The organism is Acidobacteriota bacterium (genome assembly GCA_038040445.1).
GTDB classification, from domain to species: Bacteria; Acidobacteriota; Blastocatellia; order UBA7656; family UBA7656; genus Onstottus_A; species Onstottus_A frigus.
Map to the genome: position 1 here is coordinate 1 of JBBPIG010000024.1, position 46,799 is coordinate 46,799.

The 46,799-nt window shown below is 56.3% G+C and carries 39 protein-coding genes; 33 read left to right on the forward strand and 6 right to left on the reverse strand.

Going from position 1 to position 46,799, the window contains the following annotated elements; genetic code table 11:
* Positions 1-210 precede the first annotated feature (210 nt).
* On the forward strand, positions 211-771 hold the full coding sequence (locus AABO57_22080; GenBank protein ID MEK6288415.1) for a cytochrome c: 561 nt from the start codon (positions 211-213) through the stop codon (positions 769-771).
* Between the two features lie 89 nt (positions 772-860).
* Entirely contained in the window at positions 861-3,227 is a 2,367-nt protein-coding gene (locus AABO57_22085) for an MFS transporter (protein MEK6288416.1), read from the forward strand.
* A 178-nt stretch (positions 3,228-3,405) separates the two neighbouring features.
* Here AABO57_22085 and AABO57_22090 read toward each other — a convergent pair whose 3' ends face one another.
* Both AABO57_22090 and AABO57_22095 read right to left on the reverse strand, forming a co-directional pair.
* Positions 3,406-3,747, reverse strand: a complete 342-nt coding sequence (locus AABO57_22090; protein MEK6288417.1) for an XRE family transcriptional regulator — start codon at positions 3,745-3,747, stop codon at positions 3,406-3,408.
* Entirely contained in the window at positions 3,740-4,105 is a 366-nt protein-coding gene (locus tag AABO57_22095) for a type II toxin-antitoxin system RelE/ParE family toxin (protein MEK6288418.1), read from the reverse strand. Before AABO57_22095 ends, AABO57_22090 begins: the two co-directional genes overlap by 8 nt.
* A gap of 213 nt (positions 4,106-4,318) precedes the next feature.
* On the opposite strand from AABO57_22095, the gene AABO57_22100 reads away from it, so the two are divergent.
* From AABO57_22100 to AABO57_22180, 17 genes are all read left to right on the forward strand, one after another.
* On the forward strand, positions 4,319-5,170 hold the full coding sequence (locus AABO57_22100) for an amidohydrolase family protein (GenBank protein ID MEK6288419.1): 852 nt from the start codon (positions 4,319-4,321) through the stop codon (positions 5,168-5,170).
* 75 nt (positions 5,171-5,245) lie between these two features.
* A complete protein-coding gene (locus tag AABO57_22105; GenBank protein ID MEK6288420.1) occupies positions 5,246-6,019 on the forward strand; it encodes an SDR family NAD(P)-dependent oxidoreductase in 774 nt (257 codons plus the stop codon).
* Between the two features lie 112 nt (positions 6,020-6,131).
* Positions 6,132-7,370 carry a 2-hydroxyacyl-CoA dehydratase gene (locus AABO57_22110; protein ID MEK6288421.1) on the forward strand — a complete coding sequence of 413 codons (1,239 nt, stop codon included), beginning with the start codon at positions 6,132-6,134 and terminating at the stop codon, positions 7,368-7,370.
* Between the two features lie 122 nt (positions 7,371-7,492).
* Positions 7,493-8,785 carry a 2-hydroxyacyl-CoA dehydratase family protein gene (locus AABO57_22115; GenBank protein ID MEK6288422.1) on the forward strand — a complete coding sequence of 431 codons (1,293 nt, stop codon included), beginning with the start codon at positions 7,493-7,495 and terminating at the stop codon, positions 8,783-8,785.
* A 121-nt stretch (positions 8,786-8,906) separates the two neighbouring features.
* Positions 8,907-9,722 (forward strand): acyl-CoA dehydratase activase, encoded by an 816-nt coding sequence (locus AABO57_22120; GenBank protein ID MEK6288423.1) that lies wholly within the window; start codon positions 8,907-8,909, stop codon positions 9,720-9,722.
* The gene (locus AABO57_22125) at positions 9,719-10,564 is read left to right on the forward strand and encodes an acyl-CoA dehydratase activase (GenBank protein MEK6288424.1); all 846 of its coding nucleotides are present in this window, start codon (positions 9,719-9,721) and stop codon (positions 10,562-10,564) included. The genes AABO57_22120 and AABO57_22125 overlap by 4 nt, the downstream gene beginning before the upstream one ends.
* A gap of 39 nt (positions 10,565-10,603) precedes the next feature.
* Complete coding sequence (locus AABO57_22130) at positions 10,604-10,894, forward strand: hypothetical protein (GenBank protein MEK6288425.1); 291 nt, start codon at positions 10,604-10,606, stop codon at positions 10,892-10,894.
* Positions 10,895-11,149: 255 nt separating this feature from the next.
* Complete coding sequence (locus tag AABO57_22135; GenBank protein ID MEK6288426.1) at positions 11,150-11,560, forward strand: hypothetical protein; 411 nt, start codon at positions 11,150-11,152, stop codon at positions 11,558-11,560.
* Positions 11,561-11,953: 393 nt separating this feature from the next.
* Positions 11,954-12,673 carry a Crp/Fnr family transcriptional regulator gene (locus tag AABO57_22140; protein MEK6288427.1) on the forward strand — a complete coding sequence of 240 codons (720 nt, stop codon included), beginning with the start codon at positions 11,954-11,956 and terminating at the stop codon, positions 12,671-12,673.
* A 221-nt stretch (positions 12,674-12,894) separates the two neighbouring features.
* Positions 12,895-13,326: an ankyrin repeat domain-containing protein gene (locus AABO57_22145; protein ID MEK6288428.1), complete on the forward strand. Its 432-nt coding sequence runs from the start codon at positions 12,895-12,897 to the stop codon at positions 13,324-13,326.
* Between the two features lie 283 nt (positions 13,327-13,609).
* On the forward strand, positions 13,610-17,179 hold the full coding sequence (nifJ, locus tag AABO57_22150) for a pyruvate:ferredoxin (flavodoxin) oxidoreductase (protein ID MEK6288429.1): 3,570 nt from the start codon (positions 13,610-13,612) through the stop codon (positions 17,177-17,179).
* 192 nt (positions 17,180-17,371) lie between these two features.
* Positions 17,372-18,370 (forward strand): dihydroorotate dehydrogenase-like protein, encoded by a 999-nt coding sequence (locus tag AABO57_22155; GenBank protein ID MEK6288430.1) that lies wholly within the window; start codon positions 17,372-17,374, stop codon positions 18,368-18,370.
* Positions 18,371-18,419: 49 nt separating this feature from the next.
* Complete coding sequence (locus tag AABO57_22160) at positions 18,420-20,396, forward strand: glutamate-cysteine ligase family protein (GenBank protein ID MEK6288431.1); 1,977 nt, start codon at positions 18,420-18,422, stop codon at positions 20,394-20,396.
* 274 nt (positions 20,397-20,670) lie between these two features.
* Positions 20,671-21,054, forward strand: coding sequence for a hypothetical protein (locus tag AABO57_22165; GenBank protein ID MEK6288432.1), 384 nt, complete (start codon positions 20,671-20,673; stop codon positions 21,052-21,054).
* A 157-nt stretch (positions 21,055-21,211) separates the two neighbouring features.
* Positions 21,212-21,577, forward strand: coding sequence for a hypothetical protein (locus tag AABO57_22170; protein ID MEK6288433.1), 366 nt, complete (start codon positions 21,212-21,214; stop codon positions 21,575-21,577).
* Positions 21,578-21,665: 88 nt separating this feature from the next.
* Positions 21,666-22,244, forward strand: coding sequence for a hypothetical protein (locus AABO57_22175; protein MEK6288434.1), 579 nt, complete (start codon positions 21,666-21,668; stop codon positions 22,242-22,244).
* Between the two features lie 12 nt (positions 22,245-22,256).
* Positions 22,257-22,679 carry a c-type cytochrome gene (locus AABO57_22180; GenBank protein MEK6288435.1) on the forward strand — a complete coding sequence of 141 codons (423 nt, stop codon included), beginning with the start codon at positions 22,257-22,259 and terminating at the stop codon, positions 22,677-22,679.
* Between the two features lie 373 nt (positions 22,680-23,052).
* Here the strand turns inward: AABO57_22180 and AABO57_22185 are convergent, their stop codons facing one another.
* Positions 23,053-24,375, reverse strand: coding sequence for a citrate synthase (locus AABO57_22185; GenBank protein MEK6288436.1), 1,323 nt, complete (start codon positions 24,373-24,375; stop codon positions 23,053-23,055).
* 1,242 nt (positions 24,376-25,617) lie between these two features.
* On the opposite strand from AABO57_22185, the gene AABO57_22190 reads away from it, so the two are divergent.
* The 9 genes from AABO57_22190 (at position 25,618) to AABO57_22230 (ending at position 36,199) form a co-directional block, all read left to right on the forward strand.
* Entirely contained in the window at positions 25,618-26,079 is a 462-nt protein-coding gene (locus AABO57_22190; GenBank protein MEK6288437.1) for an Hsp20/alpha crystallin family protein, read from the forward strand.
* An 847-nt stretch (positions 26,080-26,926) separates the two neighbouring features.
* The gene (locus AABO57_22195; GenBank protein MEK6288438.1) at positions 26,927-27,997 is read left to right on the forward strand and encodes a DmsE family decaheme c-type cytochrome; all 1,071 of its coding nucleotides are present in this window, start codon (positions 26,927-26,929) and stop codon (positions 27,995-27,997) included.
* Between the two features lie 35 nt (positions 27,998-28,032).
* Positions 28,033-30,282 (forward strand): hypothetical protein, encoded by a 2,250-nt coding sequence (locus AABO57_22200; protein MEK6288439.1) that lies wholly within the window; start codon positions 28,033-28,035, stop codon positions 30,280-30,282.
* Between the two features lie 246 nt (positions 30,283-30,528).
* Entirely contained in the window at positions 30,529-30,891 is a 363-nt protein-coding gene (locus AABO57_22205; GenBank protein ID MEK6288440.1) for a c-type cytochrome, read from the forward strand.
* 264 nt (positions 30,892-31,155) lie between these two features.
* A complete protein-coding gene (locus tag AABO57_22210) occupies positions 31,156-31,509 on the forward strand; it encodes a cytochrome c (protein MEK6288441.1) in 354 nt (117 codons plus the stop codon).
* Positions 31,510-31,632: 123 nt separating this feature from the next.
* A complete protein-coding gene (locus AABO57_22215; protein ID MEK6288442.1) occupies positions 31,633-32,070 on the forward strand; it encodes a ubiquinol-cytochrome c reductase iron-sulfur subunit in 438 nt (145 codons plus the stop codon).
* 5 nt (positions 32,071-32,075) lie between these two features.
* Complete coding sequence (locus tag AABO57_22220) at positions 32,076-33,137, forward strand: cytochrome bc complex cytochrome b subunit (GenBank protein ID MEK6288443.1); 1,062 nt, start codon at positions 32,076-32,078, stop codon at positions 33,135-33,137.
* 14 nt (positions 33,138-33,151) lie between these two features.
* The gene (locus AABO57_22225; GenBank protein ID MEK6288444.1) at positions 33,152-34,450 is read left to right on the forward strand and encodes a cytochrome c3 family protein; all 1,299 of its coding nucleotides are present in this window, start codon (positions 33,152-33,154) and stop codon (positions 34,448-34,450) included.
* 108 nt (positions 34,451-34,558) lie between these two features.
* Positions 34,559-36,199: a hypothetical protein gene (locus tag AABO57_22230; GenBank protein ID MEK6288445.1), complete on the forward strand. Its 1,641-nt coding sequence runs from the start codon at positions 34,559-34,561 to the stop codon at positions 36,197-36,199.
* A gap of 920 nt (positions 36,200-37,119) precedes the next feature.
* On the opposite strand, the gene AABO57_22235 is transcribed toward AABO57_22230, so the two are convergent.
* Positions 37,120-38,379 carry a hypothetical protein gene (locus tag AABO57_22235; GenBank protein MEK6288446.1) on the reverse strand — a complete coding sequence of 420 codons (1,260 nt, stop codon included), beginning with the start codon at positions 38,377-38,379 and terminating at the stop codon, positions 37,120-37,122.
* 496 nt (positions 38,380-38,875) lie between these two features.
* On the opposite strand from AABO57_22235, the gene AABO57_22240 reads away from it, so the two are divergent.
* The 5 genes from AABO57_22240 (at position 38,876) to AABO57_22260 (ending at position 45,150) form a co-directional block, all read left to right on the forward strand.
* Positions 38,876-39,187, forward strand: coding sequence for a cytochrome c (locus tag AABO57_22240; GenBank protein ID MEK6288447.1), 312 nt, complete (start codon positions 38,876-38,878; stop codon positions 39,185-39,187).
* 112 nt (positions 39,188-39,299) lie between these two features.
* Positions 39,300-41,240, forward strand: coding sequence for a cytochrome b/b6 domain-containing protein (locus tag AABO57_22245; protein ID MEK6288448.1), 1,941 nt, complete (start codon positions 39,300-39,302; stop codon positions 41,238-41,240).
* Entirely contained in the window at positions 41,237-42,847 is a 1,611-nt protein-coding gene (locus tag AABO57_22250) for a NapC/NirT family cytochrome c (protein MEK6288449.1), read from the forward strand. The genes AABO57_22245 and AABO57_22250 overlap by 4 nt, the downstream gene beginning before the upstream one ends.
* Before the next feature lie 275 nt (positions 42,848-43,122).
* On the forward strand, positions 43,123-44,544 hold the full coding sequence (gene hemN, locus AABO57_22255) for an oxygen-independent coproporphyrinogen III oxidase (GenBank protein MEK6288450.1): 1,422 nt from the start codon (positions 43,123-43,125) through the stop codon (positions 44,542-44,544).
* Between the two features lie 51 nt (positions 44,545-44,595).
* Positions 44,596-45,150, forward strand: coding sequence for a hemerythrin domain-containing protein (locus AABO57_22260; protein MEK6288451.1), 555 nt, complete (start codon positions 44,596-44,598; stop codon positions 45,148-45,150).
* A gap of 160 nt (positions 45,151-45,310) precedes the next feature.
* Here the strand turns inward: AABO57_22260 and AABO57_22265 are convergent, their stop codons facing one another.
* Positions 45,311-46,216, reverse strand: a complete 906-nt coding sequence (locus AABO57_22265) for an ATP-binding cassette domain-containing protein (GenBank protein MEK6288452.1) — start codon at positions 46,214-46,216, stop codon at positions 45,311-45,313.
* 140 nt (positions 46,217-46,356) lie between these two features.
* On the reverse strand, positions 46,357-46,737 hold the full coding sequence (locus AABO57_22270) for a DUF5335 family protein (protein ID MEK6288453.1): 381 nt from the start codon (positions 46,735-46,737) through the stop codon (positions 46,357-46,359).
* Between the last annotated feature and the right edge of the window lie 62 nt (positions 46,738-46,799).

Here is a 46,799-nt window from a genome sequence, read left to right on the forward strand (position 1 = left end):
GGGGGGGGGGGGGGGGGGGCGTGGGGGGGCGGGGGGGGGGGGGGGGGGCGCGCCCGGGCGGGGGGGGGGGGGGGCGCCGCCCCGGCCCGCCCCGCGGGCAGGCCCGGCGGCCGCGCCCCCCCGGGGCCCCCCCTATTGGCCATTTTGTCCCTTTCCCCGCGTTGCGGGGCGCCCCCGGCGGGCCGTCCCTACATGCCTGTTGAGGGATCTATGAAGAACGCGCGCTCATGGTTGGGGGTGATTCTGCTGCCGGTTGTCGTGCTCGGCGGACTTTTCCTGATGAACCGCAACAATGCGGCGAGGAATCTCGAGTGGCCGACGCAAATGCAATACTCGCCGGCGTATCTCTCTCAAACCCCCAATCCTGTTTTGCCCAACGGAATGACGCAGCAGATGCCCGTAGCCGGCACGATACCCCGAGGCTATCAGCCGTTTCATTACGGGCCAGGTCCAGAGGAAGCGATTCGCGCGGGCAACGAACTGAGGAATCCGTTTCAACCGACCGAGGAGAACCTGGCGCGCGGGCAGCAGGTGTTCAACAACTACTGCGCAGTGTGTCACGGAGCGACGGGCGCTGGAGACGGGCCGCTCATTCCGAAGTACCCGAATCCGCCGGCTTACAACACCGGCAAATCGAAGGCGCTAGCGGATGGGAATATCTTTCACGTCATCACGGCGGGGCGTAAGGACATGCCGGCGCAGGCGGCGCTAGTGTCATTCGACGATCGCTGGAAGGTGATTCTGTACATCCGCAAGCTGCAAGGGAGGTAGCAGTAGCATAGGCTTCAGCCTGTGTCCGCCGGTGATGCGAAGAGCGATTTGCACAGGCTGAAGCCTATGCTACCTCGGGAGTCTGGATTATGCCCTACAGGCCGCTCATATCGGATCGAGAGAAAAAGACGCTGATCGCTCTGGTCGCGGTTGGCGTGCTGGGCTTTGGCGCTGGACTGGCATTCAACAGCGCGCGCCTGTGGCCGAGCTTTCTTCTGAACTCAGTTTTCTTTTTGACGCTCGCGTTGGGAGCGATGGTCTTCGTCTGCATCCATCACCTTTCGAATGCGGGTTGGAGCGCGGCCCTCAGGCGAATTCCCGAAGCGATGATGACCTATGTGCCGATCGGCGCGATCGCGATGCTGTTGGTCTTTTTCGGCAGGCACTCGATCTACGAATGGTCACATGGCATCGCACCGGCCACCGAAGCGATGAAGATGAAGGCGGCGTTTTTGAACACTCCCTTTTTCTTCGGGCGCATGGCGGTGGTGCTGGTGATCTGGTGCGGTTTCGCGTATCTGCTTTGGCGTGAGTCACGCCGCCAGGACGAAGACGGCCTGCTGGAACACACCGACCGCAGCAAGAAGTACTCGGCGATTTTTCTCGCGCTCTTTGCGGTCACGTTCTCGCTTGCGAGCTTCGACTGGTTGATGTCGATCGAGCCTGAGTTCTACAGCACCATTTTTGCCTTCTACTGCTTCTCGGGTCTGTTCGTGAGCGGAATCGCGGCGGTGACGTTGCTGGTGATTCTGCTCCGAAGGCGCGGATTTCTCGCCCAGATCAATGAAGATCACCTGCACAACCTCGGCAAGATGATCTTCGGCTTCTCGACGTTTTGGGCGTACATTTGGATATCGCAGTACCTGCTGATCTACTACGCGAACCTGCCCGAGGAGACGGTCTTCTACCTTCGCCAGACATCGACGCCGGGATGGAAGGCGCTGTTTCTGATCAATCTGCTTGTGAACTGGCTGATCCCGTTTGTGCTGTTGATCTCTCGCAAAGCGAAACGAAGCGAGGGGCTGCTGCTCGCCGCCTGCGTAGTCATTCTGTTCGGCCACTGGCTTGATCTGTACTTGACAATTTTTCCCGCGCTCGGCGGATCGTCGATGGTGGGTGTCGTCGATCTGGCTCTGGCAGCCGGTTTCGGGGCGCTGTTCCTTCTGACCTTCGCGACCGCGCTAAGCGGAGTTTCGCTGGTGCCGGTCCATGATCCTTACCTGGCCGAGAGCTTGACGCTTCATTCCTTCGAAGCGCCTGAAGAAGAAGGGATGCTTCGCGACAAGCACGCGAACCGCGCCCTGCTGCTGTCGACCATCGCATTCGCGATCAGCTTTTCGGTGTGGGGGCTCGTCGGTTCGCTCGCGCCGAAGTTTCGCGAAATGTACCACCTATCGGCGTTGCAGACTTCGCTGCTGATTGCAGTGCCGGTGCTGCTCGGCTCTGTGGGACGCATACCGATGGGCATTCTTGCTGACAAGTTCGGCGGGCGAATCGTCTTCGGCCTGCTGCTCTGCTTCTGCGTGATTCCTGCTGTGGGCGTCAGTTGGACGGGATCTTATAGCTCACTGATCGCCTGGGGACTCTTGATCGGATTTGCGGGCACCAGTTTCTCAGTAGGCGTGGCGTTCGTCTCGAAGTGGTTTCCGGCAAAGTACCAGGGCACCGCGCTTGGAATCTACGGCATGGGAAACATCGGGCAATCGGTCGCGGTGTTCGGCGCGCCCGCGATCGTCGCCGCAACCGGCGATTGGCGCATCCCGTTCTGGATCTACGGCGCGGTTGCTGGAGTCTTTGGGCTCGTGTTTCTCTTGTTAGCTCGCAACGCTCCGATCAAAGCGCCGCCGAAAACAGTAAGCGAGTATCTGGTCATCTTGAAGCGCGAGCCCATCGCGTGGGTGCTCTCGCTCTTTTACTTTCTAACGTTCGGCGGATTCGTTGCGTTGAGCATTTACCTGCCGACGCTTCTCAAGGACATCTTCTCACTGAGCCCCACGGATGCGGGCGCTCGAGTCGCGGGCTTCGTGATCGTAGCGACTGGGATGCGCCCGGTTGGTGGTTGGCTTGCAGATCGATTCGGCGGCCCGCAGGTGCTCGCGCTGGTTCTCGGGCTGATCGCGATGCTTGCGATTGGGCTGACGTCAACGAGCATGGTGCTCTTCACGATCGGCGCTTTAGGCACGGCCGCGCTGTTGGGACTTGGCAACGGCGCAGTCTTCAAGCTCGTGCCCGAGTATTTTCCGCGTGAGACCGGCACGGTGACCGGATTGGTAGGAGCTGCGGGCGGGCTTGGTGGTTTCTTCCCGCCGCTGGTGCTCGGTGTGATTCGAGGTCAGACAGGCTCATACACTCTCGGTTTTGTTTTTCTCTCCGGCTTTGCGCTGGTCTGCTTTGCGGTGAACTACCTCGTCTTCTTGCGACGACAAGAGGAGCGCGAAACCGCACCGGCAGACTAGCACGTAATCGTCAAATGCATTGCCTCAAGCCATATCGAACGAAAAGTGGCGGACTATCGGATAGGCCGTAGATGTTGAGTTGCGCCTTAGACGAGAGCTTCAACCTGCACATTGTCAGCGGCGTGCTGCGGCGGCTTCCAACCGCGAGCAATGTCTTTGGGTCTCAACTGGGAGATACTTACCGCGCCACCGTCTCCAGAACCTCACCTTCCTCAAGATCTTGGAACTGATTGATTCGAACGTCCCCCTCGGGGAAGTGCGCGATGATTTTCAGCTCGCCACCCATTGCTTCGATGTACTTGCGTAGAGTGCTGACGTACATGTCAGCACGCCGCTCCAGTTTGGAGATTGCCGGCTGTTCGAGATTAAGCTGTTCGGCCAGGTTGCCCTGAGTTAAATCGCGCGCGCTTCGTAGCTCGTGCAGGGCCATATCCTTCATCATAAGCGCGGTTTTATCCCGAGAGCGCGTTTGGGCGTCCGGCTTCATTTGGCCCCTAAGAGTTTTGAATGACTTAGCCATCGCTTGATCCCTCCTTCTCGACTGCTATCACGTGCTCTTCATAAAGCCTATCCGCAATCGGAACATATCGGTCGTACCACCGATCATCGCCAGTCTTATCGCCGCCGATCAGGAGTATGCCTACGCGGCGAGGATCGAACGCATAAAGAACTCGGTATGGGCGTCCCTTATGTTGAATCCGCAGCTCCCGCATAACACCGTGCTTTGACCCCTGAATCCCTGAACTATGTGGATATGGGAGCCTGGGTCCCATTTCCTCCAGCAATCCGACGGACGCGGCGACATCTTCTTGTTCTTCTACTGTGAGGCTGCTCCACCAAGATTCGAGCTCATCGGTGTATTCAACCTCCCACTTCATTTACTGAGATTACTTTGATGGAATATTCCTGTCAAGGAATATCACCAGATCCTGAACTTCTACAAGGACCGATACAAACAATAGCGTACTCGCGGCGCGATGTGACCGCCGTCACGAGCGCCCGTGACAGCGCTCACGGCAGTTCGAACCAGTGCTCTCTTATAGTCAACTCGGTACGTTCACTCGGCCCAACTCTACAACCAGGAGATTCACATGCCTGAGAAGGTCAAAGCAATAGATTTCATGTACTACGTCGCGACTCGCGAATTCATGGAGCAATGGGACCGCGCCAAGGAGGGCGAGTTGATCTGCCGAATGGAGCGCGCGATCGGCGGCCTGCCGCGATTCGAGTCTATAGAAACGATGCTCGGCAAAATGGACGAGGCCGGCGTCGAAAAAGTCTTCATCACTCAGACCAAGATGTGGTCTTACTGGCGCAAGTGGATGTACATGGACACCAAGCTCGAAGACGTTCTGCAATACACCGAAAAGTACCCCAAGCGTTTCATAGGACTCGCGGGCTACAACCCGTTTCGAATTCGCGAGAGCCTTCGCGAGATCGAGACGGCGGTGACGAAGCACAACTTCAAAGGCGTTTACGTTCACATCTACGGCTTCGACATTCCGCTCAGCGACGCGAAAATGTACCCGCTCTACGCGAAGTGCGTCGAGCTCGAGGTCCCCGTCTCGATGCAGGTTGGTCACGTGCTGGAAGCCATGCCCAGCGAGGGAGCGCGCCCGATGTTTCTCGACCGGATCGCCTGCGACTTCCCCGAGTTGAAGATGATCGGCGCGCACACCGGATGGCCGTGGGTCGATGAGCTGATCTCGGTTTGCTACAAGTGGGAGAACATCTGGTTCGGCGTGGACGCGTGGGGACCGAAGTATCTTTCACCGCAGATCATTCAATTCATCGGCAGCCGGCTTGGACGGGACCGGTGCATCTGGGGAACGAACGGCCTGCCGTGGAAAGAGAACCTGCAGCAACTCGACGAACTAGGTTTGAAGGAGGAGGTCAAGCGAAAGCTGCTCCGCGATAACGCGATCGAGTTGTTCAAGCTGTGAATTGCCGCGATGAACCTGAGTAGCGCCCAAACGCCTGCTGTTCACCGTCAACCGGTTTCGAAGGAGTAAGCAACGATGAAGACTAGGGATTTCGCGGGAAAGTCGGTGATCGTCACAGGCGGCGCGCGGGGAATTGGCCGCGCCGTCGTGAGCGCATTTGCCGAAGCCGGCGCCGATGTCGCGATCGGCGACTTTCGCTTGGATGAAGCAAAGGCGACGGCGTTCGATATCAGCGAATCGACCGGCCAGCGAGTCGTCGCGGTTCGGGCTGACGTCACCAACCTCGACGACGTTCACGCGCTTCGCGACGAGACGCTGCGCCTCTTCGGAAAGATCGACGTATTGGTCAACAGCGCCGGCTGGGATCGGCTGTTGCCGTTTGTGAAGACAACGCCCGATATGTGGGACCGCATTATCGCGATCAACTTCAAGGGCGTGGTTCACACTTGCCACGCGATACTGCCGCACATGTCGGAGCGCAAAGAGGGCGCGATTGTAAATCTCAGCTCGGACACTGCGCGAGTCGGTTCGTTCGGTGAAGCGATCTACGCTGCGTCGAAAGCGGCTGTCATAGCCTTTTCCAAGACGCTGGCCCGCGAGCACGCCCGCGACAAGATCCGAGTGAACGCCGTGTGTCCCGGTCTCGTGGACACCCCGCTTATTGAAGAGATGAAGCAAGATGAGTTCACTCACAAGATTTTGGACTCGATCGTCAACTACATTCCGTTCAAGCGGCTGGGTCGCCCCGATGAGATTGCGCCGATGATTCTGTTCCTGGCATCGGACGCGGCGAGCTACATCACGGGACAGGTGTTCAGCGTCAACGGCGGATTGAATATGGTTGGTTAGCATGTAGGGGCGTCGCTCCGCCGGCGCCCCTTGATCGCTGGCTGCGTCGCGGATGCGGAAAGAGGGGCGCCGACGGAGCGACGCCCTTACAGGTCATAACGAAGGGGCTCGCATGAACGAACGCGTATTTCACGAATGGCGAGACAAGCCTCTTGAAGAAGTGCTCTACGAGTGCCGCGAGATGTTTGAGGACACGACCTTCCCGACCGTGCGGCGATGGCGAGAAGCGGGCGGCAGAGTCATCGGCCACTTTCAAGTCTACTTTCCCGAAGAGATCGTACACGCTGCTGGGCTGCTGCCGGTCAAGATTCGCGGCGCTCAGGTCGAGGCGATGCAAGCCGACTCACGCTTCGGTTCGTACCTCTGCTCGATTCTGAAGACCTCGCTCGAGCTTGCGTTGAGTGGACGATTGCAGTTGGAGATGTTCGTGACTCATCCGATTTGCGACGCGGCGCGCAACCTCGCGGCGGTCTGGGGGAGGAACTTCAGCTACCCGTGCCAGATTCTGTACCTGCCGCAGAACGCGAACTCGTCTCATGCTGCCACCTATCTGCGCGGCGAATACGATCGGTTGAAGCGCGCGGTCGAAGCGATCAGCGGAGTTCCGGTCAGCGGTGATCCGCGGCGGCAATCTGAATTTCGGCTGCTTCTTGCCGCTGGTTTTGTCAGCGGCGCGCCGGTCACCGATGACGCGCTGCGCAAATCGATTGCGATTTACAACCAGAACCGTGCGCTGCTGCGTGAGTTGTATGCGATCAAGCAAACCACACCATGGCTGATCTCGGCTGACGAAGCATACGTGCTTGTCGCGATCGGCGGCGTGATTCCGCGCGACGAGCACAACGAGTTGCTGCGCTTTGTGCTGCCGATGATCCGTGAGCGCAATGCGCGGCCGAAGGACAAGATTCGCGTGGTTTTCGAAGGCGGTTTCTGTGAACAGCCGCCGCTCGATTTGATCCGGGCAATCGCTCGGTCGTGCTACGTGGTGGACGATGACTTGCTGATCGGCATGCGATGGATAGTGGATGACGTGCCGCTGGAGGGCGACCCGTTGATGAATCTGGCGGAGGCTTACCTGGAGAAGTCTTCATACAGCCCGGTTCAGCACGACTTGCGCAAGCCGAAGGAGAAGATGCTGCTCGAGCGCATAAGGTCTTCAAGAGCGGACGCGGCGATTATTACTGCGGCGAAGATGTGCGAGCCGGGGTTGGAAGAGCAGGTCGCGTACACGCGCGCTCTCGATGAGGCCGGCATACCATATTTCGTTGGCGAGTTCGAAGAGAACATGACCAGCTTCGATCATATGGAAATTCAGTTGGAGACGTTCGTCGAGAATATTCTGTTCAGTTGAGGGCGGGGAGAGAGGGGTGTGAAATACCACCCACGGCAGAGACTGTGCGAAAAGGTCCGGGAATACCCCAACTTCAGTTGGGGGTATTCTTCGGAACGAGGTGACTGCCAAGGACAGAGCTGATGACTGAGCTACAGGCAACATCTGAAATAGTCGGGCGCGCGAACAACGACGGCGCAACCTTGTTTCGAGCGTGGTTCGAAAGCCTCACCGCAATAGCCGAACGCGGAGAACAAGCTGCCTACGTCTTCGTTATGGGAAGCATGACCGAATTGCTTCGCGTCTTCGATCTGCCGGTCGTCTTTCCCGAGATCAACTCGCTCCAGACAGCCGTCCGCCGAGTTGCCCACGAGTACCTGAACCAGGCCGAAGACTACGGCTACTCGCCCGACATCTGCGGCTACGTGAAAGCCGACGTTGCCGTGCAGCTTCGCGGAGGCGAGCACCCGATGGGTCGCATTCCGAAGCCTGCGATTGCCGTGCTCACCAACGCCTGCAACACCTACATCAAGTGGGCCGAGATATGGGAGCGTATGTATCACGTTCCTGTTTTCACACTCGACATTCCCGGAACTCGCGCGGCCGGTACCCAGACGTGGCCAGGTGATCGTGATTTTGAAAACGACCGCGCGTACGTCGCTGCCCAGATCAAGGAACTGATCAGCCTATGCGAGCAAGTCACCGGGAAGAAGTTCGACATCGACAGGCTGCGCGAGTCGATGACTCACACAAACACGATGAGCCGCGGGTGGAAGCGCGTGCTCGAATTGAATAAGAACCGCCCATCGCTGTTCAACGCGGTCACCGACGGCACGATCTATCTGGGCGTTTCGAACGCGTTTCGCGGCGCCGAAGAAGGCGCGAGCTACTTCGATGACCTGGTCGAGGAGATGGAATACAAAGCGGCTCACGGGATCGGCACGCTGACCGATGAGAAGTACCGGCTGATCTTCGTAGGCGTGCCGTGCTATCCGATCTTCCGGCGTTTCAACGAGCTGTTCACCGAATGGGGCGGCACGTTTGTGAACTCGACTTATTTGTGGTTCGCGGCCGGAGGTGCAAACACCGGATTCGAGTACGACCTCAAGCGTCCGCTCGAGAGTCTTGCTGAAGGCGTTCTCATCACCGTGCGCGATGCGATGGACAGCATGTTTTATCAGGACCAGGCGCTTATTCAGATGATCGATCCGTTTCACATCGACGGTGTCGTGTATCACCCGATCAAAAGCTGCCGAACAGTTTCGACAGGGTTGGCAGACAATCGCCGCGCGCTGATGGCCTCGCGTGACATCGCGAGCCTGTTTATCGAGTCGGACATGATGGATCGACGCGTGGTGTCCGAAGCGCAGCTTAAGAATCGGGCTGACGCTTTCTTTGAGGGACTGGCATCACGGCGACTGGCAGCCGCAAGGTAGTGAGTCGTGCCTGTACGGGCGGTCCTCCGTGGCCGCCCCTCCTCCTGTAATAGGTCCTTCTGCTGCAAGAATTGCGGCCACGGAGGACCGCCCGTACAGGCCACTGAAACAAGGACAACGCATGTCATATGCAGCGGGCGTGGACGTAGGCTCCACGCAGACCAAGGCAGTCATCATCGACGAGTCGCGGCAGATCGTCGGCCGCGCGCTGATCGATACCGGGGCGAACGTAGTCGCCGCTGCGGAGAAAGCCTTCGCCGAAGCGCTCGAGGACGGGAGCCTTCAGGAGCCCGAAGTCGAGTACGTGATCGGCACTGGCTACGGCCGGTATCGCGTGACCTTCGGCAACGCGCAGATCACGGAGATCAGTTGCCACGGCCGAGGCGCAGTGCAGATGTTCCCCCGCACTCGAACGGTCGTCGATATGGGCGGACAAGACACCAAGGCGATCCGCGTGAATCCTGCCGGCGAGATCGTGGACTTCTGCATGAACGACAAATGCGCCGCCGGCACAGGACGCTTTTTGGGAGCCGCTTCTGCGGCGTTGGATATTCCGCTCTCTGAATTGGGCGGGGTCGCATTGAAGGCCGAGCGGCCGGTCCGCATCAGCACCACCTGCACGGTTTTCGCCGAGTCCGAAGTCCTGTCCTGGCTGGGCAAAGGCAAAAAGATCGAAGACATCCTGGCAGGCGTGCATCAGTCGATCGCCGCGCGCTCGATCGGTCTGCTGCGCCGGGTTGGCGTCGACGAGGAAGTGACTTTCACGGGGGGCGTCGCGCGGAACATCGGGATGATCGAAGCGCTCAATCGCGGTCTTGGGTTGAAGGTCAACGTGAGCGAAGACTCGCACTTCATGGGAGCGCTGGGCGCCGCGCTGTTCGCGCTAGATCGTATTATGACAAGCCGCGCCCCGGCACTGTCGGAGGCGCTTGTATGACATTCACTGCCGGCATCGATCTCGGGTCTACTTACACCAAGGCGCTGATCTTAAGCGATGAGTTGGAGATCGTAGGCAGGGCAATCAACAACACCGGTTTCAAGCTGGCGGAGATCGCCCGACGAACATTTAAGCAAGCCTTGAACGAAGCGGGCCTCGAATCGAACAAGGTGTCTTACATCATCGCCACCGGCTTCGGCCGGCACATGGTCGGGTTCAGCGATGCTGCGGTGACCGATCTAACGGCCAGCGCTCGCGGCGCCAACTTCCTGTTTCCAAACACGAGGACGATTCTCGACGTAGGGGGCCAGACAATGAAGGCCAGCCGGTTGGACTCCGTCGCCAAGGTGAAATCCTTTCGCCTGAACGACAAGTGTGCGGCGGGAACCGGAGCGTTTCTCGAGAAGACCGCGCGATATATGGGCTTCAGCACGGAAGAAATCGGCCCGCTGGTGGCGACTTCAAAAGAAGCGGTGCCGATCTCCGGTGTGTGTGCGGTGTTCGCCGAGTCGGAAGTGATCAATCAGCTTTCGCTTGGCGCGGCGCCGGCCGACATCATGCACGGCGCGTTTTCGTCGCTGGTCGATCGCTCGGTGCAGTTGATGAAGCGCGTGCAGATGGAGCCGGCGTTCACGCTGATCGGGGGCATCTTGCGATTCGAAACGATGGCTCGACTGGTCCGCGAGCACCTGAAATCTGAGGTCAATGTTCCAGGCGGTGACATGGTTCAGTTCACGACGGCGCTGGGCGCCGCGATTCTCGGACAACAGCGATTGAAAAAGCTGCGTGAGAGCGGCGCTATAGTTGAGCGGATGCCCCTTCAAGATAGAGTGAGTATTTGATTGGACGACCGCGGGCGGCAAGTATCAGGGGTAATACGAATGGCGATCGATGAGCATTGTGTTCCAAAGAGAATCCTCGAGAGGCTTCCATTCTCCGCGCTTGAGAGTGATGGATGGGAGCGACGTTTCATTACCGGGGTGGACCGTGCTGACGAAGCGGTTGCTTTGTATTCGCAGCTTGGCTTTGAAGTTCATGTAGAGCCCGTGCTTGCCAATGAACTCGGCGGCGACTGCAACGAATGCGCGCTGGTAGCGACATGTCAATTCAAAACGATCTATACTCGCAGAACTCCGGCCGGGACCGGGCCGAATCAGAACAACTCGATATGAACACGCCGATCGAAATTCTCAGGCGCGAGCATCGCGTTTTCGAAGGAGCCGGCGCTGCGAGGGAGAGACACGTGGTCGCTGCCTTACTGGGAGTGCCTGTGACACCGGTCACCGCGAACCGTGACGATGGTCATAGTTGTCATTAGGATTTGCAGCTAGACTATGCGCGGACAACGGGCTCGCAGGCGCGAGGATGCCTCTCGCGGGAGATCGCGTGAAAGGGACGGTCGGCAGCCACCGGGCGAGGAGGTGATAATGAGACGCGTTTTGCTGATAAGCTTGATCTTCGGCGCAATGACAATCATCGTCAGCGCTCTTGGTGCGCTCGCCACTGCCGGGCCGCCCGGCAAGGAAATGGCGGTCGTAGATATCCCGGATAGGACAAAACTCCTGAAGGCCACGCTTGAGGGGAAGTACATCCTCGTTCACGACGATGAGAAGATGGCGCGAGGTGAGCCCTGCTTCTACGTCTACGAGTACAGCCAGGACCCGGCGGGCCAACCCGAGCTGAAACCAGACAAACTCGTCGTGTCGTTTCACTGCGAGCCAGTTCAGCACGAAAAGGCGAGCCGTCTAGTGCTGACTTACGGGATGGCGTCCGCCACTTTGTTCGAGCTTCGCGAGATCCAATTCGCGGGCAGCTCCGAAGGGCACCGCGTGCCCTGACACGAATCAGCGCTATGAACTTTCATTGCCGTGGATCAAGCGGCGAGCGCGGTAAAAGGAGAACATAAGGCGGAGAGCAGTGCTGCCAGGCTCGGCTCTCCGCTGAACATCGCCGAAAACTCCAAGTCTAGTTGCAACCCGCCACAAGAGCCTGCCGGGCGAGTCCCACCTTCTCGCCAGGCGATTCTCCGAGTGATGCGCTGCTGAGTCGGCGCTTGGGGTCTTTCACACAGCGGCTGGGTGAGTTTTCCCAAGATTTGACCGTCACTTCTACGATCCTGCCCGGAAACCGCCTTTCCGCTTCGGCACCTCTATTGCTATGCACTCACATGTGATCCGACTGTCTGACCGTAAGTAACCTACCGGTCAAACACGTCGAACTAAGGAGCCGCTATGAATTCGCCCTACGGTTTGGAGGTTAACGACAGTTGCGTCAATTGCAAGTTACGATCAGAGGGCTACTTCTGCGACTTCGACGCGGAGCTGGTGAGATCATTTGAGACGCTCAAGTACGCGACGGTTTTTCCAAAGGGAGCGGTGCTCTTTGTAGAGGGCCAATCTCCGCGCGGCGTGTTCATGCTTTGCTCGGGCCGAGTGAAGCTAACGACGTGCTCGAGCGATGGCAAGTCTCTAATAACGAGAATTGCCGAAAGCGGCGAAGTACTTGGTCTGGGCTCCTCCGTTTCCGGGAAACCCTACATGGCAACGGCCGAGACGCTTAATCCCTGCCAGGTGAACTTCATAAAGCGCGAAGATTTTCTGCACTTCCTAAAAGAGAATGGCGCCGCCTGCCTTCGCGTGGCAGAGCACTTGAGCAACAACTACCACGACGCGTTCGAGCAGGTACGATCGCTTGGACTCTCGCATTCAGCCTCCGAGAAGCTCGCAAAGCTGATGCTCGAGTGGTGCGTCAAGAGCGGTAAAGAAATCGACAAAGGAATCAGCTTGAAGCTTACGCTCACTCACGAAGAGATTGCCCAGATCATAGGCGCGTCGCGAGAGACAGTTACTCGGCTCCTGGGCCTCTTTAAGCGAAAGCAAATGATTTACGTTAAAGGTTCTACGCTCATCATCCGCGACAAAGCGGCATTGGAGGCGATGGTCAGCTCATAAGCGTTCTCGTTTACCGCCTATCAGATCCAGCCGGGGTGTGACAGCCGTCACTTCGACCCGTGACATCGGTCATAGCTTCCCCGACCCACTTGAGAGAAAATACCTCCAGCACGGCGAAATTCCGCCGCCCGGTTCAGATATCTGGGCCGCTCCAATCGTAGAGGCGTTCTTAAGTAAAGGGTAGGTAAACCGAAGTGGCATGTGTCATAGGAACAGCGCACGTGGAGTTTGTAAGGGCATCGCTGGAACGCGCCAGCCTGGCCCAGAAACCCGATGATAGTTCCGCCGGTATGTTGAGAGCGGCGTTGGTTGGGAACACCGCCGCCGTAAGCATCTTCCTGGACCACGGTGTCGCCGTAAACGCTACGGACGCAAACGGGCGCACACCATTGATAGAGGCGGTCTTTGGGAGTCATCTCGCTACCGTCGAAGAGCTGTTGAAACGCGGTGCGGACGTAAACGCGCAAGACGCCGACGGTTGGACCGCCCTTATGGAAGCCGCCTCAAAAGGCCGCTCTGATGTCGTGAGGATCCTGCTCGCCCACGGCGCAGATGCGCGCATCAAGAACAAGAAGGGATGGTCCGCTTTGAGGACCACTTCAAGGCGCAACACCGAAATCTCCCGACTTCTCCGGAACGCTGGCGCAGAGTGATCGGCGCCTTAGCAGACCGATGAAAGAGGGAGTGCGACAGCTCTCACGCCGGATGCCGATAATCCCACCAACAACGTTGGTAATTCGTTCATACCAGCCTACCTACAGCCCGAGTTTACTTTTCCAGTCTGTACTCGGACAGGTCGGATATGAACGATCCACCAACTGCGTTGGTGGGATAGCCCGTGAACACCTGTGTGTTGTCGACTTTTTCAGCAGCCTGTTAGGTGCGGCACGGCATTCTCATTGAACTTGCAGTGTATAGAGAATAGGGGGATATTCCATGCACCGCGAGCAAGTTACGATAGACGGCAATGAAGCCGCCGCCTACGTTGCATTCAAGACCAACGAAATCATCGCAATCTACCCGATCACACCTTCATCGCCGATGGGCGAGTTCGCCGACGGTTGGGCTACGTCAAAAGAGAAAAACATCTGGGGAATGACTCCGGTCGTCCGCGAGATGCAATCCGAGGGCGGCGCTGCGGGCGCTGTGCATGGCGCGCTTCAAAGCGGAGTGCTAACTACCACCTTCACAGCCAGCCAGGGCTTGCTCTTGATGATGCCCAACATGTTCAAGATCGCCGGCGAGCTTACAAGCACAGTCTTTCACATCGCGGCTCGCTCGATCGCTTCGCACGCATTGTCTATCTTCGGGGATCACAGCGATGTGATGACTACGCGCACAACAGGCTGGGCGATGCTGTTCGCCAACTCGATTCAAGAAACGATGGACTTCGCTCTGATCGCCCAGGCGAGCACACTCCGCGCGAGAGTTCCTTTTCTTCACGTCTTCGACGGCTTCCGCACTTCGCACGAAGTGATGAAAATCGAGAAGCTATCTGAAGATGACATTCGCCGAGTGATAGACCCCAATCTTGTGCGCGCGCATCGCGAGCGAGCGCTCACGCCCGATCACCCGGTGATCCGAGGAACCGCCCAAAATCCAGATGTGTTTTTTCAGTCGCGGGAGCGAGTTAATCCTTACTACCAGGAAACTCCGGGCACGGTTCAAGAGGTGATGAATGTATTCGCCGCACTGGTCGGCCGACGTTACCACCTGTTCGACTACTCGGGCGCCAACGACGCTGAACGAGTCATCGTGATGATGGGGTCAGGCTGCGAAACAACTGAAGAAACCGTGCACGCTCTTCGCGACAGCGGCGAAAAAGTAGGGCTTGTTAAGGTGAGATTGTATCGGCCGTTCTCTGGAAAGGATTTGCTCGAGGCGTTGCCGACAACCGTCAAGAAGATCGCGGTGCTCGATCGGACAAAAGAACCGGGCGGCGCCGGCGAGCCTCTCTATCAAGATGTGATTACCGCTCTCGCCGAGGCCACGATGAGCGGAGAGTCTCGATTTCAGCAGACGCCTCGCGTAGTCGGGGGCCGATACGGGCTGGCCTCAAAAGAGTTCACCCCTGCGATGGTCAAAGGAGTCTTCGACGAGCTCAAGAAGGACAAGCCCAAGAATCACTTCAGCATCGGAATCGTCGATGACGTGAGCTTCACAAGCTTGTCCTATGATGCGGGCTTCAACACCGAGCCCGAAGACGAAGTGCGAGCCGTGTTCTGGGGATTGGGCTCGGACGGAACGGTTAGCGCAAACAAGAACTCGATCAAGATCATCGGCGAGGAGACGTCGAACTACGCGCAAGGCTACTTCGTCTATGACTCAAAGAAGGCAGGTGCGGTAACGGTTTCGCATTTGCGGTTCGGTCCGCGCCCGATCCAGAGCACCTATTTGATTCAGCGCGCAAACTTCGTGGCGGTTCATCAATTCAACTTCCTGGATCGTTACGATGTTCTCAGTCTAGCCAGTCCGGGTGCCACCTTCCTGCTGAACAGCCCTTACGCGGCGGACGAGGTCTGGGATCATCTTCCGCGGGTCGTGCAGAAGGAGATAATCAGCAAGAAGCTCAAATTCTACGTGATCAACGCCTACGACGTCGCAAGACAAACCGGGATGGGCGTGCGCATTAATACCATCATGCAGACGTGTTTCTTCGCCATTAGCGGCGTGCTGCCGCGCGACGAAGCGATTCAAAGGATCAAAGACTCCATAAAAAAGACCTATGGCAATCGTGGGGAAGCCGTAGTGAACCAGAACTACAAGGCAGTTGATGCCGCGATTGAGAACATGCACGAAGTTAGTGTGCCTTTGAGCGTCACCAGCGACTTTGACCTCTCTCCGATTGTTCCCGCTAGCGCGCCGGAGTTCGTCCAAAGAGTCACCGCGCCGATCATCGCGGGCAAGGGCGATAGCTTGCCTGTGAGTGCCTTCCCTGTTGATGGAACCTATCCGGTAGGCACGGCTCAATGGGAAAAGCGCAACATCGCGCTTGAAGTTCCTGTCTGGGAAACCGATCTGTGCATACAGTGCGGCAAGTGCCTGTTTGTATGTCCGCACTCGACCATACGCGCGAAGGTCTTCGATGAGTCTCTGGTGGCGAATGCACCTGATGGATTCAAGCATATGCCGGCGAAGTGGCGCGAGTTAAGCGATCAGATCTACACGATTCAGGTTGCGGTCGAAGACTGCACGGGCTGCCGTTTGTGCGTTGAGGTCTGCCCCGCAAAGGATAAGAGCAACGTTTCGCGCAAAGCGCTTAACATGAGTCCGCAGCAACCGCTTCGCGACCGCGAGCGCGTTAACTGGGACTACTTTCTCACGCTGCCCGACAAGCCGCGCGATGGAGGCTTACGGTATAACACAATCAAGAACGTTCAACTGCTTCAGCCGCTCTTCGAGTTCTCAGGTGCGTGCTCGGGTTGCGGCGAGACGCCGTACATCAAGCTGGTCACGCAGCTCTTCGGCGACCGCGCGATTATCGCAAACGCGACCGGATGCTCAAGCATCTACGGCGGAAACTTGCCGACGACTCCCTACACGATCAACAGCGATGGCAGAGGACCCGCGTGGAGCAACTCACTGTTCGAGGACAACGCCGAGTTCGGGCTGGGCATGAGGTTTGCACTCGATCAACAAAGCGGTTACGCGAGACAACTGATCGAGCGCCTGCACTCGCTGATAGGCGGACCCCTTACCGAGTGCTTGTTGGGCACCGATCAATCCACGGCCGAAGGGATCAACATTCAAAGAGAGTGTGTCGCCGCGCTCAAAGCCAAGCTGCGCGATGTGCACGAGCCCGAGGTTCGCGATCTACTCACCGTGTGCGATGCGCTGGTCAACAAGAGCGTGTGGATAGTCGGCGGCGACGGCTGGGCATACGACATTGGCTACGGCGGGCTGGATCACGTGCTTGCGAGCGGGCAAAACGTTAACGTGCTCGTGCTCGACACCGAGGTCTATTCAAACACCGGGGGGCAAGCTTCGAAGGCAACTCCGATGGGCGCGGTGGCTAAGTATGCCTCGGGCGGGAAGCCAACGGCAAAGAAGGACCTCGGCTTGATGGCGATGAGTTACGGCAACGTTTACGTCGCGCAAGTGGCGATGGGCGCGAATGATATTCACACGCTGAAGACGTTCATTGAAGCCGAATCCCACGACGGGCCCTCGCTGATCATCGCCTACAGCCATTGCATCGCGCACGGCATCGACATGTCGAAGGGGATGAACCAGCAAAAGATGGCGGTGGAATCCGGCTGCTGGCCGCTCTACCGGCACGATCCTCGCCTCGCGTCGGAGGGCAAGAACCCGTTCCAGTTGGATTCTAAGGAGCCGAGCATCTCGCTGAAAGACTACATCTACACTGAGGGGCGGTATCGCATACTTCAGCAAAGCGACCCGGCTACCGCGAAGCACCTCCTCGGCCAGGCTCAACAGGAAGTGAAAGAGCGATGGAGGTACTACAAGCAACTGTCCGAGATGAATGAGGTGATGCATGAGCTTTAGCTTCGACATGGCTTCACACATACGACATAAGAATTACCCATCTCGCGGTCGGGAAGGGTGGCTTGGCCCCGCCTCTTCTGCGGTTCTGACGTTGGCTTGAAACAAGGCGGGGGCAAGCCACCCTTCCCGACCGCGAGATGGGCGCGCACTCTGAGAGATTGCGATGGCGGCTGAACAGAGGAGGGACCCGCGATGAATATGGAAACGGAATACTTGGGGATGACGCTTAAGAATCCGATCGTGCCTTCGTCATCGCCGCTGTCGCACAGTGTTGACAGCATCCGGCGTCTTGAAGACGCGGGCGCTTCTGCCGTGGTCATGTATTCGCTATTTGAAGAACAGATAACGAGCGAGAGTTTCTATCTCGACTATTATCTCAGCCACGGCACCGACAGCTACGCGGAGTCGCTTAGCTATTTCCCCGAGATGCAGACTTACAACGTCGGCCCCGATGAATATCTCGAGCTAATCCGCCGAGCGAAGGAAGCGGTCGAAATTCCCATCATCGGCAGCCTCAACGGCACTTCTACGGGCGGCTGGATCGACTACGCTTGCCGCATCGAAGAAGCGGGCGCCAACGCCTTGGAGCTGAATGTCTATTACATCCCGACCAGCACCTATCTGATGGGCGCCGAAGTCGAATACATCTACACTGACATTCTGCACGACGTGAAAAGCGCGATAGAGATTCCCGTCGCGATGAAGCTGAGTCCATACTTCAGCTCGACTGCCAACATGGCGCAGCGACTCGCCGATGGAGGCGCCGACGGACTGGTGTTGTTCAACCGGTTCTATCAACCTGACCTGGATATTGAAAAGCTCGAAGTTGTCTCGCGACTCGTGTTGAGCAACTCAGATGAACTGCGGCTGCCCTTATGTTGGGTGGGCCTGTTGTACGGCCGCGTAAATGTGGACTTCGCTATCACAAGCGGCGTGCATACTCACCAAGATGCGCTCAAAGGGCTGATGGCTGGCGCTAAGGTGACGATGATGGCCTCAGAGCTCTTGCAGAATGGAATCAATCGCATCGGTGAGATTCTCGATGAAATGAAACGTTGGATGGAAGAGCACGAGTACAGCTCGGTTAGACAGATGATCGGAAGCATGAGCCAGCAAAACGTCGTCGAGACAGCCGCATTCGAGCGGGCGAACTACATGAAGATGCTGGCGTCGTATCGACCGCTTAGTTAGACGCCCGGCTTTTCGTTAAGCCGCTCTTAAAACTGGAGGCCCCAAGCCAATGGCACAACAAGATGTGGAACAGGCAAGCACGCCTGAACAGCTTCGCGCCTTTATAAAGGCCTTGCTGAATGATCTGCGCGCGCTCGAGAAAATGATTGCCTCGGGCATGATCGAGTCGGGTGTCCGAAGGATAGGAGCGGAGCAGGAACTCTTCCTGGTCAACTCCGGCTGGCGTCCCGCGTCGATCGGCGCGGAAGTTCTCGACAGAATTGCCGATCCTCACTTCACTACGGAAATCGCGAAGTTCAACCTCGAGATAAATCTCGATCCAGTTGTATTCGAAGGTGAGTCTCTTTCGAGAATGGAACGTCAGCTCAACGAGATGCTCGCCAAAGCACGCGCCGCGGCAAACGCCTGCGAAGCTGAGATTGTTCTTACCGGCATTCTTCCTACGATCCGCAAGTCTGATCTCGATCTCAATAACATGACCGCGAGGCCTCGCTACGCGGCGCTGAACAAAGCACTGACCAAGCTGCGGGGCGGAGCTTACGAGTTCAAGTTAAAGGGAGCGGACGAGCTCAGTATCAAGCATGATAACTGGATGCTTGAGGCTTGCTGCACCAGCTTCCAGATTCACTTTCAAGCGGGCTCGGAAGAATTCGCGAATTTGTATAACGTCGCTCAGTTGGTCACTGCGCCTGTGCTGGCGGCCGCCGCCAATTCGCCGCTGCTATTCGGTAGACGCTTGTGGACAGAAACGCGAATACCGCTCTTCCAGCAGTCGGTGGACACGCGGCGTGTTAGCTACAACCTGCGCGAGCGCAGCCCTCGCGTGAGCTTCGGTCAGCAGTGGGTTAAGAAATCACCTCTGGAGCTATTCGAAGAAGACATCGCTCGATTCAGAGTTCTGCTCGGTTCGCCTCTCGACAACGAAGACTCTCTTGCGGCGCTGAACCAGGGGGTGATACCAGAACTGCAAGCGCTTCGGATCTACAACGGTACAGTGTGGCGCTGGAACCGACCGTGTTATGGCATTACCGACGGTCGCCCACACTTGAGAATCGAGGCTCGTGCTTTTCCCTCCGGTCCCACGGTCATTGATGAGGTCGCGAACGCCGCCTTCTTTTTCGGGCTGATGAGAGGTGTTTCGCTCGAGTATCCCGACGTCGCCAATGTCATGGAGTTTGAAGACGCACAAGCGAATTTTCTGGCGGCTGCCCGTCTTGGCCTTGATGCGCAATTCGCGTGGATCGGCGGCAAGGTGATCCCCGCGCGCGGGCTTATCTGCCGTTATCTTCTGCCAGTCGCGCGCTACGGACTGGAAACGGCTAACATTCTACCCGCCGACATCGATCGGTTTCTGGGAGTGATTGAAGAGCGCGTGAGCTCGGGCAAATCAGGATCGCAGTGGCTCTTGAGCTCGCTGTCTGAGATGAGGAAACGAGGAACGAAAGACGAGGTCCTAACGTCCCTGACTGCTGCGACTGTAAGGATGCAAAAAGAAGGGAGGCCGGTACACCAGTGGCCTCCGGCAGAGATAACGGAGGTAACGATGTCGAAGCAGAGCTACCTGTGCGTAGAAGAGTTCATGACCACTGACCTGTTCACGGTCCACGAGGACGAGCCTGTGGAACTGGTTGCCAACTTGATGAATTGGAAACGCGTTCGGCATATTCCGGTCGAGGATGAACAGGGGCGATTGGTTGGGTTGGTAAGTTCCTTTGAGGTCCTTAGCCATCTGTTGCGCGCCGTCAACGAAGGCGACGCAACCCCCGCAACGGTCGGTTCCCTGATGAATAGGGTCCCTCTAACGGTCACGCCTGAGACGCTGACTCTTGAAGCGATCGCGTTGATGCGGCGGGAAAAAATCGATTGCCTGCCGGTTGTCAAGGAGGGCCGGCTCGTGGGAATCGTCAGCGAGCGTGATTTCATCAACGTCGCGGGCCGGCTGCTTGAACGAATGACTGAGTCGCTGGGATCGGGCGACAAAAAGACGCGGCGATTGCAAGGATATGCGAAAACGGCACACGTCTAAGTGCTTGCGGCCGCCTAAGATCCCGCGACTGGCCAGGTTATGCACCTGCAGACTATCAAAGATGGTAAAGCCCGACCCTAAACGATCCCGATAGACAATAATATCACGACCGTTGTGACAGCCGTCACAGCGAGACGTGACGCCGGTCATAGCCGCTTCTTTGATAACACCCTATAGTGTAAATACGGTATCAAACCGTGATCGCTTGGCAGTGCCGGGAGCTGAAGCGGCCCGAGGCAGGCGGATCCAAAGTGCCATAATCAGGAGGGTAATCATGAAGAAAGTCCTTTTTGCAGCATCAATGTTCACCGCACTGGTAATAACCATCGGCGTGTTCACAGCGCCGGCCAAAGCAGAACCGAAGAAAGTCGAGAGGGAAAGGATAGAGTTTAACCAGCAGGTAAAGCTCTTGAACGTGTTCCTCAAGGGCGAATACTTCATCACGCACGACGAGGACAAGATGGCGAAGGGCGAGGACTGCACATACATATACGACGCGAAGGGAAAGCTGGTCGTCTCGTTTCATTGCACGCCCGTCGAGCGCCCAAAGGCAGATCGGTTCAGAGTAGTCACGGCCCGCAGCATCATCACAAATGGCCCGGCTGAAGTAAGAGAGATCCAGTTCGCCGGCAGTACGGAAGCTCATTTGGTTCCATAAACCGAGGGCTCTTGGGGAGCGTTTTGGCTGCTCATTTGTTCCCGCTCCTGCAGTCGAACTGGCTGCAGGAGCCCCGTTTTTCAAGCCTTCGGGATCTTCAAGGAGCTGTCCCCCTGCGACATTGCGGGCGCCAGCATAAACGACGGAGGGGAGTATTATGACTCAAGATGTTCGCGGCACTATCGAGGTGTTGAAAGCGGAGCTCGACTTTGCTGAAAAGGGCGGCTACGGCCGTTCGGTTAAGACACCGTGGCAGCCGACTTCGATCCTTAAAGATTCTCCGAGCTGCCTCAATCTTGGCGACCCGGCGAGGACGCATCCGTGCAGCGAATGCTTGCTGATTGATTTCGTTCCGGCGGAAGCCCGTGCAGAAGATGTGCCTTGCCATCACATCCCGCTCAACGCCACCGGAGCAACCATCGACAAGTTGGAGTTGAAGGAGAACCAGACCGAGATGGAGGAGACGGTCAAGAGTTGGCTCCGCGCAACCATCGACAAGCTCGCGGAGCAGAGAACCGCGTAGATCGCCTAATTGCGAATAGCGAAATCATAGGAGAATTTCGTCCCTTTCGATTCGCCTTTCGCAATTGGCCGAGGGAGGAGGATCGGCGATGTCCGTTGAACTTTACCTTATCGGGCTAGTCCTTACACTCGCCGTGCTGTATTTTGTAGTCCCGTTCGCTGCGGGTGCGTACTTGAGATACCGAGGCAAGCGGGTCATCACTTGCCCTGAAACCCGGAAGCCCGCGGCGGTGGAAGTGGACGCAAGGCACGCCGCCCTAACTGCTGCGATCAGCCATCCAGACCTTCGCTTGAAATCATGTTCGCGCTGGCCCGAGCGCGAGGACTGCGGGCAAGAGTGCCTGCTTCAAGTCGAGCTCTCGCCTGAGGATTGTCTGGTGCGCAACATGCTGACGAGTTGGTACGCTGGCAAGCGCTGCGTCTCCTGCGGAAAAGAGTTTGGCGAGATCACCTGGTTAGATCGCAAGCCAGCGCTACTGAGCCCTCAGGGTGAGACTTTGGAGTGGAGCGAACTCACATCAGAGAAAGTGCCAGACGCTCTAGCGACGCATTTTCCCGTATGCTGGGACTGCCACATAACCGAGAGCTTTTGCCGCCAATATCCGGAGATGATTGTCGACCGCTCGCAAATAGGCGCAGGCATCCACCGTAGTCAAACTAGAGGATAATGGAGAAGGATCATGAAAACAAAAGTAATCACTTTTGCAACGCTTGGGGTTTTAATAGTATGTGCGCTGGGCTGGCTCGCTTCGGCTCAGAGCACCAAGGCCAGCCCAAAGTCAGCGGACGTTGAAAAGGGCCGAAAGATCTTCAATCAATACTGCGCGACGTGCCACGGCCTCACCGGAAAAGGCGGAGGGCCTGCCGCGGCGGCACTGAAGGTGGAACCTCCAGACCTGACAGCAATTCAACAGGTAGGCGAGAAGTTCCCGTTCAGTCGGGTCCAGACCAAGATCGACGGAGAGAAGGAGGTCACGGCTCACGGGTCGAGTAAGATGCCTATTTGGGGAGCGATCTTCAGACGCACCAGCGGCGAGTTGCAACGACACGCCGATGTGTACTGCCTTGTGAAGTATATCGAGTCAATTCAGCGGGTGAAGTAGCTCGCTTTACATCGGGTTGTCCAGCGGCCAACCACCGGACGCATCGCCTTTCGCCTCCGCTGCATATCACTGGAGACCGAACAGACGCCTTTGCAAAGAGAGACGGGCAAACTTTTTGGCAAGCTGGGCAGGCAACGACTGTTAGTTGCTAGTTCGGTGCGGCGGAACGAAGCCCAGACGTTTATCGCCAGATTAGCCCCGCCTGCAAGCGCACGCGCCTTATATCATCACGACTGCTGATGAACACTATGCGCATTCGACCTGTACGGGCGTCCCTTTGTTTGTGGACGCCCCTGCAGCTCAATGACCTTTCCACTGACTCCTAGCCCCGCCTGCCTTCAATCCCGATCTTGCGAGGCCGGCAGCGATTCGCTTACTCGGCAGTGGCTGACTTGCTCTCCTGCTCTTTCCTCTGTTCGATCGCGACGTAGTTTCGCTCGTCGTAACCCAGATACACTTGTCTGGGCCGCGCGATCTTTTGTTCGCCGTCTAGCAACATCTCTTCCCATTGAGCCAGCCAACCGGAGGTGCGCGGGATGGCGAACAGCACCGGGAACATGTCAACCGGAAAGTCCATCGCCTGATAGATGATTCCGGAATAGAAGTCGACGTTCGGATACAGCTTTCTGCTTACGAAATATTCGTCCTCGAGCGCTATTCGCTCCAGCTCGAGCGCAATGTCGAGGATGGGGTTCTTGCCTGTTATTTCGAACACCTCGTCAGCGATCTGCTTGATTATCTTCGCCCTCGGATCGTAGTTCTTGTAGACCCGGTGTCCGAACCCCATGAGTTTGACTTCGCCACCTTTCACCCGCTTGATGTACTCCGGGACTCGCTCCTTCGAACCGATCTCGTTCAGCATCCGAAGCACCGCTTCATTGGCGCCGCCGTGCAGCGGGCCGTACAGCGCGGCCGCCGCCCCTGCAACAGCCGAATACGGATCGACGTGCGAGCTGCCGATGCTGCGCATCGCATTCGTGCCACAATTCTGCTCGTGATCGGCGTGCAGGATGAACAGGACATCGAGCGCGTGCTCGAGCACTCGATTCGGCCTGTACTTCACCTCGGTCATCTTAAACATCATGTTCAGGAAGTTGCCCGGGTAGCTCAGATCGTTATCCGGGTAGTCGTAAGGCATTCCGACACTGTGGCGATACGCAAACGCCGCAAGCGTCGGCATCTTGGCGATGAGCCGGAAGATTTGATGCTTTCGCGATTCGGGGTCGAAGATGTTCTTTGCATCCCTGTAGAACGTCGACAACGCTCCGACCGTTCCTATCAGCATGCCCATCGGATGAGCGTCGTAGTGGAAGCCATCCATGAACTTCTTGATCTGTTCATGAATGAACGTATGGTGTGTGATGTTCCAGGACCACTCCTTCAACTGCTCAGCTGTGGGCAGCTCTCCGTAAAGCAGCAGGTACGCGACCTCGAGATATGTGCTGCGCTCGGCCAACTGTTCGATCGGGTATCCGCGATAGCGAAGGATGCCTTTATCTCCGTCGATGAAGGTGACCCGGCTCTTGCACGAGGCCGTGTTCATGAATGCGGGGTCATAGGTCATCAGCCCGAAGTCTCCGTCCGAAACCTTTATCTTCCGCAGATCCATCGACCGAATCACACCGTTCTCTATTGGGACCTCGTACTGCTTCCCCGTCCGATTGTCTGTGATTGTTAACGTATCTGACGAACCCATAACCACCTCCTCAAGTTCTCGGTTGAATCTCTCTTGCACAATCCCTGTAGCGGCCGAGCCGGCCCCGAGCATCACGATCTGCTGTTTGCTTATCTTTGATCCGATCACATCCATAGCGGCGAGCAACCCCGCAAGCGCCACTGCGCCGGTGCCCTGGATGTCGTCGTTGAAAGTGCACAGCCGGTCTCGATAGCGGTCGAGCAATCGAGACGCGTTGTTCTTCGCGAAGTCTTCCCTCGGTGATGTGCTCTTGCAACAATCTGTAGAAGAGCGTCTCGTTGCGATCCTGCAGGCTGGCCAGATAGATATAGCGCTCGAGGTCCGCGTCTTTCTGGAGGTCCGCGTCTTTCTGCTTGTAGCTTGCGTAGGTGCGTGTCAGCTGCTCCTCGGTCGTCGAAACATGCGGCGGCACCAGTCCGACCAACCCGAACTCGCGGCGTTCCTCCTCCGAGAAAGCGCTACCTTTGTTGAGCAGGGGATTCTCCAGCAGGGACTTTCCGGTCAACGAGACCTCGATGGTTTCCTCCCGAGCGTCCGCAGCCTCAGTTGAAGTCATAAACGCCTCCCCTCAGGCTGAAAATAACACGAACCGCCAAGCAGCGAAACAAGCGTTTGGAGATCCCCTCTTAGCACCTGAGAGCAGAAAGCGGCCGCCAGCGCTAAGGCTCCATCCGCTCCGCTCGGATTATTGCAGGTATCTAGGCCTCGTTGGCGCGCTCGCGGCCATCAGTGATTGTCGCCTGCTCGCGCCGGCGTCTCTAGCGCGGTCATCACATCTCGATGTGACGGTGGTCACCCACAACGAGCGCGGCAGCAAACTTCTCAGACTACTGGGATCGCGCGCTTGTCATCGTGACACCGGTCACCCCGAGGTGTGACAGCAGTCATAGATTTTCCTTTTCAAGATCTATAGGATACGGCACAGGCAGAGACTACCTGCCCAGTGCATTGATCGAGAGAGATTCTGCCGGCAGAGATGGCATTCTCGAACCGGTCTGGTGATTGTCCCACTCTCTCTCATTTCACGAGTCCTCGATGGTGCATTCGGACCATTTGTTTTTCGCCGTCAAGGACGGAGCGCTGTCGCGAGCGGGAGCAGGCTTGTACTGAACTGACGAGCCGCCCCGGTCGCGCTGCGGTCACGTGATCAGGCCCCGCCGTCCTCCAGCCTCCGCTCTGGAGGGCGGGTCGGCGGCGGGTTCTCTTGAGACAGTAGGAATTGAAAGTAAGGAGGAAATGAGAATGCAACCAGGAACAGCGATGGCTCCAATAAAGAGCCTCCGAAATCTCATGACAACGGACCCCTTCTTCATGCTTCAGAACAGGTTGAGCCGTCTTTACGAGCCATTTGCGGAGGAGAACTTTCCGCTTACTACATGGGTCCCGGCATGCGACATCTATGAGACAGCCAAAGAGATCGTCGTCAAAGCCGAGCTCCCCGGTCTCAAGAAGGAAGACGTCTTCGTCAGCATCGAGAACAATGTGCTGACGATCCACGGCGAGCGAAAGTTTGAAGAGGAGGTCAAGCGCGAGAACTTCCATCGTGTGGAGCGCACCTACGGCGAGTTCCTTAGGAGCTTCACAGTGCCGACCTTCACCGACGCAGACAAGATCCTCGCAGAGTTCAAAGACGGCCTGCTTATGGTCACCTTGCCGAAGCGCGAGGAATCGAAACCGAAGCAGATCGAAGTCAAAGTCAAGTAGTTTTCAAGGCGAACCCCTCCTGAGCACTTCATAGGGAAGTCGCCACTTACAGCCGCAGGTTATATTCTCTCCTTCCGACCTGCGGCTGTTTTCTTTGCGCGAGAATCAGGTTGTGACGACCGTCACGACTAAGGGTGCACACCCTCACGGACTTCTCTCAGTTGTGGCCCCACAATCGAGACGGAGGCGGGCTGGAAATTTGAGTCAAACCAAATCCCGGTATGCTGATTTTCCACCGAACCTATTTTTCAAACATGTCTAATATTGAACAGACACTTAGTGGCTCGCTTTGTATTATAGAGCGGTTTCCGGTTACGAGTATGTCTAAACGATATGGCGATTCAAATTCAAGGATCGGCTTAAACCATTCACTCACTGGCGGCCTGTGTTGGAGTTCGATAAAGATCAACATCGGCGATTCAAGAGCCTAGAGACGAGGTGAATCAACTAAAGTCCCCTGTCCAACTTCGGATTGTTAGGAACTCCGACTAGACCGAGAGCCTTAAGGACCACTTCCAATTGTAATTCGGTTTGGGCGTTGAGCAAATCTGCCCACAGCCATGGGGGAAACTCTCATGAGGTTCCTAATGCGCCGAGGATTGACCGCCCGTCATCGCAAGGGCAGTCGCCCTCATACTACGGTAATCTGTTTGTTTTCACTGAGCACCTCGCGATGCTCAGCCCGGCGCTTCGGCTTAGTGGGTTGTGAACACTAATTGCCCTTGGTCGCTCTTTGAGTGTGATGACCTGACACGTGATGGCCGTCACGCCGACTGGTGACAGCGCTCATAGTTTTTTGGTTACGGAACATGTTAATTCGATGGTAGGACTAGAAGGAGGCACAACGATGAGCCCGGTAAAACTATTAAAGACGGCGTTGGTTGCTTGCTGCGCTGCGTTGGGATTGTTGTATACGGCATCGAGTTCGCTGTCGAGTCCCGTCGATCCCGGCGGTCAGAAGAAGGCCCAACCCACTTCGTCGGCCAAGAGTTCGCCCGAAGACTTTGTCGGAAGCGAGACCTGCAAGGCCTGCCACGAAGAACAATTCAACAGCTTCTCCCATACGGCGCACGCCAAGCTTTCAAAGGCCGGCTGGAAGACGGAGAAGCAAGGCTGCGAATCGTGCCACGGCCCCGGCAAGGCACACGTTGAAGGCGGTGGAGATAAGACCAAGATTCGGACCTTCGCCAATGAATCGCCGAAGCAAATGTCCGAAGCCTGCCTGCAGTGCCACGCCGGCAAGGAAGAGCACAACAACTACAAGCGGGGTGAGCACTGGCGCAACGACGTAGCATGCACCGACTGCCACTCACCGCACTTCTCCACCAGGCTCGCCGCGACGCTGGCGGGCGCGCCTCAAGGAAAGTCTGACGCGCCCTCTTCCCTGATCCCGGTAGGTCCCTTCTCGGCGCACTCGAATGACCTGGCGCCTCCAAAGATGCTTCTCAAGAACGAGCCGCAACTGTGCATGACTTGCCATAACGAAACGAAGGCCCAGTTCACGCAGCCGTTTCACCACAGGGTTCTTGAAGGCGCGATGAAGTGCAGCGATTGCCACAACCCGCACGGCGGATTCGAATTGAAACAGGCAAGGCTCAACACTGGCGCGGATGCCGCGTGCATGAAGTGCCACGCAGACAAGCAAGGCCCCTTCGTATTCGAGCACGCGCCCGCGAAAGTTGAAGGCTGTGCTATTTGCCACACGCCTCACGGATCAAGCAATCCGAAGATGCTCAAGCGCACTAACGTGAATCAGCTCTGTCTGGAATGCCACAGCAACGTGGCGTTGAAAGTCGGTGAGATTGATACGCCTGGCATCCCAACTTTCCATAATCAGTCGACCGTGCGCTATCAGAACTGCACCACGTGTCATATGAAGATTCACGGCTCGAACAATAGTCCGGTTTTCTTCCGGTGAGAGGTTATGTCCGACAAAAGTCGAGGAGGGATCCTATGAAAAGCAAGGTTGGATTTGCGCTGCTGTTTCTGTTCGGGTTTGTGCTGGGACTCGTGCTTTTGGCTAACGATGCGCGAGCGCAGCAACCCGCCACTGATAAGGACAAGGCGCAGCAACCCGCCACCGATAAGAAGAACAAGGCGCAGCAGCCCGCCACTGATAAGGACAAGGCGCAGCAACCCGCCACTGATAAGGACAAGGCGCAGCAGCCCGCCACTGATAAGGACAAGGCGCAGCAACCCGCCACTGATAAGGACAAGGCGCAGCAGCCCGCCACTGATAAGGTCAAGGCCGGGCAGCCTGCCGCGAGTGCACAGAACGGCGTGGAAGGACCTTACACGATAAACTCGAGCATCGAGTTTGGCGTTCGTGGGATCGCGATCAACGGTAACGCCGACAAGTATCGGAGCGATCTGAACTATACTCCGGGCTTTCGCATCTTTGATTCGAGCCTTTTTATGCGGTCCAAGGACAACAACGGTCCGGTTTTCGACACGCTCATGATGAGTTCATTTGGCTGGGGCAACGACCCGAACAAGTCCCTCCGAGTCAGCGCGGAGAAGACGAAGGTTTATCGCTTCGACGCGAACTATCGGCGGTTTGATTATTTCAACAGCCTCAGGAATATCGCGCTGGGCCAGCACACCTCGAACACCGAGTACCGGCAGGGCGATTTCAACCTCACCATCCTGCCGCAGAATGAGAAGGTCAGGTTCAACCTGGGCTACTCGCTCGACCGGAACAGCGGGCCGTCGGTATCGACGATTCGCTTTAACGGAGACGAGTACCCGGTCGCCAACCCTGTGCGTATGGCTGCCGACGAGTACCGCGTCGGGGTCGACGCGAAAGTCTCGGTGTTCGATCTGTCATTCCTGCAAGGCTGGCGCTTCTTCAAAGAAGACAATGAGTACCTCGTGACAGTGCCAAATGCCGGCAATAATCTTACAAATACCGCGAAGATTACCGATTTCTATCGCAATGCTCCGACGCGCGGTAACACACCGTTCACCCGGTTCAGTCTTCACACGCTGATCAAGAAGAAACTCGACTTCACCGGCCGCTATATCTACACGAGTGGCAGCACCAACTACACCTTCTTCCAGAACGGAACAGGAGTCGATTCGTCCGGAAACAAAGTCACCTCGGACATAATCCAGGTGCAAGGCAACGCGAAACGGCCGAACGGGATGGGAGATCTCGCGGCGACGTTTTACGTTGCCGACCGGTTCCGGATTTCAGAGACGTTTCGGGTGAACAACTTCCGCATCAATGGCGGGGACCTGCTCGCAGAGGCCCTCCGCCGGTCGAAGCCGACCGCGTCCGGCGACACGGTGCTTCCGCCGGTGCTCACCAACACGCTCTCCTTCCGTACGATCGACTATCGCCGCTATATGAACACGATCGAAGCCGACTGCGATGTAAGCCGGTGGCTATCGATTCACGCGGGCTACCGCTACACCGACCGTCACATCGAGATTGGCAGCAGCGACATCGCCGTCGGGACGACGGCAAACCCGGCGCTCGAGCAACTCGACAACAGTACCAACACCTTTATCCTGGGGCTCAAGATGAAGCCGCTGAAGATATGGTCGGTGTACTTTGACCTCGAACGGGGCGCCGCCGACAACGTGTTCACGCGGGTTGATAACTACAACTTTACGAACGTTCGTGTCCGCAGCATTCTGCGGCCGAACAAAACGCTATCTTTCAACGCGTCGCTGGTGACTAAGGACAACAACAACCCGTCCATAGCCGAGGACAACAGGAATTTTGGCGTAAACGTCAAGTCCAGGGTCTTCACATCCTCGGCCGACTGGAGTCCTAACGAGAAGTTCTCGCTCAACGGCGGCTATACGCGCGCCAACGTCACAAGCGATGCTCAGATCATTTTCTTCCTGACCGGCAGCCTGAAGACATTCGGTGAGAGCCGATACTTCCAGCGGGACAATTTCGTTTTCGTAAGCGGGTTCGTCCAGCTCCATCCCCGCGCACAACTGTTTGCCGGATCTCATCTCCACAAGGACCCAGGACAGGGTGATCGACTTTCGACCACCTCGGTGTTAATCGGGTCGTTCCCGTATGAGTTCCAGTCGTCGGAGGCAAAGTTCGTCGTCAAGCTCAACAAGAATGTTGAATGGATCGCCGGGTATCAGTACTTCGACTACAAGGAGCAGTTCATCAACCGGCAGTTTTATCATGCCCACTTGCCGTACACGTCGCTGCGCATCAACTTCGGACGTGAGTAGCAGCAAGTGCAACTTTGAGGGAAGCAGGATCTGCGTAGTTACTCCCAATACTGGGGGAATCTACACGACTCGCTGCGAAAAGCGGTCATCGGGCCTGGGTTACGGCCCATTCTGCAGCGGAATGGTTGTTGCCTTGTAAGTCAGTGACGAACTCAGGACGGTCACTGGTGAGCGTCGGCGACAAAACGATCCAGCAAGGACTAAGAACGCCGCCGACACGATTCGACGGAAAGTGGAGGGAGAATAATGAGAATTTCGATATCGGCAATGAAAAAGGTCGTCGCCGCAACGGCGACGGTTTCGACACTGGCACTGATGATTCTGTTCCAGACCAGTTCGCAAGCGATGATTTCACCTGCTGCAGACGGAGCAAGCGTGTTCAAAGCGAAATGCGCGATGTGCCACGCCGCTGACGGGAGCGGGAGCACCACGGCCGGCAAAAGCATGAAGGCGCGCGACCTTCGCTCAGCAGAAGTCCAGGGCCAAACCGATGAGCAGCTCTACGGCATCGTCGCTTCGGGAAAGGGCAAGATGCCCGCTTATGAGAAAACGCTCGGGGCAGATTCATGCAAGGCTCTTGTCGCCTATATCCGCACACTCAAACAGTGAGGACCACCCCTGAGCGTCGCGGTTTAGACACCAGTTTCGTTCGGACGAGCCATCGTGCACTCACGATGGCTCGTCGAACTGTTCGTTGAAACGCAGCACGTTTTAACGAATCAGGACAGGAACAAGATTCAAGCCAGTTCGTTTCTGATTGTGCCGTAGAGTCGGGAACGCCCGACTACTCTAGAGCAGTAACCTTCTCGCCGTGGAGAAGAGGTTGCTGCTCACGTTTGCTAATAGCGGGATACAAGAAAGGTGGAAATGCGCATGAAGATTCTCGTCAAGCGACTAGGCCTCACGGCGGTCACGATTGCCGTGCTGCTTGCGCTGTTTTTGATCCAGAGCCAGACGCCAGCTATGGTCTCACCAACTGACGACGCCGCAGGGCTGTTCAAAGCAAAGTGCGCTGCGTGTCACGGCTCGGACGCGAGCGGTAACACTAAGATGGGAAAAACCCTTAAGCTTCGCGATCTGCGATCCGCTGCGGTGCAAGGCCAGTCGGATGCCCAACTATTCAATATCATCTCCAAGGGTAAAGGCAAAATGCCTGCTTACGGAAAAAGCTTGAGCCAGGAGCAGATTCACCAGCTTGTGGCCTTTATTCGCGGGCAGAAGCGCTGAGTGACCTCGCGAGTGTAGTGAGCGCGAACTGGAGATCGTGCTGTGAAAACACCAACCCACCAAGAGTCTGTGGAGCACCTCGGAGAATCCTCGCAACGCCCAAACGGCAATTCCAAAGCGCAAATGGAGCTAGATAATACCGGCAGGCGACGGTTTCTCAACTACCTTCTCGGAACCGGCTTCGGCGCCACGCTGATTGCGATCTTCTACCCGATTATCAAGTTCATAACACCGCCGCAGGTAATCGAAGCAACACAGAATTCCGTTACCGCGGGAAAGGTGAGCGAGCTGGCGCTCAATTCGGGAACGATATTCAAGTTCGGCAACAAGCCCGGCCTCTTGATTCGCTCGGCGGCGGGCGAGCTCAAAGCTTTTTCTGCTGTGTGTACTCACCTCGACTGCATAGTTCAGTATGAACCCGACAAGAGACAAATCTGGTGCGCCTGTCATAACGGGCAATACAACCTTAGTGGTCAGAATGTCGGCGGCCCCCCGCCTCGGCCGCTTGAAGAATACGTCGTGAATACCCGCGGCGAGGAGATTGTCGTTTCAAAGGCATGAAGCTTATGAATGCAGAAACCGTGAGGCTTTGGCTCGATGATCGCTTGGGCATTGGCTCGATCGCCGCGGTGGCCCGCAAGAAGGAGATTCCGGTTCACCGCCATTCGATCTGGTACTACTTCGGCGGAATGACATTGTTTCTATTCAGCGTGCAAGTCGTCACCGGAATACTTCTTCTTTTGTACTATCGCCCCAGCGCGGAAACCGCCTTCGAGAGCGTCCAGTTCATCATCACAGAAGTGAAGTTCGGATGGTTGATCCGCTCGGTGCATAGCTGGTCGGCCAATCTGATGATCGCAACGCTCTTCATTCATATGTTCAGCGTTTATTTCATGAGTGCGTATCGCCGGCCGCGCGAGATGACATGGTTGAGCGGAGTGATGCTGTTGCTCCTCGCCGTCGCTTTTGGCTTCAGCGGGTATTTGCTTCCGTGGAACAAGCTCGCTTTCTTCGCCACGAAGGTCGGGACCGAGATTGCAGGAGTGATTCCCCTGGTCGGCAGGCCGATGCTTAGATTTCTTCGCGGCGGCGACGATGTCACCGGAGCCACGCTCACCCGGTTCTTCGGTTTTCATGTGGCGGTGCTGCCCGCGATCACGACCGTCATAATCGGCACCCACCTGATGCTCGTGCAAATGCATGGTATGAGCGTTCCGCCCGGCTTAGAGGGACAGAATATCAAGAAGATGAAGTTCTTCCCGAACTTTTTCCTTCGCGATTTGATTGGGTGGGTCCTGGCTATCGGCGCTCTTGCAGCGCTTGCCGCGCTGTTCCCGTGGGAACTCGGCGAGAAGGCCGATGCGTTTGCATCGGCTCCCGCGGGAATCAGACCGGAGTGGTACTTCCTGTTCATGTTTCAGACGTTGAAGTTGATTCCGCCTAAGATTCTTTCTTTTGACGGCGAAGTCATAGGCATCCTCGCGTTCGCGGTCGGGGGGTTGATGTTGTTTATCGTGCCGTTTCTGGATAAACCGGGGAACCCTCGCAGAAAACGCGTGTTTACGGTTATCGGAGTGATCGTCGTTCTCTACATCGTTGCGTTGACGATCATCGGTTACCTCGATTGAGGGAGACTACGGCGATGAAGCCAAAGAGTATCGCGGCCACGAACGCAAAAAATCGCTTTCGCGCTTTCAAGCTGGCTCCGCTGATCGCGCTTCTTATGTTCGCCACCGTTTCCGCGCAGAAGAAAGACTCTTGCGTCGAATGCCATTCACAAATGGAAGGCGCGCTATCTGAAGCTGTGCGTTTGTCAAAAGGCGACGTGCATGATGCTCGTGGTCTGTCATGCGTCGATTGTCATCGTGGTGATGCGACTAAAGATGATATGGCTGCGGCCATGGATCGACGGAAGGGCTTCATAGGGAAGCCAAAACCAGCAGACCTGCCGGCATTCTGCGGAAGGTGTCACAGCAACGCTGATTTCATCAAGACGTTCAATCCGGGACTGCGAGTAGATCAGGAACGCGAATATTCCACCAGCGTTCACGGCAAACTGCTTAAGGGTGGAGATCAGAAGGTCGCCACCTGTGTAAGCTGTCACGGCAGTCACGGTGTTCGAGCGATCAATGACCCGCTTTCGAAAGTTTTCTCTCTTAACGTGGCCGAGACCTGCGGCTCGTGTCACGCGAACGGCGAGTACATGAAGAGCTACAACATTCCGCACGATCAGTTCGACAAGTACAAAACAAGCGTCCACGCGAAGGCTTTGTACGACAAGCAGGATCTCTCTGCGCCGACTTGCAATGATTGTCACGGCAATCACGGAGCTGCCCCCCCGGGCCTTGCGTCCGTAGCCAACGTTTGCGGGCAGTGCCATGTGCGTCAAGCCAGTCTGTTCAAGTCGAATCCTCACAAGACCGTGTTCGCACTCATGCAAGTTGGGGAGTGCATTCAGTGTCACAGCAATCACGGAATAATGCCTCCGAACGATGAAATGCTCGGCGTCGGGGACCAATCCGCATGCACTCAATGCCACGGTCAGGGTGACAGCGGATATGCAGCAGCCGAAAAAATGAAAGCGAGAATGGATGAGATGTCGGCGAGCATAAGCAGATCCAACGACATCCTCAACCGCGCCGAAAGAGCGGGCATGGAAGTCAGCAAAGCCAAGTTTGAATTGACTGAGGCGAAGGACGCGCTAACTCAAGCGAGAGTTATGGTGCACACATTCTCGACCGACGAACTGGATAAGGTCATAAATCCCGGGCTCGATATTTCAAACAAAGGCTACAACGCTGGCGGAGCCGCCCTGGCCGAGCTGAGTTTCAGACGAAAGGGACTCGCCGCATCGCTATTCTTCATTCTCTTTTTCGCTGCTTTGATCTATCTGAAAGTGAGAGAGGTCGAGAAGAGACAAGCTCTTCAGAAACAATCGTGAGTCGAAGTTTTGATTTCACCAGCAAAAGCTAGTACTCAGTCACGCTCAAGGTGATGGACCAAACCAGTCGAGTTCGCAGTCTGGCACTAAGACGGGAGGGCGCAGAAAATGGCCTCTCCGGATCCGCACGGACTTAACCAACCGGCCTCGTTGCAAGAACTAGACGCGAGGCTATCCCGCATCGAGCGATATCTTGGATTAGAGTCGCTCGACCGCTCTGCTTCCAAATCCGCCCCGGCCGACTCCGGCAACTTCGTCGCGCAGAAAACTGACTATCAGGAGGGCTCCGGGCTCGAAGCGAGTATAGGAGAGTTCGGGCTCGCATGGATTGGCAGTATCGTGTTCTTTCTCGGCGTCGTTTTCCTTATCACTTATACGTACAGTCTCGGCCACAGAGTGGTAGCAACGATCGTGGGATATCTTGCCGGCGCAGGCCTGTACTTCGCTGCGGGCTTCTGGAAGTCACGCGCCTCGCATTTGTCTCGCATACTGGTGGCCGGCAGCCTGTTGCTGCTGTTCTACACGACAATGCGGTTGCATTTTTTCTCCCCCACCCCCTTGATCGACAACTCTTATATCGTTCTAGTGTGTCTCTTGATCGTAGTGGCGTTTCAGCTCTACCTGGCCGTTCGCCGCGATTCTCAATCCCCGGCAACCGTTGGGATTCTCATGGGAATGGTAGCGGCGCTGTTGATTGATCGGACCCATATTGAATTGCCGCTTGTGGCCACATTCTCAGCCGTCTCGGTGTACCTCGCGGTCCACCGTGGTTGGCGGCGTCTATTAAATGCGAGCATCGTCCTTGCCTACGCTGCGCACTTGTTCTGGCTGTTGAACAATCCTCTGGCGGGTCATCCCGTACAAGCCGTAACCGAACATCACTACCATCTTGTTTATTTGTTTCTATACGCCGCAATCTTTTCATTGCCATTGCTTCTTGAGAAGCAATTATCGGCCGAGGATGTTTCTTCGGTCGCGATGATATTTCTCAATTGCATAGGATTCAGCGTCCTGGTGTTCCTTGCCGTGCTGACTCATTTCCAGAAAGATTTTGCTGCAATTTCCAGCGGCGTGTTCGGGCTCTTGATGGTTTCCTCGATTGCCCTCTGGATAAGGACCAATCGCCAGCTTGGACCTGCCATCTACGCGTGCTTTGGATTCATGGCGCTGAGCATCGCGATCTACGGATACGCGGCGATTCCAAGATCATTCCTCTGGCTATCCTTGCAGAGCTTACTCGTGGTATCGATCGCATTGTGGTTTCGATCCAAGGTCCTAGTCGTAGTGAACTCGTTCATATATGTTGGAATTCTCATCGGGTACTTTGTTCTGTCGCCTTCTTCGCATCCGGTCAATTTCAGCTTTGCGTTGGTTGCGCTAGCAAGCGCGCGAGTGATGAACTGGCAAAAAGAGCGCCTGACTCTTCGCACGGAGATGCTGCGGAATGTCTACTTGTTCATTGCTTTCGTTCTGATTTTTTACGGGCTTTATCGATCGGTGCCAGGGCAATACGTCACGCTTTCCTGGACTCTGACCGCGGTTGGATATTTTCTGCTGAGTTATTTGCTGAAGAGCGGCAAGTATCGTCTGATGGCTATATCGGCGATGCTGGTGTCAGTTCTTTACCTCTTCCTGGTTGATCTGGCGAGTCTGGACCCGCGATTCCGTGTTGCGGCGTTTCTGTTTCTTGGGTTGATGGCGGTGATGATCTCGCTTTACTACACGAGAATTAGAAAGCTATTGCACTAAAAGCGGAATGTAGGACCCTGATGGCACCGCTTGCAATTTGCAAAGCTCGCGATGCCAAAGGCTCTCTCGTCGTTGTGACATGTTTCGCAACTCTGCCCGCGCTGCGATGCAGGATGCTCGGTCGGTAGTGGCGAGCTGACCTGTGCCGCGCGCGACGGGAAGCTGGTGATCTTGTGGCATTCCAGGCAGCTGATCCCCTGCCGTTTGTGTTGCTCGTGGCTGAAACTAACTTTGAACGCTTTCGAGGACATCGAAGCGCGGGAGTGCTGACCGGGCTTGTGACAGGTGGCGCAAGACGAAATATCCTGGCCGTTCGCTTGAGCGCGCGGGGTATGACACTGATAACAGGTTGTGTGTGCGGCGGCTCCCGACGGTATCGACAACGCGACCCCCTTGCTCGCCGGTTTATGGCAAGTGGCGCACGCAACATTCCGATGTCGCGGGTGCGCAAAAGTCATGTTGAAGCTTCTCAAAGACGGGAAGGGTTTTATTTGCGCGCTCACTGATTCTACGCTGGTATGGCAAATGGTGCATATCGGGCCGCTCGAAGCAGCAAACTGTTCCTTGTGGCAGCCGGCGCACGGCGTGTGCTGCACAGAACGAATGGGCCGGGGCGCATTGCTCTCCCGGCGATGGCACAACAGGCAAGGAAGCCGCTCATGACTTCGATCGCCGTGTGAGAATTTAGAGAAATCCTGGTTGCCTTGCTGCGCTCCTGCCGAGGCTAAAGCGGCAATCGAGAACTGAGACTTCGGTTTCGCTGACACCGCGGACAGATGCCAGTCATACACAACATCTGACGCCACGCAAAAGCATCCAGCGACCAGGAATACAAGCTGGATCCAACGTCGCTTAGGATCGCCCGGCGGCCTCGGCCAGACGCTTTGCTCAATTGGTTCTGGCGAGTTCGTCATAACCGATTACTTTTTTTGGGCTGCAGAGACTGCGCTAATATGAGTTTCCGGCGGCGGATTCTTCCCGTTCAGAGCGTGACACTTGGTGCACTGAAAAGTCGGATTCGCTTTCTTCTTATCGATCTCCAAATTCAGAATACCGTCGGCCGTCGCTTCGATATGACACCCGGTCCCTTCGCCCGCGCACGATTTCACCTGGGTCCTCGTTCTCTTATCGAGCGTGTTCAGGGTCGCGACATTGTGACAACTCGTACAGCTCAAGCTCGAATGAGAAATCCACTCGTGTCGAAACTTCGCAGTGTGCCGTCCGCTCCACCTCTCTAACGTCAGTTTGTCGTTTATTCCCATCGCTGCCGCGAGCTTCGGATCTAAGTCGTCATGAGCTTGTGTTAACGAGGGGCGTTGGGCGGGCGGCAGAAGCTTATGGCAAGTGCCACAGTCCGACGAGGCAGGTTGTATTCCGTCCTGTGCATGACAGGTGAAACAAACTGCGTGTGTCGGCGTGGTCTTGAACGCGCCCTTCTTCAGCCAGAAAGCATCCTCCGGCAAACTCTTTGGGGGCTTGGTGACGTACTCTTCATCCGACTCGCCTTGCGGCTGATAAGTCTTGTGGCAGACTGCGCAACTTTTTGGCTCGCTTTCTTCAGCCTTCGGCTCGTTCTTCTTTTCCGGTTTATCCTGCTCGAATATGGCAGGCAAGAACCGAACGGGCCGCTTGGTTTTCTTATCGGGCTGATATAGCCCCACGATGTCCACGTGTTTGTCGTGAGGGAAACCGATGCCAAATTCGGAAACGAAGGTCTGTCCTTGTTTCGAGGCGTTAAAGATTTCAATCGGATTGGGGAATGGATGTCGTGAACTGTCTCGCGGCGAAGGATTCGTGTGGCAGATCGTGCAGATCACCGGCTGGGCCCCGGTGAAGAACTGTTGGCGGTGGCACTTTACACACGAAGAATGCTCAGGGAAATCCGTCACGTCCGGGAAGGCGGAATCGCCGGTACGGACTTTGTTCCAGTTAGCCGTCGGAAACTTGTGGCAAGCATTGCAGGCTAACTGATGCTGCGCGATGCTGTGAGAAAACTGCGAATAGTTGCGGCGCTGAGATGGTTTCGTCGCCGTTGATTTCGTATTGCGCTTTGCTTGAGACGGGCGCTGGGGTTCGTTTTCCGGGCTCGACCCGATCGCCATCGAAGACAGGAACATCTGCCCGAGTCCCAGCAAACAAGTCACGGCGAGAATAGTGGACTTAGCTATTCGACCTCTCATTCGTTCTCAGATCAACTCTACTCAGGCGCCTGTACAATTTACTATGATCGCGCGCGCCAACAATGATTTGCCCTGGTTTGAACCTGCAAACCGTGATCCAATTGCTTTCGGATTTCAACCGCGATCGATATCTCCGCACATATTGCTACGCGCGGTCGACGATCCCGCGAACGATTTTGATGCCAAATCGTTGCCGGGTCAAACGGAAGAGAGCCTCACTCAACACTCTTAGCCACTGATCGTTTGTTGCTGAATACCACGCACAATTCGCTGCGACTGTCACAAATAGCTTTGCGAAACGTCTCTGTCCTGCGCAAACTTCCCCACACTTCTGCGAAAAGACCCCAATCGACGACGAACGACTCCGCAGTTCAACTGGTTTTCCTCAGATAAAGGTAGCTTTCATCAAGTTGAGACCCGGCATAAACGTTGCTCTTTGTTGACTAATAGGGACTCGCGCGTTTCTTTGTGCTGAGTCCTCGAGAGAGGCGTGATTATGCTATTAGCAATTCGTAAATCGATGAAACTTGCCGCGACCCTACTTGCGTTTCTGGTCTTCGCCGTACCCGTTCTGATGTGGACGCCCGCACTAGCGCAAGGCGAAGCAGTCGACGCGACCTACAAAGCCAAGTGTGCGATGTGCCATGGGGTCAATGCCGAGAAGGCGTTCGATGCCACGAAGACTGACGAGGTACTGCTAGATGCCGTGCTGAAAGGCATCAAACCGAAGATGCCGAGCTACGATCAGAAACTCAGCCCCGATCAGGCTAAGAGTCTTGTAGCGTACATGAAATCGCTTAAGAAGTGAGGGAATCCTGGGAGCGCAGGCATCCCTGCCTGCCTTTCTTCTTCCCAGGGATTTTGTCGGCAGGCGGCAACGCGCGCAGGCAGGGATGCCTGCGCTCCCAGGGGAGAGATCAATGAAGCGCTCTGTTTCGATCGGGACGGTGTTGCTGTTCATCTTCTTTGCGACCTATGAGCTCACAAGCAGGGCTCACGCGCACGATCAGCCTGCCATAGCTAGTTCGGCTCTGAGTTTCGAGACGACTCAAGCTTCCGATGCCAGATCGGCTGCGAAGGAAAAGGCCAGCGGTCCCGCGCTTGACTGCAGCGCCTGTCATGGAGCAGGAAAGGCTCTCCCTTATCTAGGGGGCGCCCTCTTTCATGCTGGCGCACATAGAGCTTACGATCGCGGTTTTCACGGGCGGGCGATTCAAAACGGGAAGAAAGCAGCTAGTTGTGTCGATTGCCATTCGATCGCCGGCGATATGAAAACAATCCTGCCGGCGAGCGACCCGAGATCCACAATCAATCGAGCCAACCTGGCCAAGACCTGCGGCTCCTGTCATGGTGACAAGTCCGCTATGACCGGGACCGGCATCAGCAATCGCCCGTTTATCTCGTATCAGGAGAGCGTTCACGCGCGCGCAGTTTCGCGAGGCAACACGAAAGCCGCGGTCTGCACCGACTGCCACAACAGCCACGACATATTGCCCGCGTCGGATGCCGATTCCCCCATCTTCAAGCCGAACATCCCGAGGACCTGCGGCCAGTGTCACTCAAAGATCGAGGCCGAATACAACCAGAGCGTTCACGGCGAAGCGGTAGCGCGTGGCGTTTCGCGCTCGCCGGTGTGCACTGACTGTCACGGCATTCACAGCATTAAGCCGCACCTCGATCCGGCCACCTCGAAGACTTCGCGATCGCTGGCCACTGGAAGCTGCTCGCAGTGCCACGAAGGGGTTGCGTTGTCGCAGGAGTTTGGCGTTGCCGGAGGACGCGTAAGCAGCTATCAAGAGAGCTATCATGGCCTTGCGTCAAAGCTGGGCTCCAAGTTTGTGGCTAATTGCGCAAGCTGTCACGGGGTCCACAACATCTTGCCGTCTTCCGATTCGCGCTCGATGATCAACCCCGCCAATCTCATCAGTACGTGCGGCCAGTGCCATCCGGGAGCGAGCGAAAACTTTGTTATCGGTAAACTCCATCTCAATGTTCCTGCGTCGCAGGACACTAGCTCGGCGTCGCCGGACATTGGCAGCACCATGACGGGCTGGGTGCGGTGGGTATATCTCTGGCTGATCGGTGTGGTCATCGGGGGAATGATCGTTCATAATGTGCTCGTCTGGCTCAGGAAGGCCCTTGCAAAACGCCGGGATCCCGAGCGCTCGATTCCCCGAATGACTGGTATGCAGCGCTTCCAGCATTGGGTCTTGCTCACAAGTTTCATTGCCCTCGTGCTGACAGGCTTCGCGCTCAAGTATCCGGATTCCTGGATCGCCCCTTTGTTGGGCGGCAGTGAAGCATTCAGGCGCGTCTGCCATCGCGCTGCCGGCATGATCTTGCTGGCAGTCGGGCTTTTTCACCTAGGCTACCTCGCCTTCACAAGAGAAGGCCGCAGAGGATTGATCGACTTGTTGCCGCGTAAGAAGGACGTCACGGATTTTGCGCAGGCCGTGTCCTACCATGTTGGCGCGAGAACGTCTAAGCCGAAGTTCGCCAGGTTCAACTACGGCGAGAAGTTAGAGTATTGGGGCGTAGTGTGGGGCACGACTATCATGGGCCTCACAGGAATGATGGTGTGGTTCAAAGTTGAAATGTTCAGCTTCCTGCCGAGATGGTGCATAGACGTTGCGCTGTCAATCCACTTCTATGAAGCAATTCTTGCAACTTTGGTCATCGTGGTCTGGCACTTCTACAATGTGATCTTTGATCCGGACGTGTACCCCCTCAACTGGTCACTGGTAGACGGCCGCGTTTCAGAAGAGTATTACAAGGAAGAGCACGAACTCGACTATGACCAGATCATGTCTGCTAGGCGAGAGCCGCAAGAGAAGCAGGATCACACTGGAGAGATGAAATGAGTGAAGACCGGGAGGTTTCCCGCAAGCCGCCTCGGCTGTTTCGCAACTTCATTAGTCTTATCGGGGCGACTATTGTTGCCGCAAGCCTCGCCAGCATCCTTTTCCTATTCCTCACCGAGATGCTTGGCGCAAGAAGCAAGCCCTATCTCGGAATATTCACCTACATCGTCTTTCCGGCCGTCATGATTTTCGGTTTGGTGACTGTACTCGCCGGTATGCTAATCGAGCGGCGACGTCGCCACAGGGCCGGCGCGTCAGGGTCGTCAGGCTTGGGGACTTACCCACACATAGACTTGAACGACCCTCGGCGCCGGCGCTCGCTGATGACTTTCATCGTCCTGATGTTTGTCTTTATCTTCGTTAGCGCATTCGGCAGCTACCGCGCATACGAGTTCACCGATTCAGTCGTATTCTGCGGCCAGCTCTGCCACGCGGTGATGAAACCCGAGTTCGTCGCCTATCAAGCTTCGCCACACGCGCGAGTCAAATGCGTGGAGTGTCACGTTGGCCCGGGCGCAGGCTGGTACGTGAAGTCAAAGATGTCGGGAGCGTATCAGCTCTATTCCGTCACGTTCAACAAATTTCCCAGGCCGATTCCAACCCCTGTGCACGACCTCAGACCCGCCCAGGACACGTGCGAGCAGTGTCACTGGCCCGAGAAGTTTTTTGGCGCGCAGTTGAAGATCTTCAACCGGTTTGGATATGACGAAAAGAACACGCTAAATCAAACTCGCATGCTGATAAACACGGGCGGTGGCGGCGCTTCCAGCGGAAGGGTCGAAGGTATTCACTGGCACATGAATATCGCGAATGAGATTACCTACATTTCGACCGACGACCAGAGGCAGACAATTCCGTGGGTAAGGGCGAAAGACCACGACGGCAACATAACGGAGTACAAGACGCCGGATTTTCAAATGTCAGCAGCGGAAATCGAAAGCGCCCAGAAGCGACGAGTCGATTGCGTCGATTGCCACAACCGGCCCGCTCACATTTATCTTCCGCCCGATCGCGCTGTTGACGAAGCTCTCGTCGGCGGGAGGCTCGATGCTTCACTTCCATTCTTGAAACAACAGGCGGTCGCCGCGTTAACAACAAACTACGAGACGACCAGTGAAGCTGTGAGCGGAATCGCCTCGAGCCTCGGTGACTACTATGCCCGCAATTACCCCGACGTTTATGCGAGCAAGCGCGATTCGGTTAATGGGGCAATCGAGGAGTTGCAGCGCATCTTTCAGACCTACTTTTTCCCCGAGATGAAGGTCGACTTCCGGACTCATCCGAACAACATCGGCCACTTCTACAACCTCGGTTGCTTCCGGTGCCACGACGGCAACCACGTCAGCGACGCGGGCAAGAAAATCAGGACGGATTGCAACATCTGCCACACCGTGCTTGATCAAACCCAGGGCGAGACGCATCTAGCCGTGCAAAAAGGGGCTTTTCAGCATCCTGTGGATGTTGGGCCGTTGTCGGGGTTCAAGTGCACCGACTGCCATGAAGGAGCCGGCGCCTTCAAGCATCCAGTCGATCTCGGTGATATCTCGCAATTCAAGTGCACTGATTGTCATTCGGGAACAAAGGCCGAAGGAAAAAAGATTCGGTAGCCCTGCGTTTTGCAAAGAGCCTCACGCGCTGCCTCAGGCGCAGGCGATGAGCGAGGACGAGATCGCGGCTGAAATAAGCAGCTTACCGGATCAATGCGCAACCGGGGACGCCCGAAGCTCGTTCTTCCTCTGCGTAAATTCACGCCAGATCCTGTGAAATTCTCCGCAACAAGACGCCCCCAACCAGGCAAGATAGCGCGGATTCGCATTCTGTTTCGACGGAACAGTGATTGCCCTTTCAACGCGCGGCTTCGAAGATGCCCGCGAGAAATCCGATGAGCACGAACAACACCCTGGAAGTGGTAATCGACGGGCAGCCGGTCGCAGTGTCAGCCAAACTGCTGGAAAAGTACAACCAGCCGGGTCCGCGCTACACAAGCTACCCGACCGCGCCCGAATGGGACGACACCTTTGGCCCGGCACAACTGCGCGAGGCTTTTCGCGAAGCCAACGCCAAGCCTCACCCTGCACCCGCATCTCTCTATTTTCATATCCCCTTTTGCGAGTCGCTGTGCCTCTACTGCGGCTGCAATGTCGTCATCAACAAACGGCACGAGGTAGCTTCTCCATACCTGACTCATCTCAAACGCGAAATCGATATCGTCAGCGCTGAGGTGGATCGAACTCGCAAGGTTGAACAGCTTCACTGGGGCGGAGGCACGCCCACTTATCTCTCTCCAGAGCAGATCGAAGATCTTTACGCGTATATCGAAGAGCGGTTTTCTTTATCGCCCAGTGCTGAAGTCAGCATCGAAGTCGATCCGCGAGTGACAACCGAGGAGCACTGCCGCGCGCTGCGCCGGTCGGGCTTTAATCGCATCAGCATGGGCATTCAGGATTTCGATCCTCTGGTGCAGAAGACCATTCATCGAGTGCAGCCCTTCGAAGACACGCGTCGCTTGTACGACTACTGTCGCGAGATTGGCTTCGAAAGCATCAACGTCGATTTGATCTACGGACTGCCGCATCAGACGGCTGAAAGCTTCAGCGATACCGTCGACAAGATCATCACCATGAACCCGGATCGCATAGCGGTCTTCAGCTATGCTCACGTTCCGTGGATGAAGAAACAGCAGGGCAGCTTCGCGCAATTCCTGCCTGAGGGCTTCGAGAAGTTCCGCATCTTCACCAATGCGATCAGGAAGCTCACGGACTTTGGGTATCGCTACATCGGTCTGGACCACTTCGCGCGGCCAGACGACGAGATATGCCGCGCCCAGGACAATCGAACTCTTCATCGAAACTTCCAAGGCTATACGACAAAGGCAGGCTGTGATTTATACGCGATGGGGGTTAGCTCAATCAGCGGCCTTGAAGACGCGTACGCGCAGAACAGGCGCGATCTGCCGAGCTACTATTCATCCATCGACGCCGGTCAGTTGCCCGCCATGCGAGGCTTACGCGTGAGCAATGAAGACAAGTTGCGACGCTCGGTCATCAACCGCATCCTGTGTCACACGGTAATAGTGAAGTCGGAAATCGAGCGCGATTTTGGAATTGACTTTGATGAGCACTTCGCTCGCGAGCTGGAGCGTCTGCGCGATCTGGAACGTGACGAATTGGTGCGGCTCGACAACGGCCGTGTCGAGGTAGCGCCACTCGGGCGGATATTCATTCGGAATATAGCGATGGTTTTCGACGCGTATCTCAACAAACCCGAGACTGCGCGGAGCCAGGTGTTCTCGAAAACGTTATAGATGTCGAAGAGGGTCTTCCGCGCTGTAGGAGGCACCTGCTAGGAGCTAGAGATGTCAAAAGCGTTCTACATTCTGAAGCACGAACATCGGGTCATTGAGCGAGTAATGCGCGCTGTTGATGGGGTCTGTTTCAGGCTCGAAGGGGGCGTTAAGGTGCCGGCTGAGGTGTTGCTCGAGATAGCCGATTTCATCGCGACGTTCGCCGATCGCTACCATCACGGCAAGGAGGAGACACTTCTCTTCCCCGCCCTTGCAAAGCAGGGTATTACTCGCGAAGGCGGACCCCTCGGCGTGATGGAGTATGAGCACCAAGTCGAACGCGAGCTGATCGCGGACCTGCGCCAGGCAATCGACCTGTACCAGGAGGGAGACGTTGAGGGCACTCAGAACTTCATCGGGGCCGCTCGCGCCTACCTGCGGCTGTTGGTTGGCCACATCGAAAAGGAAGACAGCATATTGTTCCGAATCGCCGATGAAATACTGGACGATGAAGAGAAGGACGCACTAGCCGAGAGCTTCAAGCAGCTTGACGTCGCCTTAGGCGACCGCAGTCTACAAGACTATGAACGGATCGCCTCGGAGATGGAGGCGAAGTGGGCGTTGTGAGAATGATAAGGCAGCGCGCGCAGCTGCACCGCGTCCGGCAGAAGCGCATGGAGTTCAGGCTTTAGCCTGGTAGTACCTTCCTCCGGCGACGCACAACCAGGCTAAAGCCTGAACTCCATGCGCTTCTCCTGAAGACGATGGCTTAGCCACCCTTTCGCTTTCAGGATGGCTCATTCTTGATTGCATGCTTTTTTGTCCACGGATCGGGGATATATGTATCGGTCCCTTGTGCGCTGGATACCGGGTGAGTCAATTGCGTGACTTGGGGCAGGTCGCTTGACTGGAACTCGGCCGGGGTCCCAAAAAAGACCGGCCGCCCTTGCTCGAGCACCATCACCCTCATCCGACTAGATTCGCGCTCGGGAAGTTCATCGCTGTTTGTTATGCGCTCAATAGAGATCTCGCCCGACTCGTGTTTCAGCGCGGAATGAGTTTCCAGATACGGAATTTCATGCAGCTCCTTCGTGACGAACAGTGATGAGATTTGATGAATGTCTCTCGCTCGAATCACCAGGTCAAGCATTGCTCTCGCATTTATCGGATCAAGGCCCGCGGTCGCCTCATCGAAAAGCATGATCTTAGGCCAACCGACCAGCGCACGCGCGAACTCCAGCCGCCGCCCCATCCCTACTGAAAGCTCTTCGGGGAGCGTATCCATTTCCTCTTCGAGCCCGACGAAACTAAGAATCTCGCGGACCGCGCGCTCGGTATCTTCTTCACGCCATCCGTGCTCATCCAAACGATAAGCGGTGTTATCGTAGACGGACATTCCGGTAAAGAGCGATTGTTCTTGAAACAGTATGCCCATTGATGCGCTTCGAAGCGCCAACAGTTCCTGTTCGTCTAGCGCTGTGATCTCGCGCCCTTCCACAAGAACCTCGCCAGCGTCAGGCGCGAACAGGCCCGACGCTACGCGGAGAAGCACCGATTTGCCCGAGCCCGAAATTCCCGTTATGCAAATCATCTGTCCGCGTTCTAGCCGGAAGCTCAGGTCGTCGAGCGCGCGCTTATCCTCGAAGCTAATCGAGACGTGTCGAAATTCGATGGCAGCCGGGTTGTTCGTCATTTCAGTTTCCTGGCAGGCTGCTGAAAAAGCCAAAACGGGCCTCTCCCTGGGGAGTGCCGATACGTTGGTGGGATTGCACCTGAACACTTGTGTGTCATCGACTTTTTCAGCAGCCTGCTACGCGAAAACTCTTCCTCCAACTATTCCAAAATGGCGTCGGGCACGAGATCGGGGAACTCCGGAGACCGAAAGCGCACCAGCGTCGTTGCCTCGCTGGCCGACTCGATTTGCAGAGCCTCATTTGCGCCTTCTTCAGTCTGGTCGAGCCTTACATGCGTGGGCGCCATGATGGTATGCGTCATATGTTCATCCGGCGTCCTGCCTACCATCAGCGAGATGCTGTCCCTATCGGCATTTCGCAAATCAGCGGTGATGCCTTCGAAAGGTAACTCACGCACTTCGACCTGTGCCCCGAACTCAGAACCGAACACTTCGATGGTGGCGAGCCATCCCTGATGTGCGCTGCTGAAGCCGTGGAAGAATTCAGACCAGGCTTCGCGGAAAATCTCTTGTGTTGGCATATCGAACCTACCTTTCCGAACAGGCGCAGCCTAAAGGCTGAACTCTGAACGCACTACCTTTC

Coding starts and splice junctions, on each gene's coding strand:
- nifJ (MEK6288429.1), top strand. CDS start 13,610: ATGCACCGCGAGCAAGTTACGATAGACGGCAATGAAGCCGCCGCCTAC.
- AABO57_22260 (MEK6288451.1), top strand. CDS start 44,596: ATGTCAAAAGCGTTCTACATTCTGAAGCACGAACATCGGGTCATTGAG.
- AABO57_22140 (MEK6288427.1), top strand. CDS start 11,954: ATGAATTCGCCCTACGGTTTGGAGGTTAACGACAGTTGCGTCAATTGC.
- AABO57_22250 (MEK6288449.1), top strand. CDS start 41,237: ATGAGTGAAGACCGGGAGGTTTCCCGCAAGCCGCCTCGGCTGTTTCGC.
- AABO57_22170 (MEK6288433.1), top strand. CDS start 21,212: ATGACTCAAGATGTTCGCGGCACTATCGAGGTGTTGAAAGCGGAGCTC.
- AABO57_22185 (MEK6288436.1), bottom strand. CDS start 24,375: ATGGGTTCGTCAGATACGTTAACAATCACAGACAATCGGACGGGGAAG.
- AABO57_22230 (MEK6288445.1), top strand. CDS start 34,559: ATGGCCTCTCCGGATCCGCACGGACTTAACCAACCGGCCTCGTTGCAA.
- AABO57_22235 (MEK6288446.1), bottom strand. CDS start 38,379: ATGAGAGGTCGAATAGCTAAGTCCACTATTCTCGCCGTGACTTGTTTG.
- AABO57_22120 (MEK6288423.1), top strand. CDS start 8,907: ATGTCATATGCAGCGGGCGTGGACGTAGGCTCCACGCAGACCAAGGCA.
- AABO57_22195 (MEK6288438.1), top strand. CDS start 26,927: ATGAGCCCGGTAAAACTATTAAAGACGGCGTTGGTTGCTTGCTGCGCT.
- AABO57_22270 (MEK6288453.1), bottom strand. CDS start 46,737: ATGCCAACACAAGAGATTTTCCGCGAAGCCTGGTCTGAATTCTTCCAC.
- AABO57_22080 (MEK6288415.1), top strand. CDS start 211: ATGAAGAACGCGCGCTCATGGTTGGGGGTGATTCTGCTGCCGGTTGTC.
- AABO57_22265 (MEK6288452.1), bottom strand. CDS start 46,216: ATGACGAACAACCCGGCTGCCATCGAATTTCGACACGTCTCGATTAGC.
- AABO57_22175 (MEK6288434.1), top strand. CDS start 21,666: ATGTCCGTTGAACTTTACCTTATCGGGCTAGTCCTTACACTCGCCGTG.
- AABO57_22205 (MEK6288440.1), top strand. CDS start 30,529: ATGAGAATTTCGATATCGGCAATGAAAAAGGTCGTCGCCGCAACGGCG.
- AABO57_22110 (MEK6288421.1), top strand. CDS start 6,132: ATGAACGAACGCGTATTTCACGAATGGCGAGACAAGCCTCTTGAAGAA.
- AABO57_22125 (MEK6288424.1), top strand. CDS start 9,719: ATGACATTCACTGCCGGCATCGATCTCGGGTCTACTTACACCAAGGCG.
- AABO57_22245 (MEK6288448.1), top strand. CDS start 39,300: ATGAAGCGCTCTGTTTCGATCGGGACGGTGTTGCTGTTCATCTTCTTT.
- AABO57_22165 (MEK6288432.1), top strand. CDS start 20,671: ATGAAGAAAGTCCTTTTTGCAGCATCAATGTTCACCGCACTGGTAATA.
- AABO57_22155 (MEK6288430.1), top strand. CDS start 17,372: ATGAATATGGAAACGGAATACTTGGGGATGACGCTTAAGAATCCGATC.
- AABO57_22200 (MEK6288439.1), top strand. CDS start 28,033: ATGAAAAGCAAGGTTGGATTTGCGCTGCTGTTTCTGTTCGGGTTTGTG.
- AABO57_22085 (MEK6288416.1), top strand. CDS start 861: ATGCCCTACAGGCCGCTCATATCGGATCGAGAGAAAAAGACGCTGATC.
- AABO57_22220 (MEK6288443.1), top strand. CDS start 32,076: ATGAATGCAGAAACCGTGAGGCTTTGGCTCGATGATCGCTTGGGCATT.
- AABO57_22180 (MEK6288435.1), top strand. CDS start 22,257: ATGAAAACAAAAGTAATCACTTTTGCAACGCTTGGGGTTTTAATAGTA.
- AABO57_22135 (MEK6288426.1), top strand. CDS start 11,150: ATGAGACGCGTTTTGCTGATAAGCTTGATCTTCGGCGCAATGACAATC.
- AABO57_22115 (MEK6288422.1), top strand. CDS start 7,493: ATGACTGAGCTACAGGCAACATCTGAAATAGTCGGGCGCGCGAACAAC.
- AABO57_22210 (MEK6288441.1), top strand. CDS start 31,156: ATGAAGATTCTCGTCAAGCGACTAGGCCTCACGGCGGTCACGATTGCC.
- AABO57_22225 (MEK6288444.1), top strand. CDS start 33,152: ATGAAGCCAAAGAGTATCGCGGCCACGAACGCAAAAAATCGCTTTCGC.
- AABO57_22105 (MEK6288420.1), top strand. CDS start 5,246: ATGAAGACTAGGGATTTCGCGGGAAAGTCGGTGATCGTCACAGGCGGC.
- AABO57_22095 (MEK6288418.1), bottom strand. CDS start 4,105: ATGAAGTGGGAGGTTGAATACACCGATGAGCTCGAATCTTGGTGGAGC.
- AABO57_22240 (MEK6288447.1), top strand. CDS start 38,876: ATGCTATTAGCAATTCGTAAATCGATGAAACTTGCCGCGACCCTACTT.
- AABO57_22160 (MEK6288431.1), top strand. CDS start 18,420: ATGGCACAACAAGATGTGGAACAGGCAAGCACGCCTGAACAGCTTCGC.
- AABO57_22100 (MEK6288419.1), top strand. CDS start 4,319: ATGCCTGAGAAGGTCAAAGCAATAGATTTCATGTACTACGTCGCGACT.
- AABO57_22190 (MEK6288437.1), top strand. CDS start 25,618: ATGCAACCAGGAACAGCGATGGCTCCAATAAAGAGCCTCCGAAATCTC.
- AABO57_22130 (MEK6288425.1), top strand. CDS start 10,604: ATGGCGATCGATGAGCATTGTGTTCCAAAGAGAATCCTCGAGAGGCTT.
- AABO57_22090 (MEK6288417.1), bottom strand. CDS start 3,747: ATGGCTAAGTCATTCAAAACTCTTAGGGGCCAAATGAAGCCGGACGCC.
- AABO57_22215 (MEK6288442.1), top strand. CDS start 31,633: ATGGAGCTAGATAATACCGGCAGGCGACGGTTTCTCAACTACCTTCTC.
- hemN (MEK6288450.1), top strand. CDS start 43,123: ATGAGCACGAACAACACCCTGGAAGTGGTAATCGACGGGCAGCCGGTC.